A 51,614-nucleotide genomic window follows, 5' to 3' on the forward strand; every position below is an offset into this window, starting at 1 on the left:
GACGATGAAATCGAATCAAACGCAAGCGTACCGGATGGAACGCCTCGAAAAGTTAGTGGGACCGCTGAGATTCGAACTCAAGTCCGACGGACCCCATCCGCCGAGGATACCAAGCTACCCCACGGTCCCGCACTTGGGAGAACGCGAGTGCCGGCATTAAGGCCTTCGTTTCGGCGGCGGCTTAGACGAGGACGCGTTCGAGCGAGACGACCTCGCCCGTCTCGGCGTCGGGATCACCGACGAGTCGGCCGAGGCAGACGACCGCACCGTTGGGGGTGTAGCAGGCGACGAGCGCGCCGTCGTCAGCGTCGTCGGCCTCGATGACGCCCGGTGCGAACACGGGCGCGCCGTCGGCGACGGTTTTGGCGGCGGACGGGGCGATCGTCACCGACGGGAGATGGGTGAGTGCCGCCTCGGCGGGCGCGAGGACGCGACGGAGCCATGTCTCGTCGTCGCGCTCGCGCCACTCGGCGAGGCCGTCCGCGAGGTCGTGGAGCGTGGCGAGGTCGGCATCGTCGAATGGCCCCGTCGCGGTCCGGCGGAGGTCGCCCATGTGCGCACCAGTCCCGAGCGCGAGCCCGAGGTCGTGACAGAGCTTCCTGACGTATGTCCCGCTTTCACACCGGATGCGGACGAGGACCTGCCGGCGGTCGTCGCTCACCTCCAAGCGATCGAGGGCGTGCACTTCACGGACGCGGAGGCGGCGTACGACCGCGCTCTTTCGCGGGGGTTTCTGGTAGAGCGGCCCTTCGAACTCGGCGAGGACGGTGTCGAGGTCCGTCGGTGCGCGAGCGTGGAGTTCGAGGACGGCGACGTACTCCTTTGGACCCTCGAGAAGCGCGGGCGCGAGGCGCGTGGCTGTCCCCGTCAGGACGGGGAGACAGCCGGTGACCTTCGGGTCGAGCGTACCGGCGTGGGCGGCCTTCCCGACGCCGACCATATCGCGGATCCACGCGGAGACTTGGTGGGCGGAGGGTCCCGGCGGTTTATCGAGGTTCACCACGCCGAACTCGCGGAGGGCATCGACGTCGCGCTCCTCAGGGGTCTCGCGAAGCATCTAAAACTCGTAGCGGACGTCGTCGATCGGCGTCGGCCCCTCGTCCTGGGAGGGGACGTACGAATCAACGGCGTAGAGGACGATATCAGTCACTTCATCCGGGCCCCAGCGCGCCGTGTTCACTGAGAGGTCGTAGATCGTGAGGTCGTCGAAATCGATGTCGTAGTACTGCGCGTAACGCGCGTTTTCGGAGGCCTCGCGTTTCTCTGTCTCCTTGCGGGCCGCGGCGGGCGTCTTGCCTTCGCGTTCGGCGATCCGTCGACACCGCGTCCCGAGTGGTGCGTCGAGCCAGATCTTGATATCGGCGTACTCGCCCGCCATCCACCCCGCGAGGCGGGATTCGAGGACGACGTCGTCGCGCTCGCGCGCCGTCTCGCGCAGCTGTTTGTCGAGTTCCTTGTCGATCTGGGGGTCCTCCTCGGCGAGCTCGTTAAACTCCTCCAAGGTCAACCCGCGCTCGTCGGCGAGCCCGCGGAAGATGTCGCCGCCGGAGATATGCTCGTAGTCGAGGTGGTCGGCGAGCGTGGACGCCACCGTGGACTTCCCGCTGCCCGGCGGCCCGGAGATCGTGACCAACATAGTCGCCCTCGGCACGCGCGGAGTAAGGAGTTTACGAAGCGCTCCGTTAGGTCGGCGTCGTCTGGATACCCAACCCCTTGCGGACGATCTGGCTGAACCCCATCGAACAGAGGAAGTACCAGACGATCCACGCGGGGATGAACCCGCCGATGGTGTCCTTGAGATGGGTGTGCCCGATCAGCGGGAGGATGAGTTCGACACCCTGGTCGATCTGCCCGAGCTTCCAGTACATCCAGAGGAAGACCGGGATGGTGAGGAGCATGATCCAGACCATCGGGCGGAACTGCATCTTGAACATCCCGAGTTGATCACCCATCGCCTCCATCTGCTCTTTCTGGATGCGATCGAGAGCCTCCTCGTCGCCGCGCTCTTTGGCGGCCTTCTGGCGCTCCTGGATGTCCTGCATCCGCTCTTGATAGACGGACATCTTATCGAAGTCCATCAGGTTCGCCTGGATGATCGACGTCCAAAATCCCGTACAGACGGCGAGCACCATCACGACGACGAAGAACGGGAGCAGCGCGTTTAGCGGCCCGAGGAGGAGGTCGATGGCGGGACCAACCGTTCCTCGGATCGGATGATAGTAGTAGCCAGTCATCATGACGAGCGAGAGCACGCCGGCAAGCTTGTCGTACGTCGTCCACGAGCTCTCCTCGTCGTCCGGGAGTTCGACGTCACTCCCGCCCTCGTAGGCGGCCTCGTTGTCGCCAGTGAGCCCGTCGCGGACGGCGTCGGGGTCGTCGAGCCGGAAGCCGTCGCCGGCCTCCGTGAGGACGCCCTTTTCGATGAGACGGCCCCACTGGCCGCTCGTTAACGACTCGTTGACGTCGCGCCATTCGACGGTCTCGTCCTCGTGGTCGAGGAGGGACGTGATGGCATCGCGCATCTCGGGGTCCTCGGCAACGAGGTCCCGTACCTTCTCCGCGGTCCGTGCCATACTACGTACCTCCAGCAGGGGCGTTCATCAATTTTTACTCCGCGCGCTCATCGACTGCGGCCTTCACGTCCGCCCAGACCTCATCGGGCGTCTGCTCGCCGTCAATCTCGACGAACGCGTCTGTGTCACGGTAATGCTCGATGACGTCCTCAGTGTTCTCCCGGTAGGTCTCGAGACGCTCACGCACCGTCTCCTCGGTGTCGTCGTCTCGTTGGACGAGTTCAGAACCACACTCATCGCAGACCCCCTCCGTCTCGGGCGGGTTGAACTCGACGTGGTAGCTCGCGCCACACTCCGGGCAGACGCGCCGGCCAGTAAGGCGATCAACGAGTTCCTCCTCGGACACGTCGAGGTAGAGCACGACGTCGAGGTCCGTCGTGTCCGCAAGGAACTCGACCTGGCTCTCGTTACGCGGATAGCCATCGAGGACGAACCCGTCCGCGTCCTCGAGCGCCGCCGCAACGATTTCGTTGACGAGTGGGTCGGGTACGAGGTCGCCCGCGTCCATGTACTCAGCGGGTGTTCCGTACTCGGTCTCCATGTGCTTGTTCGCGCGCAGCGCGTCGCCCGTCGTGACGTGCTCGATGTCGTAGGCCTCACAGAGGCGCTTCGACTGCGTGCCCTTTCCAGCACCGGGCGCGCCGAGGATCAGAATGCGCGGGTCGCTCATGATACGTCGTTCATTCTCCCGGGATAAATGTCTGCGGAAACGCGTTCAGTCGGACGGGCGTGAACGGAGCGCTATATCCCCGACTACGGGTGTGAAAGAATGACCGAAAAAAGGGAAATCGGTTACTCGTTGCCGAACATCTGGCGCATCATCGGGTGCATCTCCATGAGCTGCTCTTCAGCGATCTCCTCGTACAGTTTGTACGTGATGGAGATCGTCAGCAGCAGCCCCGTCCCGGAGACACCACCGATGGTACCCATCATGTTCGCGAGGACGGCGAGGAGGCCGACGAGCGCACCACCGATCACGGTGACCTGCGGGATGTAGCGCTCCATGACCTTCTCTATGACCCCGACGTTCTGCCGGAAACCGGGGATCTGCATCCCCGAGTTCTGGATCTGTTTCGCCGTTGCCTCCGGGCCCATGTCCGCCGTCTCGACCCAGAAGATGGCGAAGATACCACCGCCGATGACCATGAAGGTCAGGTCGATGGCGACCCGGAGCAACACCTGCCATGGCTCCGCACCGCCCACTCCGGCGACCCACCACATCCAATCGGAGGGGTTGTGGATGGGCGCGAGGTAGTAGAACAGGCCACCGGCGACCTGTAAACCGGCCTGCTCCGAGACGGTGTAGATGCCGAGCCAATTGGGCATCCCGGCTTCGCCGAGCCAACCGCGAAGGATCCGACCGAGGAACTGGATGTTCGCCTGCAGGGCGCGCACCAGGATCATCGGTAGGACGCTCGCGTAGATGAGCTTCACGGGGAAGCGACCGCGGGCACCCTTTACCCGGGCGTGGCTGAGCGGGATCTCGACGCGGACGGACTCCGCGTACACGACAATCCCGTAAATGAGCAGGGTCGTGATGATCGGGAGGAGCCCGACGGTCGAGTTGAACAGCAGTGTGCTCGCGGTGACGTTCTGGATGTTCCCGAGCAGGACGTTAATCCAGTAGGGGAAAACACCCATGCTACCGCTGCCGCCGCCCCAATAGAGCAGTCCGCCGACGAGGCTCTGCGAGACCCCAGCCACGATGAAGAGGCCGATCCCGGAGCCGACGCCCCACTTGGAGATAACCTCGTCCATATAGAGGATGAGGACGCCACCGACGGCGATCTGAGCGAACATGAGCCACTTCACGCCGAAGGTGCCAATCCCGAGCGCGGCGGCGAGCGCGGTGTCTGCCGGGAGGAAGCCACCGAGGAACACCATCGGAAGACCCGTCAGACAGATCATGACGAGCACCAGCAGCTTCTGGAGGCCCTGATAGATCGCCTGATCGCGCGGGTCGTCGGTGTCCAGCCCGAGCAGGTTCGCCCCACCGAGCAGTTGGAGGACGATACTCGCCGTGACGATGGGACCGATACCCAACTGGAGTACCGTCCCCTGACCGCCGGCGAGCAGGCTACGGAACTGTCCGAACAGGTCGGACGCCCCGCCGCCGAGCCCCCAGAGCGAGACGTTCGTCAGGAAGAAATACGTCACCAGGATGAACGCCGTCCACGCCATCTTGCGCTTGAAGGGGACGTGGCCCTCCGGGCGAGAGACGGTCGGCATCCGGGTGAGGTACGGCTCGGCGACTTCCTTCCAGCCCATCTATTAGTCCTCGCTCTCTTCGGTTTCGTCGTCGCTCGCGAGCTCCTCACCGCGCTCGGTGAGAACTGCCTCGCCGCCCTCGGCCTCGATGAGGTCGGCAGCGGCATCGCTGAACGCGTCGGCGACGACTTCGAGCTGGTTGTAAACCTGCCCGGAGCCGAGGACCTTCACGGCGTCAACCTCGTGACCGTCCTCGACGATGTCGCGGACGTCCACGCGATAGCCGTTCTCGGTCTCCTCGACGAGGTCGTCGGCGACGAGGAGCGCGATGTCCTCGTCGATCTCTCGGACCGTGATCTCGGCGACATCGAGCTTCGACTTCTCGGGACGCTTGAAACCGCTCTTCCCGATCGGTTCGTAGTTGTGGAACTCGTGCTTGTCGCGACCGGCGCGACCGCGACCGCCACGGTGACCGGCACCGCGTCGATTCTTGTGCGAACCGCCACCGTGCGTGCGCGTGCCGCGCTGACGTCGTTTCTTGCTCGTCATTGTTATCGCATCCTCTCGAGGAGTTCGTCGACTTCCTCGGTCGACTGCTTACCGAGCTGTCCGCCCTCCGACTGGGGCTGCTTGATGCCCTGGTGGCCGCCGCGCGGCGGGTGGAGTCGGACAGCCGGGGAGAGCCCCGCCTCGCGCAGCGTCGTCTCCTCGTTGTAGAGCGCACGCGCGAGGTCGTCGACGTCGTCGTAGTCGGTGTTCTCGGCGACCCACTCGTCGTCGACGTCCGCGTCGCCCTCAAGGGGATCCGCACGGTTCGCGACGAGCGCCGTCACTGTCTCCAGAGACGGTTCGCCGTACGCGACGTAGTCGTTGACCTTTGCGATCATCCCCGAGTACGCATCGGTTTCGGGGACGAAAGTCGCGTGATTGACGCGGTGGAGGTTCAGCATCGAGAGGGTGTCGCCAACCGTCTCGCGCATGTCGACCTCGCCGCGGAGTTGGATAACCGCCTGCATTATTCGATCACCTCGCGCTTCTCGCGAGTGCGCTCGGGGATGCGGGCCTCCGCCGTGTTCTGGAGGGCGTTGAACGTCGCCTTCGCGAAGTTCACCGTCGTCCGCGTTTTCCCGGCGGACTTCGTCCAGACGTCCTCGATACCGGCGAGCTCGAGGACGTGGCGGACCGTCTCACCGCCCGCGAGACCGAGGCCGCGCGGGGCGGGGATCAGATCGACCTCGACGCTCCCGGCCTTGCCGGTCGTCTTGAGCGCGACCGTGTGCGGACGCCCACAGCCACATTCCCACGACCCACAGCCGCGGGAGACGTCGATGATGTTCATTTTCGCGACCTCGATGGCCTTCTGGATGGCACCGCCGACCTGGTCGTCGCGACCCTCGGCGTAGCCGACGAAGCCGTCGCGGTTCCCGACCGCAACGACACACCGGAACTTCACCCGGCGGCCGGAGTCAGTCATCCGCTGGACCATGTTGATGTCCAGTACCTCGTCGTCGAGCCCCGGAAGGAGGTTGTCGACGACTTCGGGCTCCTTCAGCGGGAGCCCGGTGTTCAGCGCCGCCGACATCGACTCGATCTCGCCGTCCTGAACCAGGCGGCCGAGTCGGGTCTGGGGCTGCCAACTGTCGTTGTAGCTCATTAGTTAGTCCTCCTGAATGGATTCGAGCACGTCATCGAAATGCTCGGGGAGTTCTGTGGCGTCGAACGCACCGCTGTAAAGCGGCTCGTCGAGCTGTGCTGCGTAGTCCGCGATGTGCTGGCCGCGCGTGCGCTGCCAGTCGGCGAAGACGTCCTCGTTGTGCGGGACGTCGAGGCCGGCGTCGATCGCGCCCTCCTGGATGGCGAACACCTTCGACCCGGGGGTCGCGGTGTTCAGACCGATGTCCAGGACGGCCTCGTCGAGACCCGCCTCGCGGGCACGAACGCCCGCGAGGTAGCCGGTCAGGTACGCCGACGGGAGGTTCCCGGTCGGTGCGTCCCAGCCGTACTCCTCGAGGTCTGTCGCCTGTGCGCTCACGAGCGTCTCGTCGCCGTTGGGGCCGGTCGCGATCAGCTGCGCCGTGACGTTGTTGTTGCTCTTTCGAGCGACAAGCCGGGGCTTGCCCGACTTGAGGAGGCGCAACCTCTGGTGGTAATCCGTCCGGACCTCGCGGCGCCGGCGCATCGGGACCTTGTATCGTGGGCCGCTAGCCATTATTGCTCACCGTAGTGTTCCGCGATGTAGTTGTGCATTCGGCTCACGCTGTCGAACTCGCCACCCTTCGCCATGTTGTAGATCTCACGGTATTGGGCGGGTGTGAGCTCGCCGTCGTCGCGAAGCTCACGGAGCTCGCGGCGCTGTGCGCGGATGCTGCTCTTCCACTCGTCCTTCGAGTCTTGGCGGGCCCCCGCCTTGCCGCGGCGCGTGCCCGGGCCCTTCCGGTGACCGTACGCACGCTTCGCATCGCGTTTGCGTGCGCGACCACGGGAGTTGCCCTGCTTAGTCTCGGCTCGGATCGTCCCATCGTCGACGAGCTCACGGATGTCTTCACGCGTGATGGCGTCCGCGATCTCGCCCTGTTCGTCCGGGTCGAACCAGACTCGGTTCTTTCCGACGTCGAGGACGTCGGCAGCCAATCGTTTCTGTGCGCTCAGATCACTCATTGTCGACCTCCACTTCGATGTAGGTCGGGTTGAGGACGCGGATGCCCGCGTCCTCGGCCTGCTCCTCGATGGTCTCGCGCTTGCGCGCACCGACCTTCGAGGCGATGCGGACGGCCTCGGTGTCCGGGTCGACGCCGTCGAGGTCGTCCGCGTTGTGGACACGGATCTCCTCGAAACCGCTCGGGTGCTTACCGCGCACCGCTGTCGGCGTACGGAAGCCGGCTTCGACCTTCTGGCCCTTCCCCTTGATGCCGCGGCGCTGCTTCGAGAGCTGGCCGCGGGGTCTGCGCCACGAGGTGGGCGTCCGCTTCTTCTTGTGGTAGTCCTGTCGGTTGAACTGCGGTTTGCCTTCGCGACGGCGCTTCTGGAGGAGGCGTTCCTCCTCGTCGTCGAGCGCCGGCGTCTTGTCGGCGTGGCCGCGCGGGCGGAGTTCCGTCTCCGCCTCCGACTCTTCCTCGGCCGCCTCGGCCTCGGACGATTCCTCCTCAACTTCGGTCTCGGTCTCCTCTGAGACTTCGAGACCACCGACGTCGGCCTTGATACGGGCCGCGAGCGCGTTCCCGACGCCGTCGACGTCGGCGAGGTCGTCCTGGCTCGCTGCCTTCACGTCCTCGACCGTCTCGTAGCCGGCCTCGCGCAGCGCTTCGGCCTTGCTCGCGCCGACGCCGCTGATGTCTTCCAGTTCCTGTGGTTCGTCTGCCATCTATCAGGCACCTCCTTTCGTCGGTTTCTCGACGATGTAGACGCCGTCCTGGAACACGCGGGTGTCCTTGTCGGTGACACGGGTAAGCTGCTCGATGTCGGCGGCGGTCTGCCCGACGGACTCCTTATCGGAGCCGGAGAGGGTCAGCTCTTCGCCGTCGACCTGCACGTTCGTGTCGCCGCGGATCTGCGCGCGCCGTGGCGCTTTCTCGCCGAGGAAGTTCTCGATGACCACTTCGTCATCCTCCACGGTGACCTGCATCGGGAAGTGAGAGTAGTGGACCTGCATCCGGTACTCCCATCCATCGGTCACGCCGTGGAACATGTTCGTTACATGGCTCTCGAACGTCCCGACCGTCGCGTTCGTCTTCGCGTCTTCCGATTCTGCCTCGATGACGACCGCGCCGCCATCGACGGAGACGCGCACGTCCGGGTACCAGAGCCGTCGCGTGACGGAGCCGTTAGGCCCCTCAACGGTCAGCTCCAGGTGGTCGACTTCGGCGTCGACGTCGTCGGGGATCTCGAGTTCTGTTCGCGTCATTGTTAGTAGACGTAAGCGATGACCTGGCCACCGATGCCCGCCTCGCGGGCCTCGTAGTGGCTCATGATGCCGTGGCTGGTCGTCACGATGAGCGTCCCGTAGTCACGAGCCGGGAGATAGCGCTTCTCCCACTGCTCGAACTCGTCGGCACCCACGGAGTACCGCGGGTTAACCGGGCCGCACTCGTTGATGGCACCCTTCAGTTCGACCTCGAACAGGCCACCTTTGCCGTCGTCGACGAACTCGAAGCCGTCGATGTACCCGCGGTCGTAGAAGACCTCGAGGACGGACCCGATGGTGTTGGAGGCGGTCGATATCGTGTGGCTGAGGTGTCCGACGCTCTCGGCGTTGTCGAGACCGGAGAGGGCGTCGGAGAGTGGGTCTTTCCCTGTCATTGTTAGCTGTACTTCTTGAAGCCCATCGAACGGGCGATCTCTCGGAAGCACTGTCGACACAGCCAGACGTCGTACTTACCGACGAGACCCTGATTACGGCCGCATCGGCGGCACTCGTGGGTCTGGCCCGTCTCCTCGTGCTCGTGTGCTGCTTCGCTCATTGCGTGACCTCCACGTCGAAGTTCGCCTCGAGGTAGGCGATCGCGTCCTCAGTGTCGAGGCGGTGGTTCTCGGGGATCGGCTGGCTCCGCTTGTCCCGCTTCGAGACGCGGTAGCCGGGGCGGACGAGGTTGACCGTCACGTCCAGCCCGAAGATGCCGATGTTCGGGTCGTACTCCTGGCTTGGGAACTCCGTGTGCTCCTCGACGCCGAAGGAGACGTTACCCGTGTCGTCGAACTGCGCACGGTTCAAGGAAACGGCGTCGAGCGCGCGCGTGAGGAAGTCCGTGGCGTCGTCGCCGCGGAGCGTGACCTTCGCGCCGATCGGGTCGCCCTGCCGGATCCCGAACTCGGGCTCCGTGCGCTTTGCGGTCGTGCGCACGGACTCCTGGCCGGTGATCTCCTCGAGGATCTCCTCTGCGTTCTGGAGTTCGCGGCCACCCTGACCGACGCCCATGTGGACGACGACCTTCTCGACGGTGGGCTCGCGCATCTCGTGGAGTTCGGCTTCGCTCATTCGTCGTCACCCTCCGGTTCGGACTCCGCAGCGACCTCGTCGTCGACGAACTGCTCGTCGATAACGAAGACGTACTCTTCAACGGTCTCGAAGGAGCCCTCGCTGGTCTCGACTTCGACCGTGTTACTCGAACTACCGGGAGAGACGGTGATCTCGGTGATCTCGCCGACCTCGCCGGCGTGCTGGCCGGAGACGGCCGTGACGAGCGCGCCTTCCTCGTACGGGAAGTGCGCGAGCACGTCGTCGTTGTCGAGGTCGACGACGATGCTGTCGTTACCGCTGTACTCGTCCTCCGCGACGACCAGGTTGTGGCCGTTGTGGAGGTTGAGCTGGACGTCGCCGCCCGAGACCAGCGTCTTGTTCGTGACCTTCGCGAGCTTCCCGTCCGCGTCGGCGGCCGGGATCTCGGTCAGGGCCAGACGTCCCCCCTCGTCGGGGAAGACGCGGAAGTATTCGTCTCGCTCCGGGAAGCCCAGGATGTCGAACATCCCGACGGGCTGGGTCACGTCACCGACGGAATCGCCGTTGACGAGGACGCCGTCGTGGTGTGCAGCGTACTTCGCTTCCTTCGTGGTGTCGACGTAGCCCAGGACGTCCCGGACGACGACGACGAGCGGGACGCCGGCTTCGCCGTGCGGGCCCGCGCCTGCCTTCGCCGTGAACGTGGCCGTCTTCCGCTCGACGGGCCACGACTTCGGTACGGAGAGTCGTTTCTGGTGGTTGCTCATTCGTTGTCACCCTCCAGTCGGGTTTGGCGCACGTCGTCGGAGAGATCGAGGTCGGTGACGCGGAGGTTCGAGGCGTCGAGTGCCCGTGGGACCTCCTCGCCGTCCGCGGCCTCGACAGTCACGCCGTCGACGTAGACGGCGGCGTCCTTCAGGTCGATGTCGGTGACCTCACCTTCGTCGCCGGCGAAGTCGCCGCGCATGACCTCGGCCGTGTCGCCCGCGTTGATGCGGACGTACCGCTGGTCGTACTCCTCGCGGAGGTCCTCCGCGAGGTGCGCGCGGACCTGCTTCTGGCGCTCGTGGAGCGCCGCGTTCTCCGTGCGGGTGCGCTGTTTGCGTGGTTGCTCACTCATGTTATACGATCATCGTCGCGGTGCTCGCGATGCTGCCATACCGCTCCGCGACCTCCCGCGTGATGGGACCCTTGATCTCGGTCCCGCGAGGCTCGCCGAGGTCATCAATGATGACCGCGGCGTTGTCCTCGAACTTCACGCGCGTGCCGTCGGGGCGCCGGATCGGCTTACGCTGGCGGACCACGACGGCTTCCAGCACCTGTCGGCGCATCTCGGGCGTCCCTTTGGTCACCGAGACGGTGATCTTGTCCCCGATCCCCGCTTTGGGGTGTCGGTTGACCGTCCCCTGATAGCCGGAGACGGACGTGATCTTGAGCTCGCGCGCGCCGGTGTTGTCGGCGCATGTGATGAGGGATCCCTTCTCCAGTCCGGGCGTGACGTCAGCCTTGATAGCTTCCATCAGTTCTCACCCTCCGTGAGCTCGACGACCACATGGGATTTGGTCTTCGAGAGCGGTCGTGTCTCTGCGATGCGTACCGTGTCGCCTTCAGTGATATCGAAGCACTCCGGCGCGTGTGCCGGAACCCGAGAACGACGCTTCATGTAGCGGTCGTACTTCGGGACGAATACGTCGTATTCACGTTCGACGACGACGGTCTTGTCCATTGCCGTAGAAGCGACTTCGCCTTCGATGACCTGTCCGCGAACGGACAGACTGCCGTGGAATGGGCAGTCATCGTCGGCACAGTCGCCTTCGGGCGCGTCTACGTTCAGTCCTATCGCCATTGTGATTCGACTCCGTTTTCGGAGCGTAATGCGGGCCGTGAGAGCAGTATATCGCCATCCACCGTAACGTAGGCCGCGTCCTCGCCCGTCGCACCGCCGTGCGGATCGGGTTTGGAGGCGGTCCCGGCCCCCTTGCGGTCGCCTCGGCACGTCGCCGACGCGGCGTCGGGGTTGCCCCCGACGTGGGCCGCGGCTTCATCTATCAGTCGGAACTCGAGCCTTCTTCCCCCTTTCGGAACACGCTTGGTACCCGAGACAACCTCTATCACGAGGGTGTTGGTCGTCTCAGAGACGACCGTTCCCGCGATTCCGACCTGTGAGGGATCGGGCGAGTCGACAACCCGTACCGGGAGGCCGACGAGTTCGTGTCGCGGGAGTGTCTCGGGCGTGAGCGCCATTATTCCTCGAGGTCGCCTTCTTCGCGCTGGATCGTCTTGATCCGTGCGACCGTCCGGCGCAGCTCGCCGATGCGGCCGGGGTTCTCCGGCGCGCCGCCGGCTGCCTTCACGGCCTTCTCGTTGAGCAGTTCGGTTTCGATCTCGTCGAGTTCGGCCTCACGCTCTGCGGGCGTCATGTCGCGGATCTCTTGGGTGCGGAGAATCGCCATCAGTCCTCACCCTCCTCTTCGGACTCTTCTGCTTCTTCCATCTCTTCGAGGAGCGCATCGGCCTCTTCCTCGACGTCGGCCTCGACCTCGTCGAACTCTTCGGGCTCGACTTCCTCCTCGAGTTCGTCGAGGGCTTCCTCGACGGGCTCCTCGGAGTCGGGCGGCGAGGTGGAGCTCGCGCCCTCCTCGGCGTGCCGGTCGGGACGTGCGCCCGCTTCGAGATCTTCTTCGAGGATCTCCTCCTCGGCGGCGTCGTCGTCGGCCTCGGTAAGTGCGTCCTCGCCAGGCGCTTCGCCCTCGGGACCGCCGGCCTCGACGTCCTCGGGGGCCTCGCCCTCGAGGAGTTCTTCGACGCCTTCGCCCTCGAGTTCCTCTTCGTCGACGATGAGGTCCTCGATGTCGGCGTCCTCGTCGATCTCGAAGTCGTCGGGCAGCTCCGCACCCGGCGGGATGATCTTGACGTCCACGCCGATCGTGCCGAGCTTCATCACGGCGACGCCCTGCCCGTGGTCCACGATGGACTCGGCGGGTTCGCCGTTGTGCTTGATGTAGCCGCGGTTGAACTTCTCGACGCGGCCGCGGTTGCCGGTGACTTTCCCGCTGAGGACGATCTCGGCACCGAGCGCGCCGGCGTCCATGATGCGATCAATAGTCGTGTGACCGGCCTTGCGGAAGTACCACCCTCGTTCGAGGGCGTTCGCGAGGCGATCCGCGACGATCTGTGCGTTCAGGTCGGGCTCATCGACTTCCTGGACGTCGATCTGCGGGTCGTCCAGGTCGAAGCGCTCTTCGAGTTGCGTCGTGATCTTCCGGATGTTCTTCCCGCCCTTCCCGATGACCATCCCGGGCTTCTCGGCCTTGAGGACGATCTGGGTTCCCATCGGCGTGTGGGCGACGTCCATGCCGCCGTAGCCGGCGCGGGCGAGTTCCTCTTGGAAGAACTCGTCGATCTGGGAGCGCTGGAGCCCCTCCTCGATGAATTCGAGTTCGTCTGCCATGTTATTCTGCCTCCTCGATGATGAGTTCGACGTCCACCTGCGGGGTGTTCCATGCGGTCGCACGGCCCATCGCGCGAGGCTTGCGGCCCTGCGTCTCGCCGACCTTGTGGGCGGCGACGTGCGTGATGACCATCTCAGCGGGCTCGAAGCCCTGCTGTTCGGCGTTGTTCGAGACGTTCGTCAGGAGCTTCTGGAAGTCCTTCGTCGCCTTCTCCGGGTAACGGCCGGCGTCCCACCCTTCGATGTCGGAGCGGTGGCCGACGCCCGTGTTGTGTTGTTTGAACGGCACCGACTTGTCCTCGTTCAGCACCGCGGTGAGGTACTCCTCGGCGTCCGCGACCGTCTCGCCCTTGAGCTGGCGAGCGATGGCCTTGCTGTGCTTCAGGCTGATCGGCCGCTCGCGGAGCATCCCCTTCGCGGTGGTCTCCGGGTCGGCGTCGACGCTATAGCTGATTCCCATATTATTTGAGCGGCACGAACTTCGAGGAGCGGGTCGCGCCGATACCCGCCTGCCCGTGTTCGACCGAGCTACGCGTCAGCTCGAACTCGCCGAGGTAGTGCCCGATCATCTCGGGCTGGACCTCAACGCGCCCGAACTCCTGACCGTCGTAGACCGCGAAGGTCAGCCCGACAAACTCGGGGAGGACGGGCATGTCGCGCAGGTGCGTGCGGATCGGGTTGTTCGCCGTCTCCTCGGCGTCGCGCGAGCGTGCCTTCTCCAGGACCTTCTCGTGCTCCTCGGAGAGGCCACGGGTGATGGTTCGCCGCTGTCGCGCGGGGAGCAGTTCCGCGACGTCCTCCAGGTCCATATCCTGGAGTTCGTCAAGGTCGTGGCCGCGATAGGTGAACTCACCCTCGCGGCCGGTGCGGTATTCCGTACTCATGTGTTAGTTCCCTCCACGGCCGGTGCGTCGGGAGCCGATGTCCCCGACCTTCCGTCCGGGCGGCGCGTTCTTCGAGACGCTCTTCGGGCGACCGGGGTGCTGTCGGCCACCGCCACCGAACGGGTGGTCGACAGCGTTCATCGCCACACCACGGACGCGCGGCCACTTCGTCCCGCGGGCCTTCATCTTGTGGTGCTTGTTTCCAGCCTTTACGAACGGCTTCTCCGTTCGGCCACCACCGGCGACGACGCCGACGGTTGCACGGCAGTCCGGCGAGAGGCGCTTGACCTCACCGCTCGGCAGCTGGAGGACGGCCGCGTCACGCTCGTGCGTGACGAGGTCCGCGTTGACGCCGGAGGCGCGCGCGAACTTACCGCCGTCGCCGGGCTGGCGCTCGACGTTGCTCACGGGGACCCCTTCGGGGATCTCTGCGAGCGGGAGCGTGTTACCGGGCTCGACGGACGCCGAGATACCGACCTCGAGCGTATCGCCGACACCGACGCCCTCCGCGGCGAGCACGAGGCGCTGATCGCCGTCGTCGAACTCGACGCGTGCGACGGGGGCGCTCCGTGCGGGGTCGTGCTCGATGTCGATGACCTCGCCGGAGAGCACGTCGCCCTCGGGGTTCTTGTGTGACAGTTCCGCCTTGTATCGGTGCGACGGCGCGCGGAACGTACTCGAACCGCGGCCACGTCGCTGACCCTGAATCCTGCGTCCCATTGTTAGAACACCCCGATCCGGGAGGCGACATCCTGCGCGTCGTCCTCCTCGGAGAGCTTGACGATGGCTTTCTTCGTGCCATCCGTCGTCACCTGCGTGTTGACGGACTCGACGGTGACGTCGTACTGCGAGGAGACTTCCTCGCTGACGTCCGTCTTCGTCGCGTCCACGTCGACGATGAACTGGAGCTTGTTGCCGAAGTCCATGTCGTCCATCGCCTTCTCCGTGACGAGCGGGTACTCGATGATCCCGCTCATCGCTCGGCCACCTCCGAGAGCGCGCTCTCGGTCCAGACGGTGAGCCGGCCGGCGTGTGCGCCGGGCGCAAGATCCTCCGCGTTCACTTCGGCGGCGGTCGCGACGTCGACGCCCGCGAGGTTGCGGGCTGCCTTCGACGGACCGGTCTCGCTCGACGTGACGAAGAGGACGGAGCTGGGCTCGCGGTACTTGCGACCGCGGAGCTTACCCTGCCCGGCACGGACAGTCTTGCCGTCGTCCGCGCGCTCGATGTCGTCGTGCGCCCCGACGGCCTCGAGGAAGGAGGCGACCTCCTGGGTCTTCACGAGGTCCTCGAAGTCGTCCGAGACGACGAGCGGGAGTTCGAGATCGTCGTCGAACTCGTGGCCGCGCTCGGCGACGAGGTCGCCATCGGTCGTCGCCGCGATGGCGGACCGAGTGGCGAGCTTGCGCTCCTTCTTGTTGACCGTCTTACCTTGGTCTTTCTCTGCTTTCGGCGGGTGCGCCTTCCGGCCGCCCACGGTCTGCGGAACGCGTGCGCCACGCCCGTTCGTCTGCGGGACGTGGGCCATACCGCGTCCGCTGCCCATGGATTCGGCGGGGGTGCGCAGACCCGCGTACTCGTCAGCGCCGTACTGCTGTTTTCGATTGGCCTGTGCGGCGAGGACCGTCCGACGGATGAGGTCGGGACGGTACGCCGTCTCGAAGACCTCCGGGAGGTCGACGGAGCCGGCGTCGTCGCCATCGAGGCCACGAACTGTTACCTGCATGATTTAGCCCTGGTTCGACGCGGTACTCACGTAGCGCACCTCGGGATCGAGGCGCGGCGATTCGTTCGGGCGGATGGCCGGTCGGAAGCGCAGGAGGCGCTTCTCGGGACCGGGCAGCGAGCCCTTGATGAGGGCGTAGGAGCCGGCGATGTCCCCGTAGTTGGGGAAGCCGCCCGCAGCGTCGACCGCCTCGTCGTCGCCGTCGCCGAAGTCGACGAGGCGCTTGTTGAGCTCGGTACGCTGGTGGTAGCCGGTCTGGCCCTGTTGGGGAACCGTCGAGCGAACGCGCGACGGGTTCCACGGACCGAGGTTGCCGATACGGCGAACCCAGCCCTGGCGCTTGTGCTTGCCCTTGCGCTTCTGGACGCCCCAGCGCTTGACGGGGCCCTGGGTGCCCTTCCCCTTGGTGACGCCGGAGGCGTCGAGGAACTCGCCGGCGCGGAAAACGTCGCCGAACTCGTGCTCGCCGCCCTCGCTGAGGAGGTCGAGTGCGAAGTCGGCGCGCTCGTCGATCGAGCCGCCGCCGACGCGCGTCTCCATGACGTCGGGCTTCTTCTTCGGGACGCCGGAGAGGCCCGCGGGGACAGTGTGGGTAACGACCCGAAGGTCGTCGACCGCACCGTTCTCCACGAGCTCCTCGATGGCGCCGTAGTCGCCGCGCGCGTCCTCGGACGGGGCGTCGAGGGTCCGGTCGAGGTCCGCGTCGAGGTCCTCGGCCCAGACTTCCGTGATCGGCTTCTTGCCGTACGGCGTGTCCTCGTACGCCCGCACCGCGGCGGCGCGCATTGCTGGTGTTTCAACGACGGTGACGGGGACGGTCGTCTCCATGCCCTCGGTGGGGGAGTTGGACGCATCGTCCACCATCACGACGTGACTCATGCCTGCCTTGTACCCGGCGAATCCCTGGAGTCCGGGCTGGCCGTCATCGTCGGGCCAGCTGTTGAAGCGCGGGACTTCGCTTGCCGCGCGCTTACGGGGACCGAACCCCAGAGAGCCTTTGCGTGGTCGGTTTGGTTGTGGCATCGTATCACTCGGTGAGCGTCAGGCATGCGAGGGAGGCGAACATCGCTTCTTCAGTTCGTACGACCTCGCTACCTTGGTCGGGGATGGTGTTGAGCCAGGTGTCGAACCCCCCGGGTGCGCGGGTGGACTGGGTGAGGTCAAACTCCCTGATCGCGTCGGCGGTGAGGCCGAGCATGGGCGGTAGCCCGCGTTCGGGCGAGCCGAACGCCACGGTCAGTCCGTCCTCGTGGACGCGGTGGGTGAGGTCGCCCACGGTCGCGGTGCCGACTGGCACCCCGAAGCGTGACGTGGCGACCCGGAACCCTGCGTCCGGACGGTCGAGTTCGTCCCCGATGGGCCGGGTGAAGACCTGGAAGCCCGCTGGGGCTCCCTCGACGATCTTCGCCCGAACCGGTCGTCGCGAAGATACCCTGATGGTCACGCGCTCCCCCTCCAAGACCTCCATATCGTCGGGGAGGTGGAGGGAGATCGGGTGTTGCATACCGCAATTGACCCGAACGCGCCCTTCAGATCCGACCTGGGTCACGATCCCTTCTCGATGCGACCCCGAACCGCTCGATTCGGAGCCGGTCCATGACGAGAGGCGGAGCGGCGGCAGGACACCGGCGTACTCCAGTTCGTCGCGGGTGTCGAAGGCCTCCTTTCGGAGGTACGGTGGCGTTGCGGCGTACCGCAACACCGTTTCGACGAACCCGACGCCCCAGCGGCGTTCACCATCGGGGTCCGGAAAGACCACGAGGCGGTCCGCCCGGAAGACCGCGGCCGCGCGGGCCACATAACCGAGCTTGCGAGTCGCCTCGCGTTTGTCCTCGGCTTCCCGGCAGACGGACGACGGCACGAGTACGCTGCGTGTCATGCCTGTTCGCGTCCACGTCTCGTCACGAGACTGTAGCCGTACTACCGACGGGGCGCTAAAAAGGGTGTCGTTACGCGTACGGCCCCGTGGCGTCGTCTCACGACCAGAGACGTGTGCGAGGGCGAAACACGGCCCGGCCGAAACGGACGACGGCGCGAGGGCGCTTCGAAAGTCTTTTTTATACCTGGGCCGTTGGATGAATTGGAGACGCGCACTGATAGTGTAGTGGTATCACGTGACCTTGCCATGGTCACAACCTGGGTTCAAATCCCAGTCAGTGCATCACCACCGTCTTTTTACTTCGTCGGGTGCGCCTCCGGCGCACCGCTCCTCGCAAAAACACGGGAGAAAAAGGGCCGAGCGACTGCGTCGCTCGGTAGCTTCGCGCGGGTCCGACCGCGCGACTTCGTCCTCGCGCACGCGTGAGACTAAAGGTATAGGCGGTCGTTCTCCCGGTCATGACAGTTATCGGGTTTCTCAGCGTCGCACCGGTTCGTGAAGGGAGCATGGCGGCGGACGTGGCGAAGGCCGTCGACGCGCTCGACGATTTCGGCGTCTCCTACGAGACGAACCCGATGGGGACGACTATTGAGGCCGACGACATCGGGACGCTCCTTGACGCGGTCGAAGCGGCCCACGAGGCGGTCCCGGGCGATCGGGTGAGCACGTTCCTGAAAATCGACGATAAGCGGACGTCGGCGACGTCGGCCGCCGAGAAGGTTGCGGGGGTTGAGCGGGAGTTGGGGCGGCCCGCCGAGCGACAGCGAGACTAAGAGCCTCACCTGGTGTCGCTACGAAGAACGAGCGGAGGAAAAGCGATTCGCGCCATCGTTCGCGCGAACGAGCGGTCCGATAGGACCCGGTAGTGAGCGCGGTTCACCGCGAGCCTCCGGCTCGCGGCCTTTTTCAGCCGTGTTTTTGCGCCGAGCGGTTCGCGCTCTGCGCGAACCCGAGTTGGAAAAAGATGGGACTACAAACGTTTTACCGCGGGACGGCCGAATCCGGAGGTATGGAGAGTATCAACCGGATGGCGGTCGAGTTGGCCGACGAGGCGGTGGAGTTCGCGGGCGAACTCGAGATCGGCGCGTTCGATCTGGAGAACGGCGCGACGGTACTGGACTTCGGTGTCGAGCACACCGGCGGGATCGAGGCGGGACTCCTCCTGGCGGAGATCCAGACGGCTGGGTTGGCGACGGTGCAGACGGGAGTGGCGGAGATCGCGGACGCCCCGTTCACGCACGTCGAGCTCGCGTGTGACCGACCGGATCTCGCATTGCTCTGCTCGCAGAAGGCGGGGTGGGAACTCTCCGTCGACGGGTTCGAGGCGCTAGGGTCGGGCCCGGCGCGCGCGCTCGTCGCCGAGGAGGCGGAGTTCCGCGAACTCGGCTACACGGACGCGTTCGACCTCTCCGTGTTGACGCTCGAATCGGACGTGCTCCCGACCGAGGACGCCGCACAGGTGATCGCGGAGCGCGCCGAGGTGAACACGGACGGTCTCTACCTCCCGGCGTACGCCGCGGCCTCGACGGCAGGAAGCGTCTCCGCGGCGGCGCGCGCGGCTGAGATGGCGACGTTCCGCCTCTTCGAGGCGGGCTACGACCCGCAGGACATCCAGTCGGTGAACGGCCGCGCACCGGTCGCGCCGGTCGCGGGCGACGAAGAGACGGCGATCGCCCGACAGATGGACGCGCTCGCGTACGGTGGGCAGGTCTACCTGACGGTCGAGACGGACGACACGGAGGCGTTCGAGGCAGTTCCGTCGACGGCGAGCGAGGAACACGGTCGACCGCTTGGCGATGTCTTCGACGACGTCGAGTGGGACTTCGCGGAGGTGGCCGCGGGTGTCTTCGGCCCGGCGCAGGTGACGGTGAACGTCGTGGGCGGCCCGACGTACGCGCTTGGCGGTACGGACGATGCGGTGCTCGCCTCGAGCTTCGGGGTGTAGAGGACGGAGAAACGTCAGTCGAGGAGGTCGGTGACGGTCCCGACGCCCTTGCTGGAGCCCTCGCGGAAGATGAAGCGCTGGCCTTCCTCGACGAGATACGGGCGGAACTTGAACTCGACCGTCGCGCTCCCGGTGTCGCCGGGGAGGAGTTGCCCGCCGTCGGGGTGGACACGCGCGGCCTCGCTCGCGGTCTCCAGGTGGACGACGGGCTCGTACCCGTCGTCGATCCGCGTGGGGTGATTGAGCACCATCACCTCGGCCTCGAAGGTGCGTGTGGGCGTCGGGTCGGCGTCGTGGGGGACGAGGACCATCCCGCGTTCGAGGTCGGCCTCGCGGACACCTTTGAGCGCGATACCGACGATGCGGCCGGATTCGGCCCGATCGACGCGGTGGTAGTGCATCTCGATCGAGCGCGCCTCGACGTCGCGGAAGGAGCCATCACTGAACGGCCCGAGGAGGAGTTCGTCGCCGGCCTCGACGGTGCCGGATTTGATCGTCCCGGAGGCGACGGCACCGACGCCGGTGACGCTGTACGAGCGATCGACGTACATGCGGAAGTCGCCGCCCGCTGCGGCGGTCTTCGGGAGGCGTTCGAACAGTTCGTCGAGGACGTCGAGTCCCTGGCCGCCGACGGCGCTCGTGCGGACGATGGGGACGACGGCCTCGTCCGTCTCCTCGACGGCGGTGTCGACGCCGTGGCGCTCAACTGGGAGTGGGGTCCGGCCGGTATTCCTGAGGAGGCGCTCGACGTCGCGTTCGACGTCCGCAACGCGCTCGTCGTCCACGGCGTCGGTCTTGGTGATGGCGACGATTGTCGGGAGGTCGGTAGCGAGGAGGACGCCGAGGTGTTCGCGCGTCGTATCGGTGGGGCCGTCGTCGGCGGCGACGGTGAGCAAGCCGTAATCGAGTTTCTGCCCGACGAGTCCGCGGATGGTGGTACGGAGCCACGGCTCGTGACCCACCGTATCGACGAAGGAGACGACCCGGTCGGCGGATTCGACGACGGCCGCGCGCTCGTGTTTCCGGTGGGGGTTCTCGACGCGTACGGGGCCGTCCCCGTCGAAGCCGTAGACCCCGTATGAGAGGTCGGCGGAGAGACCGCGTTCGACCTCGTGGGGCTGGACGTCGAGGAAGCTCCGGGTGTCGCCGTCGCCGTCGTCGGCCCGGCCGGTGACGAGCGAGCCGACGAGCGTTGATTTACCGTGATCGACGTGGCCAGCGGTGCCGATGATGACGTGGTCGTCGTCGGCGCTGAGCGTACCCCCATCGCGGATGGTGGCGACGCCGACGAGCCCCGCCCCCTCTGTGCCCCACGTCTGGACGTCGTCGATGTGGGCGCTGGCCTCCTCGGCGAGAAGGCTGAGGACATCGAGGGTCTCGGAGAAGGCGTCGGGGTCGATGCCCGCGATGCCGCCGTCGTCGGTGACGCCGACGACGTACTGCGCCTCGCCGTCGCCGGAGAGAATACGGTGGCGGAGTTGAGCGGCGAGGCTCTCCAGTCGCCCCTCGGCGAGATGAACCTCGCGAGTGAGTCGCTCTTTGAACTCGACGTGCCCGCCCTCCTGCTCGCCGCGTTCGAGCGCACGGTGCAGGACGGCTCGGTCGACGCTCATGGATGCGTGTTAGTGACCACCTACCAAAAGCCTTCCCCGGGGAAGGCTCCGGAGGCGTCCCGAGACGTCCGTATTCGGTGAAACTCGGGTCCAACGGGCCCGCTAGCGCACCGCAGTATCAACGAGGACGGCCCCCGAGTTGATGTATCGTCGCCGCCTGTGCGAGCGTATGAGCGTCACCGGGCTCTGTCAGATCTGCGAAGCGGCCGAGGCGCAGTTCGCGTGTGATCGCTGTGGGGCCGTGGTCTGTCAGGCGCATTACGACCCCAGCCTTGGGCTCTGCGAGGAGTGCGCCGCGGAGGAGCGCCGATCGCGGGGCGAACGCGGGGGCGAGGGCGGTGTCCCCGGACCGCGATAACGCGCGGCAGCACGCGCCGTCGCCGCCGGGCAGGGGTCAGCGGTACTCGTTCAGTCGATCGCGGAGCCGTTTCGCGGCCGTACCGGCCACGCGGTCCCAGTCGTCCGACTCCTCGCCGGCGAAGATGATCCCCCGCGTCGAGTTGACGACGCCGACGCCGTCGACGGTACGGCCGTGTTCGACCGCGGCCTCGACGTCGCCGCCCTGTGCGCCGACGCCCGGCACGAGGAACGGGAGGCCGGGAGCGATCTCCCGGACGCGTTCGAGTTCTTCGGGTCGCGTCGCGCCGACGACGAGCCCCACGTTCCCGTGCTCGTCCCACTCCGCCATCCGGCGCGCGACGTGCTCGTAGAGGTACTCGTCGTAGGAGGCAAGCTCGAGGTTCTGGAAGTCCCGTCCCCCAGGGTTCGAGGTGCGACAGAGCGCGAAGATCCCTTTGTCCTCTCGTGAAAGGAACGGTTGGAGGCTGTCGTGGCCCATGTAGGGGTTGACCGTGATGGCGTCCGCGCGATCGAGCGCGTTCGCGTACTGGCGGGCGGTGTTGCCGATGTCGCCGCGCTTGGCGTCGAGGATCACCGGCACGTCCTTCCCGTGGGCGTAGGCGATGGTCTCGGCGAGCGCGCGCCACCCGTCAGCGCCCTCGTAGAAGGCGGCGTTCGGTTTGTAGCAGGCGGCGTACTCGTGGGTCGCGTCGATGATCCGGCGGTTGAACTGCCAGCGCGGTAACGCGGCGTCGCGTACCTCGTCGGGGAGCCGGTCCGGGTCGGGATCGAGCCCGACGCAGACCATCGTGTCCCGCGAGTCGATGCGCGCCGCGAGGTCCTCGAAGAAGCCCATGGCGTCGCTTGCGTGGTGGGCGGGCCTAAACGTACTGTTAGCGCGCCGCGTCGAGTGCCGCCCGGACGACCGGCAGCACGCGCTTGACCTCGGCCCCATCCTCGACGAAGACGAGGAGCGCCGGCGGGGTCGAGGGACGCAGGCGAGCGCGCAGGTTGGCGTCGTCGGCGGCGTGCTTCGCAGCATCGAGGCCGGCGACGATGTCGACGCGGACGCGCTCGGGGAGCACGAAGACGGACGCGACGCGCTGGTCCTCGTCGATCACGTCGTAGGCGCGCGCGCCGTCGGGCGTCGCCTCGACGTCCGGATCGGCGTCCGTCACGGCCGCGTGCGCGAACGGCCCGGCCTCGCGGCCCGTGATCTCGGAGGCGAGCAGTTGGGCGATCCGCGTACCGTCAGAGAGAGCGCGATCGACCATTCAGAGGTCCTCCCCGGCCTTACGTGCGGCCGCGGCGACGTCGACCCCCTCGTGACGGGCGTGAAGCACGGCGGCGACGTCCGCCGTCACGCCGAGGTCCTGCTGGAGGGCGTTGACCGCCGCGACCGCCTTCTGTCGATCCGCGCCCGCGGAGACGACGGCGTCGAGTGCCGTCTCGAACGCCGAGCGCTCCTGAAAGAGCGATTCGTCGGGTGTGAACTCCTCGGGCACGGACACCGCATCGAGGTCGAACGTCGCGACGAGCTCGCCGTCGTCGCGTTTGAGGAGGCCCTCGCCGGTCGCGACATCCACGAGACGCTTCGCCTGATCCGGGCTCATCCAGTCCCGATCGAGGGAGAGGGCGACGACGAACTCGTGTTCGCCGAGACGGTCGCGGCCCTCGGAGACGAAGGGCGCGCCGACGGCGACGCGGAGGCTCATGGCTCAGGGAAGAGCGCGGGCCGGCCTAAAGACGGCGGGTCCCTACCGGATCGAACGGCTTTAGTACGTAACGCCGCCATCTCGGGGTATGCAGTACCAGGGCCGCTCCAAGCGCACGAAGACGGGTGCGCGAACCCGCCCGCACTCGAAGAAGAAGAAGCACGAACTCGGCCGTAGCCCGACCGAAACGACCGTCGGCGAGGGCCGCTTCCGCACCGTCGACGTTCGTGGCGACGGCGAGAAGGTCCGCGCGCTCTCCACCGACGTCGCGAACGTCACCGACGCTGGCGAGACCGAGCACGCCACCATCGAGGACGTCGTCGAGAACGACGCGAACCCGAACTACGCCCGCCGTAACATCATCACGAAGGGTGCGGTCATCGAGACGTCCGCCGGGCGCGCGCGCGTCACCTCCCGCCCTGGGCAGGACGGGCAGGTGAACGCCGTGGCAGTCGACGAGTAAGCACCCTCTCCTCTATTCTCTCACCCGCCGAGCGACGGCCATCATGCACTCGCTCGCGTTCGACGTCGTGCGACACGCGGACGGGTCCGCCGCGCGGGACGCCGATACTGCGCTCGCCCGCACGGTGGTCGCTGACGAACGGTCGGCGTCGGAGTCGCGGATGTCGACGCGCGCCCACTGCTCGCGCGGCCGGTCGTCCACGCGCCCACAGGACGGACACCCGATGGTCAGCCGCTCGGACGCAGTCGCACCGCGTCGCGGTGGGCATCGGTACGAGGATATGGAGCGTCAGCAAAGAGACCGGGCGCGGCGACGGGCGACGAGAGAGAAAACAAACCACGCGGGCTAGCGTCCGCGCACCGAGCGGTCCGTTAGGACCCGGTAGGTGCGCGGTTCACTCGCGCGATAGCGCGAGGCCGAGGAGGGGCCAACGGCCCCGACGACGGCTTTTGGTCGAGCTTTTGCAAGCGCGTAGCGCGCTGCAAAAGCTCGTCTACTGGAAGCCGAGGTGGCCGCCGCGCCGCTTCTCCTGACCGGGTGAGTTCCCGCCCTTGAACTGCTCTTCGACCTGGTCGTAGTAGTCGAGGATGTCCTCGGTGATCGTGGGCCGGACGTTCTCCAGGGCCGCGCGGAAGTGACGCATCTCGACTTCGGTAGCCTCGGTGTCGTCGCGCAGCGCCTCGATGGCGGCCTCGCGTGCGATAGAGGCGAGGTCGCTGCCGACGTAGCCGTCCGTGATCTCGGCGAGCTCGCGCAGCGAGACGTCGGGCGCGAGCGGCGTGTCGGCGGTATGGATTTCGAGGATACGCTCGCGGCCCTCGACGTCGGGCTGGCCGACCATGACCATCCGATCGAAGCGCCCGGAGCGGATGAGCGCGGGGTCGATGATGTCGGGACGGTTGGTCGCAGCGATCACCATCACCTCGCCCATCTCCTCTAACCCGTCCAACTCGGTGAGGAGCTGGTTGACGACGCGCTCGGAGACGTTGTTGCCGACCTCTTGCCCGCGGGCCGGGGCCAGCGAGTCGAGTTCGTCGAAGAAGATGACGGTCGGGGAGACCTGCCGGGCCTTCCGGAAGGTCTGCCGGATCGCCTTCTCCGACTCGCCGACCCACTTCGAGAGGAGCTGGGGACCCCGGACGCTGATGAAGTTCGCGTTCGTCTCGTTGGCGACCGCCTTCGCCATGAGGGTTTTCCCGGTGCCCGGCGGGCCGTAGAGGAGCACGCCGGCGGGCGGGTCGATCCCCATGCGCTCGAACTTCTCGGGCGAGTTCAGCGGCCACTCAACGGCCTCCTGGATGTCCTGCTTTGCGTCCTGAAGCCCGCCGACGTCGTCCCACGAGATCTTGGGGAGTTCGACGAGCACTTCGCGCATTGCGGAGGGCTCGACCTCGCCGAGCGCGCCGTGGAAGTCGTCGCGTTTGACGATCATCCGGTCGATGAGGCTTGGCGGGATATCCTCCTCGTCGAGGTCGATCTCGGGGAGGTAGCGTCTGAGCGCGCGCATCGCGGCCTCCTTCGTGAGACTCTCGATGTCCGCGCCGACGAAGCCGTGCGTCTCGCCGGCCAGGTGGCCGAGGTTGACGTCGTCGGAGAGGGGCATCCCGCGCGTGTGAATCTTGAGGATCTCCTCGCGACCCACCTCGTCGGGGACGCCGATCTCGATCTCCCGATCGAAGCGCCCGGGCCGCCGGAGGGCGGGATCGACGGCGTCGACGCGGTTCGTCGCCGCGATGACGATGACCTGTCCGCGCCCTTCGAGGCCGTCCATCATCGTGAGGAGTTGGGCGACGACGCGGCGCTCGACCTCGCCCGTGACGTCCTCGCGTTTGGGCGCGATCGAGTCGAGTTCGTCGATGAAGATGATCGAGGGCGAATCCTCCTTTGCGTCCTCGAAGATCTCCCGGAGCTGTTGTTCCGATTCGCCGTAATACTTCGAGATGATCTCGGGGCCGGCGATGGAGAAGAAGCTCGCGGACGTCTCGTTGGCGACGGCCTTGGCGAGCAGGGTCTTCCCGGTGCCGGGCGGCCCGTGGAGCAACACCCCCTGTGGCGGCTCGATGCCGAGCTTCTGGAAGATCTGGGGGTGTTTCATCGGGAGTTCCACCATCTCCCGGACGCGCTGGATCTCGTTCTGGAGGCCGCCGATGTCCTCGTAGGTGATGCCGCTCCCGGTGCGCTCGAAGCCGCTGATCGGCTCCTCACGCAACTCGACGTCGGTGTCCTCGGTGACGAGGACGACGCCCTCGGGCTCCGTTTCGACGGCGATCAGCGGGATCGCCTGTCCCGGCGAGCGCATGAAGGGGTGGTTCGTCGAGGACATGACGGGAACGATGTCGCGCGAGACGACGGGACGCTTGAGGATCTGGCGTTTGACCATCCCCGCGGCGTCGCTACCGAACTGGACGCTCGCCTCCTCGGGCGGTGCGAGGACGAGCGAGTCGGCCTTCTCGGCGTCTGCCTTCCGGATCTCGACGCGTTCGCCGATACCGACGTCGGCGTTCTGCCGGGTGAAGCCGTCGATGCGGACCGTATCGGTGTTCCAGTCCTGCCGGTCGGCCCGCCAGACCTTCGCGGCGGTCGTCTCGCCGCCTTCGATCTCGATGATGTCGCCCGGGCTGAGCTTCAGATGCAACAGCGTGTCGGGGTCGAGGCGCGCGATACCGCGCCCCGAGTCGTTCGGGTACGCCTTCGCGACCTCGAGTTGGACTTCGTTCATTGTCTGGGGTGTCCGGTGTGGGTAGGTTCTCGTCGCGAGGGGGAAACGTCTTCCCCCGGACGAGCCCTCTGTGTCATAGTATCACACCCGGATACATAGCGCTGACGTTCGCACGAACATCGGCCGGTGTCCCCGAATGGGCACGCTTTTCGCCGCCGCACCCGCCTGACCGACTATGACCACGCTCGCCTTCGACGGCCGGACGGGCGCGAGCGGCGACATGCTCCTCGGCGCGCTCGTCGCCGCCGGTGCCGATCCGGACGTCCTCGCGCCAGTCGAGGACGCCCTCGACGTCGCGTACGACGTGACGACTGTGACGAAGCGGGGCGTTCGCGCGACCTCAGTGACGGTGCGGCATACGGCCGATCACGGCGGACACGTTGCTGGCGGTAATGGCGCTGAGGATCACGAGCACGCCACCGAAGCGAAGAGCCACGAGCACGCCGACACCCACGCCAACGACGCGGAGGGCCACGGTCCCCATCGGACGTACCCGGAGGTCATCGCGTTCGTCGAGTCGATGGACCTCCCCGACCCCGTCGAGACGGACGCGCTCGCGGTCTTCGAGCGCCTCGGGCGCGCCGAAGCCGCCATCCACGGGACGGCCCTCGAAGACACGCACTTCCACGAGGTCGGGGCCGACGACGCGATCGCGGATGTCGTCGGTGTCGCCCTCCTCGTCGCCGATCTCGCACCGGACCGAATCGCGACGACCCCCGTCTTCGCCGGTGGCGGCGAGGTGTCGATGAGCCACGGAACGTACCCCGTTCCCGCGCCCGCGGTCGTCGAGATCGCCGAGGGCGCATCGTGGCGACTCCGCGGCGGCCCCGTCGAGACGGAACTGCTCACGCCGACCGGCGCGGCGCTCCTCGGGCACTACGCCGAGGGCGTGGACGAGACGCCGGCGCTGCGCGTATCGGACTCGGGGTACGGCGCGGGGACGAAAGACCTCGACGAACGCCCGAACGTCCTGCGCGCCGTCCTCGGGGAAGAACGCGAGCGGGAGGACGAGACGGCCGAGACAGAGGTCGAAACGGCTGATGAAGGGGAGAACGCCCGCACGACCCGGAATGGACTCGTCCGCGACGACGTCGTCGTCCTCGAAACGAACCTCGACGACGCGCCGCCGGAGGTGATTGGTGGATTACAGGATACGCTCGCCGATGCGGGCGCACGCGACGTCTCGGTCGTCCCGTTGACGATGAAGAAGGGCCGGCCCGGCCACCTCGTGAAGGTCGTCACGAAGCCCGCTGATGCGGGGGCAGTCGTACGTCGCCTCGCCGAGGAGACGGGGACGCTCGGGATCCGGGAGACCGGCGCGCGCCATCGGTGGATCGCCGAACGCGACTTCGAGGCGGCCGCGATCGAGGTCGACGGCGAGACGTACGAGGTCGCGGTGAAGATCGCGAGCGACGAGGCGGGCGAGGTGTACGATTATAGCGCAGAGTACGACGACGCGCACGCGGTCGCGCGAGAGGCCGACCTCCCCGTTCGTGAGGTCATGCGCCGGGCGGTCGAGGCGGTGCGTGCGGAGCGTTGACGCTCACTGGCCGTCGTGGCGCTCGATCGCCTCGTCGAGCGTCAGCTCGCCCCTCGCGACGCGACGGGCGAGCGCCTCGGTGATAGTGCGGTTCTCGGCGGAGCGCTCGCGCGAGCGCTGTTTGATGACGTCGAGTTCGCCCGCAGTCGGCTCGAAGCTCCGCTCACTGATTTCGTCACCCTCCAAGCGCGCGATGTTGACGGCAGCGAGCACGTCGTCCATGCCGCGCGCGCCGCGCCCGAGATAGGGCGTCGTTCCCGCTTCGTCGACGAGTTCGACCGCCGTATCGTCCAACGCGTCGATGATCCGCGCGCCGTGGAGTCGCGCGCCGTCGCCGACGCGGACGAGCGGGTCGGGAGCGTCTACAATCTCTTCTCGGACTACGTCCGCGGCGTCCTCCACGGGGACGTGGAAGACAGCGACGACGAGGTCGCCCGAGAGGACGGCGATGCCGGGATTCGGGCCGGGATCGACGCCGACGATCGTTCGCCCGCCACCACGGAGGAGTGTCAGCGCTTCCTCGACGGCGGCACGCGGGTCGTTCGGGTCGGCGACGACGACATCGCAGGGAACGTCGGGATCGTCTCCCGGGCCTGCGATGACGACGTCGGTGTCGGCGGGGAGGGCGTCGCCGGGTTCGACGGTCGTGAACGCGGCCCCGCGCTCGCGGAGTTCGCCGACGATCTCGTGGTAAACCTCGAAGTCGGCTGTCGCGACGACGATCACGCCCGGACGCAGGACGAGCGCGGACAAAAGCCTTCCCGGGTGTCGACGGACGCGGCCGTTCCGGGCATCGGCGTGTTTTTCCGGAGCGCCGCGCTACTGACGGACAATGGAGCCACTGACGACGGGGTGTGCGCCGCTCGACGACCTCCTCGGCGGCGGACTGGAGCGCGGGGCGGTCACGCAGATGTACGGCCCGCCTGGCGCGGGGAAGACGACCGTCGCGCTCGCCGCAGCCGCGCACGTCGCCGCGAACGGCGGCACCGCCGTCTACGTGGACACCGAAGGCCTCTCGGCGGATCGCTTCGAGCAGGTGCTCTCGGCGGTCGCTGACGACCCCGACGCCGCGGCGGAGCGCATCGTCGTCAGCGAGGCTCGCGACTTCGACGAGCAAGCCGAGGCCGTGAAAGACGCTGAGGGGTTCGCCGAGCGCGCGGACCTCATCGTCCTCGACTCGGCGACCGGCTTCTACCGACTCCGGCGAACCGAGGACGCCGGCGAGAACGGTGAGGCGCTACGCGAGGTCGCACGCCAAGTCACGCATCTGCTCTCGCTCGCGCGCCGCCACGACCTCGCGGCGCTCGTGACGAATCAGGTGTACACCGATCCCGACGCCGAGCGGACGCGCCCGCTCGGCGGGCACACCCTCGAACATTGGACGGCGACGGTCGTCAGACTCGAACGCTTCCGCGGGGACGCCCGCCGGGCGGTCCTGCAAAAACACCGCGCGAAACCGACGGGCGAGCGTGCGCGCTTCGAGATCACGGATCGCGGACTCGAAGCGCCGTCGGACGGAACCGACTTTTAGAGCTCGCCGAGCTTGCGGAGGAGCTGCCCCTGGTACTCCTCGTCGGCCTGCACGCCCTTCACTTCGAGGACGTTGCGTTCGAGCGTGTCAAGCGCCATGTAGTAGGCGTTGTCCGCGCCGTACCCTTCACCCGTGCCGGCGATCTGGCCCTTGTTGGTGCGCAGGCGGATCTGACACTGGATGAGCGGCGTGCCGCGCAGGCGCTCCTTGTGCTCGTGGAAGCGCACGTGTGCGTGGCGAACGTGGAGCTTCGAGTACTTCTCGGTGACCTCCTCGATGCCGTCACGGACATCGTCGCGAACGAGCGTGTCGAGCAGGTCGATGTTCGTGATCTGGACGTCCATGTGCTCCTCTTCGGTGTAGGAGAGCGCGCGCAGCACGTCCGTCTTCGTCAGCACGCCCGCGACGGTGTCGGGTTCGTTCTCCGTCGTGACGACGAGGCCGGCGTAGTCGTTCTCCAGCATCGTGCGGACGGCCGACTCGACGCTGTCGTCGGGGCGGATCGTCTCGACGGGCTCGGACATGACGTCGGAGACCGGGAGGTCGAGCATCCGCTCGACCTCGCCGCGCCGGTCGCCGCGCGTCGTCTTCTCGATGTCGCGCGTGACGAAGCTCACGAGGTCGTAGGTCGTCACGACGCCCGTGAGGGCACCGTCTTCATCGAGGACGGGAAGGCGGGAGATCCCGTGCTCGCGCAGGCGGTTGATGACCGTCCCGACGTTGTCGTCCTCGGAGACGGTGACGACATCGGCCGTGTAGATCTGTTCGACGGTCAGCGCATCGAGGCTGTCGAGGACCGCCTCGAGGATATGGTCCTCAGTGACAACGCCCCAGAGCTGGTCGGCCTCGAAGACCGGCGCGATCTTCGTGCCGCCCTCGACGAGCTTACGCGCGACGTCGCGGACGTTCTCGGTCCGGTCGAGGCGGGGCGCGTTGCCCGACGGGTTCGCGATGGTGATGGCACGCGTGTCGTCCTCGATGTGGGAGCTGAGAAGTTGCTTCTGCGTGATGACGCCCTCGTACTCCGCGCCGCCGGCGCGGGTGACGATGACGCCTTTCGGGTTGTCGTCCTCGAAGAGCGCCCGCACTTTCCCGAGTCGCTCCTCGGCGTCGACCTCGGTGTAGTCTTGGGTCGCGATATCGGCAATGTCCATGTATCAGCGGAGTTGTCCCGGCAGGGTCTAAAGGGTTATTGCAGACGCACACACGGATCGGTTTCGTATATCCGACGCGTTGGCCGTTGACGGGTCGGCGAAAGACGTTTCCGGGAGTATGTGGTATTAATACGCATGGGAGAACGTGTCTGCTATCGAGAGTTCTGTCCCGACTGCGACGCCGCGCTCACCCACCGTGATGAGACCTGCCCCGACTGTGGTGCCGAACTCGGCGAGTAGTCAGCTATCGGGATCGATTAGGGCGACGCCGCGACGTCGCAGCGCAGGCCGCCGGAGTCGGTGACGACGAGCGTCGCCGACGTGCCCCGTTCCGCGGCGGCCTTCGTGACCGTGACGTTCCGCACGACGCGCTCGTCGTTCATCCGTGCCTTGACGCGGTACGTCGTGCCCGCGTCCGCGTTCGTGGTTGCGAGCGTCGTGACGCGCTCGCGTTCCCCCGGCGCGAGCGTGACGTCCTCGTCGAGGAGCGCGTCCCCGTGCGCGTGGACGGAGACGCGGACGGTGTGGTTCGCGTCGTCGTGGTTCGCCACATGCATCGGCACCACGTACGTGCGCAGTTGCGTCTGCGTGTGGTCGCTAACGGGCGCGCCCGAGCATCCCGCGAGTACCGCGAGACAGACGACGGCGACGAGGAGGCCTGAGCGTGACACGGACGAGAATAGTCGAACGAATCGGTAAGTGTCTTCGGGAGGAAAGGACCGCGCGAAAACGGGAAACGGTCATCGACGCCACTTAGACCGACGTAAGCCACGTGGTCAGCGTTCGCGGCACGAGTGGTCCGCTAGGACCCGGTGGTGCCGCGATTCACCGCGGGCCGAAGGCTCGCGGGCCAAGGAGGGTGCGAAGCACCCGACGCAGTGCTTTTGCGTGCGAGACACCCCCCGCGTCTCGCTGCATAGGCAGGAATCTTCGATTCCTGGCGATGGCCGAGCTTTTACGAGCGAAAGCGTCGCTCTGCGACGGTTGAGCGCGGTAAAAGGTCGAGGTAATGGGCTGGGACGGATTTGAACCTCGGTCGGACGTGCTCGCTGGCGCTGCGCGCGACCTCCCTGATTCAAATCCACCCGACCACGTTCGACGAACGACGGACTTCTCGCGTTGCTCGTCGTCGTGGTGTCGTCGAAAAGTGGGTTGGGGCGGATTTGAACCGCCGGCCTCCTCCATGTCAAGGAGGTGTCATAGCCTGACTAGACCACCAACCCGAGCGGCGTGGCGTGCTTCCGAACGCATCTCTTCGTTACCCCCGGTTATAGTTGAAGGTTTCGAACCGGAACCACCGAGGGAGGCATTCCCATCCGCGACGCCCGCGACAGGCTTATACTGGTGTACAGACTTGTACATCGTAAGCCGAAATCGTACACCGGTGTCCACTATGCAGGATCACATCGAACGCGTCACGGACGGGGAGGACCTCACGCTCGAGGAGGCACGCGACGCCGCAACCGCCGTCTTCGACGGCGCGAGCGACGCACAGATCGGCGCACTGCTCGCCGGACTTCGGGCGAAGGGCGAGACGGAAACGGAGATTGCGGGCTTCGCGCAGGGGATGCGCGACGCCGCGATCACGATCGACCCCGACCGGAGCCCGCTCGTCGACACCTGCGGCACCGGCGGAGACAACTACAACACGATCAACGTCTCCACGACGTCCGCCATCGTCGTCGCCGCCGCGGACGTCCCCGTCGCCAAGCACGGCAACTACTCCGTCTCCTCGTCCTCGGGGAGTTCGGACGTCTTAGAGGAGGTCGGCGTCGACCTCGACGCGGATCCCGAGGCCGTCGAGGACCACATCGAGTCCTACGGCATCGGCTACATGCACGCACCCGCGTTCCACCCCGCGATGAAGGCCGTCATCGGCCCGCGGCGCGAGATCGGGATGCGCACGATCTTCAACGTCCTCGGGCCGCTGACGAACCCGGCGGGCGCGGACGCGCAGGTCCTCGGCGTCTACGACCCCGACCTCGTCCCCGTCATCGCGAACGCGCTCACCGAGATGCCCGCGGAGGACGCCCTCGTCGTCCACGGTAGCGGGCTCGACGAGATCACGATCCACGACGAGACCGTCGTCGCGGAGGTTCACGGCGACGACGTCGAGGAATACACGCTCACACCGGCGGACCTCGGGCTTGAGCGCTCGCCGATCGAGGCCATCGCGGGCGGCACCCCCGAGGAGAACGCCGCGGACCTGCGCGGGATCGTCGAGGGTGACGTGACGGGCGCGAAGCGCGACGTCATCCTCGCGAACGCTGGCGCGGCGGTCTATGTCGCTGGGGAGGCCGAGACGCTCGAAGCGGGCGTCGACGCCGCACGCGAGGCGATCGACACCGGCGCGGCCGCCGAAAAGCTGGACGCGCTCCGCGGCGCGAGCGTGGAGCAGTGACGATGCCGGCACGCACTCGCGCGAAGGTCTGCGGGCTGACGAACGCCGACGACGTTGCGGCGGCCGTCGAGGCGGGCGTCGACGCCCTCGGGTTCATCGTGGACGTGCCGGTGGACACGCCCCGCGAAATCGACGCCGAACGCGCGGCCACGCTCGTCGCGGACGTCCCGCCGTTCGTCTCCACGGTGCTCGTAACGATGGCGGAGCCCGACGACATCCCGACGCTCCACGAAACCGTGGGGACTGACGCGGTGCAAGTCCACGGCGACGTCACCCCGGAGGCGCTCGACGCGCTCGCAGCCGACCTCGACGCCTCGCTCGTGAAGACGGTGGACGCGACGGATCCGGAGAGCGCGCACGCGTACGCCGAGTGTGCAGACGCCCTGCTTGTCGACTCGACGGACGCGTCGGGTGCGGGCGGCACGGGGCGGACGCACGACTGGACGGCGACGCGCGACCTCGCCGCCGGACTCGACGTGCCGATCGTCCTTGCCGGTGGCCTCACCCCGTCGAACGTCGCGGAGGCGGTACGAACGGTCGAACCGTACGCGGTCGACGTCGCTTCCGGCGTCGAGGCCGAGGGCGGCGTGAAGGACCGCGACGCGGTCCGGGCGTTTGTCGGGAATGCGACGAATGCGTTCGATGAGGTCGAGGAGGTGTCAGCGTAATGGCGTTCGACGTGACGCGCGAGGCGTTCGTCGAGCGTGCGGCCGGCGACGGGCCGGGCGTCGTCTACGCCGAGACGGAACTCAACGCCGACATCACCCCGCTGGGCGCGTACGCGGCGCTCGCGGACGGCGACTACGCCTTCCTCCTCGAGTCCGCCGAGAAGACCGCGGCCTCCGATCCGGGCGGCGCGTTCCGACCGCGCGACGGGGCGGGTGATCGCCACGCGCGCTACTCGTTCGTCGGCTACGACCCGGATGCAGTCGTGAGCGCGACGCCCAACGGTGCGACGGTCGAGCGACTTGCGGACACGCGCGCGGCGGCGAGCGTGACGCCCGGCGACGGCGACGTCCTCGACCAGCTGCGCGGTGCGCTCCCGGACGCAGAGCGCCGTGGCTTCCCCGAGAGCGAGCGCCAGCTGCTCGACGGCGGGCTCGTCGGCTTCGTCGCCTATGACGCCGTCTACGACCTCTGGCTCGACGAGGTCGGCGTCGAGCGCCCGGAAACGCGCGTCCCGGACGCCGAGTTCGTGCTCAACACTCGCGTATTGCGTTTCGATCGGGCGACGGGGACGCTCTCGCTCGTCTGCACACCCGTCGTCGATCCCGACGCGGACGACGTCGAGGCGATCTACCACGATCTCGTCGCCGAAGCAGAGCGCGTCGAGGCAGCCTTGGCGGACGCTGATGCGCCGGAAACGGGTGGATTCGATCGCATGGACGAACATGCCGGCCCGCAGGCGGAGTACGAGGAGGCGGTCGAGCACGCGAAGGACGCGGTGCTGGACGGCGAGATCTATCAGGGCGTCATCTCGCGGACGCGCGAACTCGAGGGAGACCTCGACCCGCTCGGACTCTACGCGTCGCTGCGGGAGATCAACCCCTCGCCGTACATGTACGTCCTGAAGCACGGTGACCGGACGGTCGTCGGCGCGAGCCCGGAGACGCTTACGAGCGTCCACGGCGAGGAGGTGTTGAACAACCCGATCGCAGGGACGTGCCCGCGCGGGACGAGTCCCGTCGAGGACCGCCGGCTCGCGGGCGAGATGCTCGCGGACGAGAAGGAACGCGCGGAGCACACGATGTTGGTCGACCTCGCGCGCAACGACGTCCGGCGGGTCAGCGAGGCCGGGTCGGTCCGCGTCCCCGAGTTCATGCGTGTGCTGAAATATAGCCACGTCCAGCACATCGAGTCGACGGTGACCGGCCGCCTGCGCGACGACCTCGACGCCTTCGACGCGATCCGGGCGGCGTTCCCTGCGGGGACGCTCTCGGGCGCGCCGAAGGTCCGCGCGATGGAACTCATCGACGAACTCGAACGCACGCCGCGAGGGATCTACGGCGGCGGCGTCGGCTACGTCTCGTGGACGGGCGACGCGGACATCGCCATCTGCATCCGGACGGCGACGGTCGAGCACGGCGCGGGGGCGGACGGTACGGATATCGTTCGCGTGCGTGCCGGCGCGGGCGTCGTCGCGGACTCCGACCCGACGAGCGAGTACGAGGAGACGGAGAAGAAGATGGGTGGCGTGCTCGATGCGTTGGACACGATCACGCGGATCCCCGAGGAGGCCCCGCGATGAAGGTCGTCTTCATCGACAACTTCGACTCGTTCACCTACAACCTCGTCGAGTACGTCAGCGAGCAGCCGAGCGTCGAGACGGCGGTGTTGAAGAACACGGCGTCGCCCGCCGACGTCGCGGCCGAAGACCCGGACGCGCTCGTCATCTCTCCCGGGCCGGGCCACCCGAAGAACGCGCGGGACGTCGGCGTCACCGCGGACGTGCTGACGGGGCTCAGCCACGACGTGCCGACGCTCGGCGTCTGTCTGGGCATGGAGGCCGCGGCGTACGAGTACGGCGGGGCGGTCGGACACGCGCCCGCGCCCGTCCACGGGAAGGCCTACCCCGTAGAGCACGACGGCGAGGGCGTCTACCGCGACCTCGAACAGGGCTTTCAGGCGGGGCGCTACCACTCGCTGATCTGTACCGAGATCCCGGACTGCTTCGCCGTCACGGCGACGACCGAGCACGACGGCGAGACGCTCCCGATGGGGATCCGCCACCACGACTACCCGATCGAGTGCGTGCAGTTCCACCCGGAGAGCGTGCTCACGGGCGTCGGCCACGACGTCGTCTCGAACTTCCTCGACTCGGTGCGCTAGAGGAACGTCGAGACGATCCAGAGCGCGCCGACGACGATCACCGCGAGCACGATGAGCTTCGAGGCGACGTTCAGCACGAACTTCCCGACGAAGACGGCGAGCAGCGCGGCGACGAGCGCGATGACGAGAGAGCCGAGGTCGCCCCCGGGGAGCCCGAGGACGAGCGGGAGTGTCGCGGTCGATGTGAGTGGTGCCATACGGTGAGCGTCGGCGGGTGAGACGAAAAGTCTGGGGGCACATACGGAGCAAGTCTGGGGCGCGTGCGGACCCGATGTCGCCACCGCATGATCGCCCGGGACCGCGGCGTCGACCGTCGCCGGTGAAGGTGAAAACCCCCCACCGTCGGCGCGATCAAGCGGGATCAGCCGACCACTTTCACACCGCTTTACGAGGGGTTATGGCCCTTCCGCGAATAGGGGCGTAACACGCGCGAGACCGCGTCGGGTGTGAGTCGTTCACCACCGATGGCCGTGAACGGAAACACTATGACCGGTCCGCCAGTAACGATTGGTCGTCTCGAACGACCCCTTAGCACCCACTACCTATGAGCCCGAAACCCACCTGTACGTCACGAGCAGCACGGAGGCACGACGCATGAGTTCGAACGACATCGGCGCGGACGAAGTCACCCTCCCGATCAAGCGCGTTGATGGCGACACGCTCGCCGAGCGGATGACCGAGAACGCGTACAACAACATCCTGCCCGCACGCTATCTCCGGCAGAACTCCGACGGCGACCTCATCGAGGACCAAGAGGACCTCTTCGATCGCGTCGCGAAGAACATCGCGCTCGCCGAGGCCGTCTTCGAGGCGGAGAAGCAGGGCGTCGACGTCACCGTCACGCCCGACCAGGTGAAACCCGACCACCCGCGTCGCGACGAACTCGTCGCGGAGATCTTCGGCGAGGACGTCGATCTCGACGACGACGTGTCGATCGACCTCACGGAGGAGAACGTCAATAAGTTCGCCTACGAGACGGTCGTCCCCGAACTCCCCGACGAGGTCCGCGAGCACGTCGAGGACACGGCCGATCGCTTCGAGGAGCTGATGAGTCGGCTCGCGTTCATGCCGAACTCGCCGACGCTGATGAACGCCGGCGACGAGCTCCAGCAGCTCTCGGCGTGTTTCGTCGACTCGCCGGCCGACGACCTGACCGACATCCACCAGACCGCAAAGGAGGCCGCGGAGGTCTTCCAGAGCGGCGGCGGGATGGGGTACGCCTTCTGGCAGCTTCGCCCGTACGGCGACCCCGTCGGCTCGACGGGCGGCATCGCCTCCGGCCCGATGACGTTCATGGAGACGTTCGACCAGATGTGCGAGACGATCGCACAGGGTGGGGCGCGCCGCGGCGCGCAGATGGGCGTCATGCGCATCTCGCACCCGGACGTCATCGAGTTCATCCACGCGAAGAACAAGGACGTCTCGCTGGCCCACTGTCTGAAGCTCAACGACCCCGACGACTACACGTACACCACCTTCGGCGAGGCCTTAGAGGAGGCCCGCGACCTCATCGACGAGGACGGTAAAGTCCCGAAGCACCTGCGTAACGCCGTCGAGGGCCATCTCTCCAACTTCAATATCTCCGTCGGCGTCTCCGACGACTTCATGGCGGCCCTGCAGAACGACGAGGAGTTCACCTTCACCAACCCGCGCACGGGCGAGCCCCACATCGCCACCGCGGAGACGAAGGAGATGTACGAGCGCTACGACCTCGGCGAGCACGTCGAGGTCGGCGAGGAGTTCTCCATTCCCGCGGAGCTCGTCTGGGAGCGCATCGTCGAGGGTGCCCACGAGAACGGCGAACCCGGCGTCGTCTACCTCGATCGGGCGAACACGGAGCACTCCTTCGACACGGAAGCGCACCCCGAACATGAAATGTTAGCGACAAATCCTTGCGGCGAACAGCCGTTGGAGGAGTACGAGGCCTGCAACCTCGGTCACATCAACCTCTCGACGATCGTCGCCGACGACGCCCCCGACTGGCGCGTCTGGAGCGAGAACAACGAGTACGACACCCTCGAGGAGGGAATCGATCGGTTCCTCGCCGAGGCCCTCGACCACGAGGAGTTCGACTACCGCATCGAGACCGGCACCCGGTTCCTCGAGAACGTCGTCACGATGTCGGACTTCCCCGTCCCGGAGATCGAGGAGAAGGTCTCCGAGATGCGCAAGATCGGCCTCGGCATCATGGGCCTCGCGCAGCTCTACGTCCAGCTCGGCATGCGGTACGGCGACGAGCCCGCGAACGAGGTCGCGAGTCAGGTGATGCAGCACATCAACCACGGCTCGAAGTCGGCCTCCCACGAGCTCGCCGAGGAGCGCGGCTCCTTCGACGAGTGGGACAACTCGAAGTACGCGGATCCGACCGCGTACGCCGAGTGGTTCGCACACCACACTGGCGAGGACCCCGAGGCGTACGCGGAGGGGTACGCGATCCGCAACCACAACACGACGACGATCGCCCCGACGGGAACGACGTCGATGGTCGGTAACACGACCGGCGGCTGTGAGCCCATCTACAACGTCGCCTACTACAAGAACGTCTCCGACGACGTGCAGGGCGACGAGATGCTCGTCGAGTTCGACGACTACTTCCTCCGCACGCTGGAGGCCAACGACGTCGACGTCGACGCGGTGAAGGAGGAGGCCCAGGAGCAGATGGCGAACAACGAGTTCGACGGCGTCACCGGCCTCACTACCGTCCCGGACGCCATCGGCGAGCTCTTCGTCGTCACCGCGGACCTCACCGGCATCCAACACGCCGCGGTCCAGTGTGCGTGTCAGGACGGCGTCGACTCCGCCATCTCGAAGACGTGTAACTTCCCGAACTCCGCGTCCGTCGAGGACATGCGCGAGGTGTACGAGTACATCTACGACCACGGCGGGAAGGGCGTCACCGTCTACCGTGACGGCACGCGCTCGAAGCAGGTGCTCACGACGCGCGCCGACAACACCGAGTTCTCCGACATGGAGGAGAACGAGGCCGCGGAAGCGATGCTGGAGAGCATTCAGGAGACCTTCGGCGACCTCGAAGGCTTCCTCGAGAACGAGGAGGTCCGGAGCGCGGTCGGCGAGGATGTCGACGACCTCGTCGAGATCGACGTCGCGCCCTCGGGCGCGCAGAAGCGCCCGCGTCCCGACGTCCTCTACGGCGTCACCCAGCGCATCGACACGGGCTACGGGAAGCTCTACGTGAACATCAACGAGGACGAGAACGGCCGGCCGTTCGAGCTCTTCGCCAACATCGGGAACTCGGGCGGCTTCACGGCCTCCTTCACCGAGTCGCTCGCGAAGACCGTCTCCACGGCGCTACGCGCGGGCGTCGACCCCGACGAGATCGCGAGCGAACTGCAGGGCATCCGCTCGCCGAAGGTCGCCTGGGACAAGGGCGAGCAGATCAACTCCATCCCGGACGCCATCGGGACCGCGATGCGCCGCTACCTCGACGGCGAGATCGACAAACAGGTTCCCAAACAGCAGAACCTGACCGAACTCGCCGAAGAGGGCGCAGAAAGCGTCGAGACGGACGGTGCGGGCGCGGCGGGCGTGGACGTCGGTGACGCCACGTCACCGAACATCGACGTCGGTGACGACCTCGCGACACCTGAGGAGTCCGAAGCCGACGACGACGCGACCGCCGACCTGCTCGCGGCCGGCGAGAGCCCCGAGTGTCCCGAGTGCGGTGCGATGGACCTCTACTACGCCGAGGGCTGCAAGACCTGCCAGTCGTGTGGCTGGTCCGAGTGCTCGTAAGATAGCGGCGTAGCGGAACCCGCAGTCTCTTCTTTTTGCGGTGTGACGGACGCGTATGAGCGACGCCGCGAACGACGGGGGCGACGAACGTGGTGGGCGACCCTGTCCGCTGTGCGAGACGCCGATGCACAAACGTCACTGTAAATACGTCTGTCCGAGCCACGGCGTCGTCTACGATTGCGCGGATACCTTCTGGTAGTTCACCGCTCGCGCCACCACGCGTACGCCGGGCCGACGACGACGAGCACGCCGACCGCGGCGATCCCGACGACGAGACGAGGATCGACGGTGACGTCGGCGACGGCGAAGTGATCGAGACCGGCACCGAGGGCGACGGCGGCGACGGTCCACGGGAGTTCACCGAGGAGCGTGCCGAGCGCGAACGCGCCGACCGAGACGCCGCCGGCACCCGCCGCACCGGAGATGGCTTCGGCGGGCGTAGGGACAAGCCGGGCGGCTGCGACGCCACGAACGCCGCCTGTGCGCTCGAAATACGCCGCGCTTCCGCCAGTGAGTCGCCCGACGAGGCCGTCGGCGTCAGTCGGGAGCAGACGACCGGCGTAGTACGGAAGGAGGCTCGTGGCGACCGCACCGCAGAGCGCGATCGGGAGACCGAGGAGGAAGCCGTAGCGATAGCCACAGAGCGCCGAGAGGATCGTGATCGGCCACGCGAAGAGGGGGCGGATCACGTAGAGCGCGACGAGGAGGAGCGGGAACCACGGGCTCGTAAGGAGGGCGCGGACGTGGCCGAGCGCCGCCGACGGCGAGACGAGGAGGGCGGCGGTCACGACGAGCACGACGGCGGCGACGGCGACGACACGCACGCGTTGGCTCCATGTCACGACCCGCGGCTACGTGAGCGGCCGGAATAGGTCTTCTTCTCCCGTCCGGTGGCGCTATGTGGGCGGCGATCCGAGGGTAGCGTAGTGACGCGAGAGGACCGGGAGCGCACGATCGACGACAGTGGGATGGGCGAGGAGGCGTCCTTGGATGACCCGCGGTTCCGCGCCGACTCGACAGCGGACGGAGCGACCGCGGGAACCGACGCCGATACCGACACTGACGGCGACACTGACGCCGACGCCGACGGCAGCCCCGCGACCCCACCCACGGACGCCGATCCGATCGAACTCGGCGTCGCGCTAATCGAACGCCTCGAGGACGACGAGCTGTCGATGGCGGAGCTGATGGACCGCGTCGAGACGGTGTCGACGCACCCGCGAATCGTCCGCGAGATCATCGAGGCCGCGGAGGAGCGCGGGCTCATCGAGCGCGACGGCGCGACGGTGCGACCGCAGGGCGGCGGCTACGTCCGCTTCGGCGCGGACGTCGTGACGAAGGAGGGCGAGTTCTCCTGTCGACGCTGTGGCACCGGGCTCTCGAAGGGCTACTTCATTCGACTCGACACAGGCGAGATCGGCCCGTTCGGCTCGTCGTGTATCCGGAAGGTCACCGGTCGGGAATAGCGTCGAGGGCGTCCTCGATGCGCGCGTGCTGTTCGTCAAGCGCGTCGAGTTGGGCGTCGATGGCCCGGCGCTGGCGTTCGAGGGTGTCGCGTTGCGCCTCGGCGCGATCGCGCTGGTCCGCGAGCGCGTCCCGTGCGGCCTCGAGTTCGGCCGCGAGCGCGTCGAGGTCGACGGCAGTGGCGTGGTCGTCGGAGTCGGCCGCGGCGGGCGCGCTCGATTCAGTCTCGGCCGACGGGCGTGCCGGCTCGGACGGCGTCGCGTCCGTCGGTGTCGCAACCGACTCGCTCGTGCCGGGCGTGTCCGCGTCGTCGCGGAGTGTCTCCGCGCTCAGGTCGCCCGTCGCGGCCGTTTCAGCACTCGAGTCCTCCGCCGAGGCTGTACCGGCACTCGCGTCCTCCGCCGAGACCGTCCCGGCTTCTTCGTCGTCAACTATATCCGGGGTCGTGTTCCGCTCCGGCGCGTGCCGGTTCCCGCCCGCCGCCGCGTCGCTTCGCTCCCGGCCTCGCTCGCCGATGACGTCGATACCGGAGTCCGCGAAGGCGATGGCGGTATCGTCGTCGGTCTCGGCGTCCGTGGCGTCGGCCTCAGCCTCGTCCTCGTCGTCCTCGCGCATGGCCTCGCGGAACGCGGCCCGCGAGGAGACGCTGTGGGCCTCGTAGAGGGCGTCCTCGACGGTCTCGCGAACGTCGCGGAACTGCTCGTTCGGCACCTTGATGCGCTGGACGCGACCCGTCGTTTCGAGGACGAGCTGGCTCGCGACGCTCCCTTCCTCGGTGTCGAAGCCGGTGACGTCCGTGTAGTCGATTTCGTCGTAGTCGCCGTCCCAGACGGCCGCGCCGACGTGCCGGACGAGACGGCGGTCGGTCACGACGAGCGTGAGTTCGTTGAAGTGGTAGGTGCGCGAAACCGACTCGCCGGAGTCGGTGACGCCCGCGGCGCTCAACACGCCCGCGAGGACCGGGTGGAGGACGTCGTCGACCCGCCCGGAGGGGACGGTGAAGGAGCGCTCGCCGTCGAGGCCGTAGTCGAGAGTGAGCGTCGCCTTCCGCCGGCCGTCGTCGACGGCGATGCGCTCGGCGTCGTGGCCGAACTCCTCGACGGACTCGCTGCTGAGCAGGCCGTCGGCGTGGTAGACGATCGTCCGGGTCGGCGTGACGAACAGCGCGTCGTCGCCGCGAAGGGGCACGCGTGCGGCGACCGACTCGTCACTGAGCGCCGATGCGACGGCGGCGGGTACGTCCATACGCCGTCGTACGTGCGCCCGAGCATAAAATCGACGCCGTGTCGTGGGCCATGCATGCATTCGCCACCGTCGAAAGAGAACTTTAATAGGCAGCCTCCGATTAGGGACGGGTGAGCCCGGGTGGCTTAGTCTGGTCATAGCGCCGCACTCATAGGGTTCAGAGATTCGGTGCGGCAGTCACGGTGGCTGTGCGTGTCCCCCGAGGCCCGCCGAGCCTCGAACCTGGGACATGCGGAGGCCGAGGGTTCGAACCCCTCCCCGGGCACTCTACGAAACGTTCGAAACCCACGGAGCGATGGCCATATCCAGTTCGGCGACCGGCATGTCTGGGCCTGTCCGTCCAGTATCAGGCAAGCACGTGATCGGTGACGTCGCCGATCAGCGCGTCGTAGGTGGCGGCCCACGCCTCCTCCTTCGTGCGTGCGATGTCCGCAATAACGCGACCGACGCGATCACCGCCCGCTCCGAACTCCGTGTAGAGGCGCATGAAGTCCTCGGCGACGGCGTGCGCCTCCGAGAGCGAGGGGACGGCGGCGAGCTCGTACGTCTCGATCGACGTCTCGACGGTGCCGTAGCGGACATCGACCCGGTAGCCGCGCTCGTCGTCGGCGACGGCAGGGGGAACGCGTGAGGGCGAGAGGACGATCCGGAGTGGCTGGTCGAGGTGTTCGTACTCGACGACGGTACGCGGATCGTACTTTCGCCCGACGTCCTCCTCCCAGTCGGGATCGTCGCGCGTCCAGTTCGGCGGGACGGTGAGACCGTCACTCATGGCCCACAGTTCGAGCGGGCGTGTAAAACTACTACTGGCCCCGCGCTCGTCGGGACCGCTGACGACCATCCGGGCAAATCGAAGCGCTCTCAGGCGATTATAAACAGTCTCAGCGAGTCTACATTCGTTATGAAACGACCTCGAAATGGGATTTCACGCCCCGCGGCGGCGTGAAACGACCGGAACCATCGCGCCCCTATATGGACCGGGGGCGACATACATCGAGTGAGGTCAGCCCGACTATGACGAACCATCCACTCCACGACACCCCGCTGCGTCGACTCGGCGAGCACGCGGAGGGGGTCGCCCTCCTCCGCAGACCGATCGAGGCGCTCGGCTTTTGGAGCGCCATCGCCCTCCCCTTCCTCTACGTGCCGCTCGTCGTCAGCGGCCTGCAGACGACCGGGACGCGCTACGCGTTCGCGCTGTTGATCGCCCTCCACGTCGTCGCGCTCGTCGTCGGCCGCGAGTACAACGCCGACTGAGTACACGTATTCTCGCCGTGCATCGCGTTCGTTCCGATTTCCCGCGACCGCGACCGTCAGCCTACGCTTAGTCGCGAATACCGACCCGTTCGAGCTCCGCGTACAGCGCGCGGCGCTTGAGGAGGCAGAAGCCCGCGAAGACGATCAGGAAGCCGACGGCCGTCGTCACGCCGAGGGATTCGCCGAGGAGCCACCAGCCGACGAGTGCGGCGGCGACGGGGGCGACGTACGAGACGAGGTTCACCTCGACGGAGCCGAGGCGGTCGTGGAGGTCGAAGTAGAGCAGGAAGCCGAAGGCGCTCGCGACGACCGAGAGGTAGCCGAGCGCGCTAAGGGCCTCGACGGAGCGCGGGATCGTCTGTGGTTCGCCGAGCGCAAGGCTCGCCGCATTCAGCGAGAGCGCGCCGAGGAGCATCGCCCACGCCTCCATCGTCGCCGATGGGAGGTCGGTGTCGAGGCGTTCGGTGAGGACGCTCCCAAGCGCGAACGACGCGGTCGCACAGACCACGAGCAGGGTGCCGACGGCGTTCGAGTCGAAGAGCACGGAGACGTCGCCCGCGGTCACGACCGCCGGCGGGACGACGATGACGATAACGCCGACGAACCCACAGCAGAGGCCGAGGACGCCGAGCGGCGAGAGGCGGTCCCCGGGGAGAAGGAGGCGGTCGAACGCGGTCGTGAGGACGGGACCGAGGCTGACGACGACGGCGGCCGTGGCGGCGGTCACGCCCGGACGGCCCTCGCCGACGAAGAGGAACGCGTGATACGCGGCGATGAGGAGCGCGCCGCCGACGGCGACGGTGAGCCACTCGCGGCGTGTCCGCGGTCGCCACCGGTCGGTGGTCGCGGCGGCGTACGCGAACATCAGGACGGCGGCGACGTCGAAGCGGAGCGCCGCGAAGAAGACCGGCGGGACGTGTGCGAGGCCGGCCTTGATGGCGACGAAGGCCGACCCCCAGGCGACGGCGAGGACGCAGAACAGGAGGGCATCGCGGTATCGGGACACGGCGATGGGAGACGCCGGGGGTGACTCAACGTTTCGATACGACGCCAGCTATTCGTCGGGGTCGTCTCGACCCGCGGTCGCGGTCCGCTCGCGGTAGATGGCCCCGAGGACGTCCTGCCGGGCGATGATCCCGACGAGCGCGCCGTTCTCGACGACTGGGATGCGATTGACGTCCTCGTCCTCGTCGACGAGGACGGCGAGCACGTCGTCGAGCGACGCGTCCGGCCCAACGGTCCGCACGTCGCTCGACATCACGTCGCTAACCGGCCGTCCCGCGTTCTTCGCGAGGTCGAGTTCGACGTCGAGTTCGTCCCACGAGAGATCGAGGGCGTACGTCAGACTCTCGAGGAACGGTGGGAGGCCGAAGGGAACGTAGAGGGTGCGATCGCTCGGCTGGAAGATGTCGACGAGGTCGTGTTCGGTGACGACGCCGACGAGGTCGCCGTCCTCGACGACGGGGAACCCCGTGAAGTCGCGTCGGGAGAGCTTCGTCAGCACCTCGCTGATCTCGTCGGCCGGGGCGACAGTTTCGACGTCCGTCGTCATCAGGTCGCGAGCAGTAAGCGCCATACCCGACACCTCGGCGGCCGGGGATGGTAGTAGTTGCGGGGGCGGCACACGGTTTAAGTCCCCGCGGCAGGTAGCCACGAATATGGCCACCGTGGGCCGGCGACGGCTACGTGAGCTGTTCGACGACGCACCGACCCCGCACATCGCCCACCACCCGCGCACGCATCACCGGGAGTTTTACGTGGCGACGGACGGGTCGTTCGCCCCCGACGGCGGGGGCCTCGGCGTCATCATCGAGACGGGGAGCGGCGAGCGCGTCGCACGCCTCGCCGTCCCGGACCCGGCTCCGGACAACAACGTCGCGGAGTATCGCGCGCTTCACCTCGGGTTGGACGTGCTCGCACACCGCGCGCCGGCGGACGCGAACGTCGGCGTCCTCGTCGATCACAGCGCCCTCGCGGGCGACGTCAATCTCGCGGTATTGGCGGGACGCGGGGCGGAGTACCGCCCCGTACGTGACGTCTCGGTACCGGCCGGCGCGACGAACCACTGGCGCGGCATCCGCGCACGGGTCGCGGGCTTCGGCGAACTGCGCGCCGCCGACCTCCGGAGCAACGAGAACCCCGCACACGTCCTCGCGAACGCACCGAAGGAGTACGCACACGTCAACGACGAGCCGCCGCGCTGTCTCCTGCCGCGTGTCGAGACCGACGAGCCACAGATCCCGCCGCCGAGTCGGGCGAACCGCCACGCGGGGGATTAGGCGGCCCCGAGCGAAGCGAGGGGCCGCCGGACATGCGAACGGGGAGGGAACCGACCCGTGAGCAGCGCGTTCGAGGGGCCCCTCTCGGAAAAGACCGCGGACCGCTATTCGTCCTCTTCTTGGGCGTCCACGACCGCCACGCCCGCGAGGTTGACGATGTCGCACCCACCGTTCCCGCCTCGCTGCGCTCGACGGCAAACCGGGAGGGAAAGGCCGCTTACTCTTCTTCTTCCTGGGCGTCCACGACCGCGACACCGGCGAGGTTGACGATGTCCTTGACCTCGTCGCCGCGCTGGATGACGTGAACGGGCTCGTCCATGCCGGTGAGCATCGGGCCGATGGCGTCAGCCCCACCGAGGCGCTGGAGGAGCTTGTAGCCGATGTTGCCGGCCTCGAGGTTCGGGAAGACGAGGCAGTTCGCCGGCCCATCGAGCTCCGCGAAGTCGTACGTGTCTTCGAGGATGTCCTCGACGACGGCGGTGTCGGCCTGCATCTCGCCGTCCACCTGAAAGTCCACGTTCGGGTCGTCACGGAGGGACGCGGCGGCCTCGGCGACCTTCTGCGTGCCCTCGGTCTCGACGCTGCCGAAGTCCGAGTAGGAGAGCATCGCGACGCGCGGATCGACGTTGAAACGACGGGCGAGCGCGGCGACGTGTTCGGCGATCTCCGCGAGCACGTCCGCGCCGGGGTCGGTGTTGACGGTGGTGTCGGCGCAGAAGATCACGCGATTCTTGAACGTCAGCATGTAGACGCCGGCGACGTACTCGGCGTCGGGCGCGGTGCCGATAACCTGGAGCGGCGGGCGGAGCGCCGAGGGGTAGTGGTGGGTGAGGCCGGTGAGGAGGGCGTCCGCGTCCCCCTGTTCCACCATCACGCTCCCGAGGTAGTTCGGGTCGCGCTCGACGAGCTCGGCGGCCTCGCTGCGCGTGACGCCGTCGCGTCGGCGGATTTCGTGGAGCCGGTCGGCGTACGCCTCGTAGTCGGCCTCGTCCGGATCGACGACCTCGGGGTCGAAGTCGAGGCCGAGGTCGGCGATCGTGGCGTCGATCGTGTCCGCGTCGCCGATGAGGACGGGATTGGCGACGCCCTCCTCGACCATCTGGGAGGCGGCGCGGATCATCTTCTCGTCGTCGCCCTCGCCGAGCGCGACGCGTTTCGGGTCGCTCTTGGCCTTGTTGAGGACGACGCGCATCATCTCGCGCGATTTACCGAGGCGCGCTTCGAGCCGGTCGCGGTAGTCGTCAAGGTCGAGGTCCGTCCGGGCGACGCCGGCGTCCATGGCGGCCTCGGCGACGGCGGGCGCGACCTCGAAGAGCACACGGGGGTCGACGGGTTTCGGGATGATGTACTCCGGGCCGAACTGGAGCGGCTGGTCCCCGTACGCTTTGACCACTTGATCCGGCACGTCCTCGCGGGCGAGTTCCGCCAGCGCCTCCGCGCAGGCCACCTTCATGTCCTCGTTGATCTCCGTCGCGCGGACGTCGAGCGCGCCGCGGAAGATGAACGGGAACCCCAGGACGTTGTTCACCTGATTCGGGTGATCGGAGCGCCCCGTCCCCATGATGACGGTGTCGTCGCGGGCGTTCTTCGCCTCCTCATACTCGATTTCGGGATCGGGGTTCGCCATCGCGAAGATGATCGGTTCGTCGGCCATCGAGCGGACCATCTCGGGGGAGACGATGTCCGGGGCGGAGAGGCCGATGAAGACGTCCGCGTCGGACATGGCGTCCGCGAGGTCGCCGTCGGGGAGATCCCGGGCGAACTCGGCCTTGTGTTCGTTGACGTCGCCGTCGGCGACGCGGGACTCCGTGATGATCCCCGTGGAATCGCACATCGTGATGTTCTCCTGTCGCGCGCCGAGGGAGACGTAGAACTTCGCACACGCGATGGCGGACGCGCCCGCACCCGAGATGGCGATCTCGACGTCGGCGATGTCCTTGTCGGCGATGTCGAGGGCGTTCAGGAGGCCCGCGCCGCTGATGATGGCGGTGCCGTGCTGGTCGTCGTGGAAGACCGGGATGTCCATCCGCTCGCGCAGTTGCGCCTCAATCTCGAAGCACTCGGGAGCCTTGATGTCCTCCAGATTGACCCCGCCGAACGTCGGCTCCATCGCCGCAACCGACTCGACGAACGCATCGACGTTCGTCTGATCGAGTTCGATGTCGAAGACGTCGATGTCGGCGAAGCGCTTGAAGAGGACGCCCTTCCCCTCCATGACGGGCTTTGAGGCCTGCGCACCGATGTCGCCGAGGCCCAGCACCGCCGAGCCGTTCGAGACGACGCCGACGAGATTCCCCTTCGCCGTGTATTTGTAGGCATCCGTCTCGTCTGCGTCGATCTTCCGGCAGGGCGCGGCGACGCCGGGCGAGTACGCGAGCGAGAGATCCCGTTGCGTGTTCGTCGGCTTCGTCGTCGCGATCGCCAGCTTTCCTGGTGGTTCGCGCTCGTGATACTCCAACGCGTCTTCGTCCAGACCCATACCTCCAGTAGTGATTTCAACGATTATAAAAGGTCGAGGACGACGGATGTCGAAGATTCTGGATCACTCGAGGGAGTAGGACGCCGCGGGGCGCGCCGCATCGTCTCACTCCGTCGGTCGTTTCCGGCCGATCCGCTTGGGTATCGGAGCGATCAGCGTCATTCCATGGGGAAAGCGTGTTAACGACTGCGACGAAAAGAAGACTGTCATGGACGACAGCGACCGACGAACGTACCTGAAAGCCACCGGAAGCGCTGCCGTGGCGCTGGCGCTCGCCGGGTGTACTGGCGGCGGCGGGAGTGGCGGCGAATCGAGCGACGGCGACGGCGAAACGAGTGGAAGCGACACGACGACGATCACGGCCGGGACCGCACCCGGGTTCCCGCCGTTCGAGATGAAGGAGGGCGGCGAGCTCGTCGGGTTCGACATCGACCTGCTGTCGGCGGTCGTCACGGAGGCTGACGGCTACGAGCTCGGTTCGTGGCAGGAGTACGCATTCGACTCGCTCGTTCCCGCGCTCACGTCGAACAAGATCGACGTCGTCGCCGCGGGCATGACGATCAACGACGAGCGCGAGCAGCAGATCGACTTCACGAACCCGTACTACAACGCCGATCAGGCGATCATCGTCCGCGAGAACGGCGACTTCTCACCGTCGTCGCTCGCGGATCTCTCGGGGCACAAGGTCGGCTCGCAGTCCGGCACGACCGGCGAGGGCGTCGCGAAGGAACTCATCGAGAAGGGGACGCTCAAGGAGTCGAACTACAACACCTACGACAGCTACGTCTTCGCGGTACAGGACCTCGAGAACGGCAACATCGACGCGGTCATCCTCGACCTCCCGGTCGCCCAGACGTTCGCGGACCAGCGCCCGGTGTCCATCGCGTTCACGTACGAGACCGGCGAGCGCTACGGCTTCGGGATCCGGAACGGCGATGACGACCTCCAGTCGGCCCTGAACGAGGGGCTGGCCGCCGTGCGGGACTCCGGGAAGTACGAAGAGCTCCGTAACGAGTGGTTCGGCGGGTCGAACCAGTAGATCGATGGCCGACCCGGTGTTGGCTCTCGGTGCGCTTTCCGCCGACTGGCAGTACGTCTTCGGGAACGTCGACTACCTGCTCGGCGGGCTATGGGTCACGGTCAAACTGACCGTCGCCAGCCTCCTCGTCGGCTTCGTCGCGGGCCTCCCCGCCGCGATCGTCGAGGTGTACGGCGGGCGATACAGCAGTGCGCTCGTCAGGAACGTCGGCGTCGTCCTGCGCGGGACGCCGATCGTCGTCATCATCATGCTCGCGTACTTCGCGTTCGGCATCTCGCCGGCGTTCGTCGCCGCGACGGCCGCCCTCGGCTTCCGGAGCGGCGCGTATCAGACACAGATCTTCCGCGGGGCGATCGAGAGCGTCGACGGCGGCCAGATGGAAGCCGCACGCGCCGTCGGCCTCTCGAAGGTACAAGCGATCCGCCACGTCGTCCTCCCGCAGGCGCTCCGTCGAAGCGTTCCCGGCTTCCAAAACGAGATTACCATCGTGCTCAAGGACACCTCGATCGCGTTCGCTATCGGGCTCGCCGAACTGTTCACGAAGAGCGCCGACCTCTACCAGAGCATCGGGCACACGACGGCCACCTTTGAACTCATCGTCTTCATCAGCGCGATTTACTTCGTGCTGACGGTCGCGACGAACCGCTCGCTCGAGATGCTGAACGACGCCGTCGCGATCCCCGGAGGGAACGGCCGATGAGCGACGACCCGCTTGTCCGTGTCGACGACCTCCACAAACGCTACGGCGACGAGGAGGTGCTGAAGGGGATCTCCTTCGAGATGGAGAGCCAGGACGTCCAGGTGCTCGTCGGGCCTTCCGGATCGGGCAAGTCGACCCTGCTCCGCTGCGTCAATCGACTCACCGAGTTCCAGGGTGGCGAGATCACCCTCGATGGCACGCCCGTCACCGAGATGGACGTGGACGACCTCCGCCGACAGGTCGGGATGGTGTTTCAGGACTTCAACCTGTTCGCGCACCTCACGGCCAAGCAGAATATCATGCTCGGACCGCGCCGGGTCCTCGGGAAGTCGGAAGAGGAAGCCGCCGAGCGCGCGCTCGACGAACTCGAACGCGTCGGGCTCGCCGAGCAGGCCGGCTCCTACCCGGCGGAGCTCTCCGGCGGGCAGAAACAGCGCGTCGGGATCGCTCGCGCGCTCGCGATGGACCCGAAGCTTATGTTGTTCGACGAGCCGACGAGCGCGCTCGACCCCGAGCTCATCGGCGAGGTCGTCGAGGTGATGGAGGACCTCGCCGACGGCGGGATGACGATGCTCGTCGTCACCCACGAGATGGGGTTCGCCCGCGCGGCCGCGACCGACATCATGTTCCTCGACCAGGGGACGATCGTCGAACACGGCCCGCCCGAGCAGTTATTCGAGAACCCCGAACACGAGCGCACCGCACAGTTCTTGGAGCGCCTCACGCGACTCCACGGGGAGACGCGATGAGCGACGGCGAGGCCGGAACCGGCGTCGCTCCCGACGTCCGCACGGCCGGGCCGAGCCGGTCGTACGCCGCGGGGGTGAAGTACGTCGCTGGGGCGATCCTCTGGGGATGGGTCTTCCTCCGCTGGGGCAACGACTGGCTCGGCGGCGTCATCGTCCCACGGGGAGAAGCGTTCATCCCGCCCGCGACGGTGAGCGCGGTCGGCGAGGCCCTCCCGGTTCTCTCCGGTGTCGCGAACGGCCTTGCGTTCGCCATCCAATACCTCCCGAACCTGGTGAACGCGCTGTGGCTGACCGTCCTCATAACGCTCATCTCGATCACGCTCGGGTTCCCGATCGCGGTCGCGCTCGCCGCCGCGCGCACGTACGGCCACTACACGAGCTGGCTCGCGCTCGGCTTCGTCGAACTCTTCCGCGGGACGCCGCTGCTCGCCCAACTGTTCGTCCTCTACTACGGGCTCCCGTGGCTCCCCGCGTTCTTTCGGAACCTCTCGTTCGTCGGGCAGGGGATCGTCCCCGCGCAGGCCGTCTGGGTCGCGATCGTCGGCTTCATCCTCAACTCCGCGGCCTACCAGAGCGAGTATATCCGGGGTGCGATCGACAGCGTCGACCCCGGCCAGCTGGAGGCGGGGCGCGCCGTCGGCCTCTCGAAGCGCAAGGGCATCCGATACGTCGTCCTCCCGCAGGCGCTGCGCTACGCGATCCCCGGGTGGACGAACGAACTCGTCTACCTGATCAAATACTCCTCG

The 51,614-nt window shown here is 67.1% G+C and carries 63 protein-coding genes and 4 tRNA genes (1 of these 67 running past the window's edge); 21 read left to right on the forward strand and 46 right to left on the reverse strand.

Annotated elements, in window-relative coordinates:
* Positions 1 to 56: 56 nt before the first annotated feature.
* From ABDZ36_RS13150 to ABDZ36_RS13295, 30 genes are all read right to left on the reverse strand, one after another.
* Positions 57 to 129 (reverse strand) — tRNA-Pro (locus ABDZ36_RS13150).
* A 52-nt stretch (positions 130 to 181) separates the two neighbouring features.
* Positions 182 to 1,057, reverse strand: a complete 876-nt coding sequence (locus tag ABDZ36_RS13155; RefSeq protein ID WP_211312639.1) for an RNA-guided pseudouridylation complex pseudouridine synthase subunit Cbf5 — start codon at positions 1,055 to 1,057, stop codon at positions 182 to 184.
* Positions 1,058 to 1,636 carry a (d)CMP kinase gene (cmk, locus tag ABDZ36_RS13160; protein ID WP_211312641.1) on the reverse strand — a complete coding sequence of 193 codons (579 nt, stop codon included), beginning with the start codon at positions 1,634 to 1,636 and terminating at the stop codon, positions 1,058 to 1,060. It lies immediately after the preceding gene.
* Positions 1,637 to 1,682: 46 nt separating this feature from the next.
* The gene (locus tag ABDZ36_RS13165) at positions 1,683 to 2,573 is read right to left on the reverse strand and encodes a DUF106 domain-containing protein (RefSeq protein ID WP_211312643.1); all 891 of its coding nucleotides are present in this window, start codon (positions 2,571 to 2,573) and stop codon (positions 1,683 to 1,685) included.
* Positions 2,574 to 2,607: 34 nt separating this feature from the next.
* Positions 2,608 to 3,243, reverse strand: coding sequence for an adenylate kinase (locus ABDZ36_RS13170; protein ID WP_211312644.1), 636 nt, complete (start codon positions 3,241 to 3,243; stop codon positions 2,608 to 2,610).
* Between the two features lie 122 nt (positions 3,244 to 3,365).
* Positions 3,366 to 4,841, reverse strand: a complete 1,476-nt coding sequence (secY, locus tag ABDZ36_RS13175) for a preprotein translocase subunit SecY (protein WP_211312646.1) — start codon at positions 4,839 to 4,841, stop codon at positions 3,366 to 3,368.
* A gap of 3 nt (positions 4,842 to 4,844) precedes the next feature.
* Positions 4,845 to 5,330, reverse strand: a complete 486-nt coding sequence (locus ABDZ36_RS13180) for an uL15m family ribosomal protein (RefSeq protein ID WP_211312654.1) — start codon at positions 5,328 to 5,330, stop codon at positions 4,845 to 4,847.
* A 2-nt stretch (positions 5,331 to 5,332) separates the two neighbouring features.
* Complete coding sequence (rpmD, locus tag ABDZ36_RS13185; protein ID WP_211312656.1) at positions 5,333 to 5,797, reverse strand: 50S ribosomal protein L30; 465 nt, start codon at positions 5,795 to 5,797, stop codon at positions 5,333 to 5,335.
* Complete coding sequence (locus ABDZ36_RS13190) at positions 5,797 to 6,435, reverse strand: 30S ribosomal protein S5 (protein ID WP_211312658.1); 639 nt, start codon at positions 6,433 to 6,435, stop codon at positions 5,797 to 5,799. The genes rpmD and ABDZ36_RS13190 overlap by 1 nt, the downstream gene beginning before the upstream one ends.
* A gap of 3 nt (positions 6,436 to 6,438) precedes the next feature.
* The gene (locus tag ABDZ36_RS13195; protein WP_211312659.1) at positions 6,439 to 6,990 is read right to left on the reverse strand and encodes a 50S ribosomal protein L18; all 552 of its coding nucleotides are present in this window, start codon (positions 6,988 to 6,990) and stop codon (positions 6,439 to 6,441) included.
* The gene (locus tag ABDZ36_RS13200; RefSeq protein WP_211312660.1) at positions 6,990 to 7,439 is read right to left on the reverse strand and encodes a 50S ribosomal protein L19e; all 450 of its coding nucleotides are present in this window, start codon (positions 7,437 to 7,439) and stop codon (positions 6,990 to 6,992) included. The genes ABDZ36_RS13195 and ABDZ36_RS13200 overlap by 1 nt, the downstream gene beginning before the upstream one ends.
* Positions 7,432 to 8,142: a 50S ribosomal protein L32e gene (locus ABDZ36_RS13205; protein WP_211312661.1), complete on the reverse strand. Its 711-nt coding sequence runs from the start codon at positions 8,140 to 8,142 to the stop codon at positions 7,432 to 7,434. The genes ABDZ36_RS13200 and ABDZ36_RS13205 overlap by 8 nt, the downstream gene beginning before the upstream one ends.
* Before the next feature lie 3 nt (positions 8,143 to 8,145).
* A complete protein-coding gene (locus ABDZ36_RS13210) occupies positions 8,146 to 8,682 on the reverse strand; it encodes a 50S ribosomal protein L6 (RefSeq protein ID WP_211312663.1) in 537 nt (178 codons plus the stop codon).
* 2 nt (positions 8,683 to 8,684) lie between these two features.
* Entirely contained in the window at positions 8,685 to 9,077 is a 393-nt protein-coding gene (locus ABDZ36_RS13215; RefSeq protein ID WP_211312665.1) for a 30S ribosomal protein S8, read from the reverse strand.
* Positions 9,078 to 9,079: 2 nt separating this feature from the next.
* Positions 9,080 to 9,238: a 30S ribosomal protein S14 gene (locus ABDZ36_RS13220; protein ID WP_020220819.1), complete on the reverse strand. Its 159-nt coding sequence runs from the start codon at positions 9,236 to 9,238 to the stop codon at positions 9,080 to 9,082.
* Positions 9,235 to 9,753, reverse strand: a complete 519-nt coding sequence (locus tag ABDZ36_RS13225) for a 50S ribosomal protein L5 (RefSeq protein ID WP_211312667.1) — start codon at positions 9,751 to 9,753, stop codon at positions 9,235 to 9,237. Before ABDZ36_RS13225 ends, ABDZ36_RS13220 begins: the two co-directional genes overlap by 4 nt.
* On the reverse strand, positions 9,750 to 10,481 hold the full coding sequence (locus tag ABDZ36_RS13230) for a 30S ribosomal protein S4e (protein ID WP_211312668.1): 732 nt from the start codon (positions 10,479 to 10,481) through the stop codon (positions 9,750 to 9,752). The genes ABDZ36_RS13225 and ABDZ36_RS13230 overlap by 4 nt, the downstream gene beginning before the upstream one ends.
* Positions 10,478 to 10,834: a 50S ribosomal protein L24 gene (gene rplX / locus ABDZ36_RS13235; protein WP_211312670.1), complete on the reverse strand. Its 357-nt coding sequence runs from the start codon at positions 10,832 to 10,834 to the stop codon at positions 10,478 to 10,480. Before rplX ends, ABDZ36_RS13230 begins: the two co-directional genes overlap by 4 nt.
* 1 nt (position 10,835) lies before the next feature.
* A complete protein-coding gene (locus ABDZ36_RS13240) occupies positions 10,836 to 11,234 on the reverse strand; it encodes a 50S ribosomal protein L14 (RefSeq protein WP_211312672.1) in 399 nt (132 codons plus the stop codon).
* Positions 11,234 to 11,560: a 30S ribosomal protein S17 gene (locus ABDZ36_RS13245; RefSeq protein WP_188876820.1), complete on the reverse strand. Its 327-nt coding sequence runs from the start codon at positions 11,558 to 11,560 to the stop codon at positions 11,234 to 11,236. The genes ABDZ36_RS13240 and ABDZ36_RS13245 overlap by 1 nt, the downstream gene beginning before the upstream one ends.
* Entirely contained in the window at positions 11,551 to 11,958 is a 408-nt protein-coding gene (locus tag ABDZ36_RS13250; RefSeq protein ID WP_425545318.1) for a ribonuclease P protein component 1, read from the reverse strand. The genes ABDZ36_RS13245 and ABDZ36_RS13250 overlap by 10 nt, the downstream gene beginning before the upstream one ends.
* Entirely contained in the window at positions 11,958 to 12,167 is a 210-nt protein-coding gene (rpmC, locus tag ABDZ36_RS13255; RefSeq protein WP_211312673.1) for a 50S ribosomal protein L29, read from the reverse strand. The genes ABDZ36_RS13250 and rpmC overlap by 1 nt, the downstream gene beginning before the upstream one ends.
* On the reverse strand, positions 12,167 to 13,165 hold the full coding sequence (locus ABDZ36_RS13260; protein WP_211312674.1) for a 30S ribosomal protein S3: 999 nt from the start codon (positions 13,163 to 13,165) through the stop codon (positions 12,167 to 12,169). The genes rpmC and ABDZ36_RS13260 overlap by 1 nt, the downstream gene beginning before the upstream one ends.
* Position 13,166: 1 nt before the next feature.
* Positions 13,167 to 13,625, reverse strand: coding sequence for a 50S ribosomal protein L22 (locus tag ABDZ36_RS13265; RefSeq protein WP_211312675.1), 459 nt, complete (start codon positions 13,623 to 13,625; stop codon positions 13,167 to 13,169).
* 1 nt (position 13,626) lies between these two features.
* A complete protein-coding gene (locus ABDZ36_RS13270) occupies positions 13,627 to 14,049 on the reverse strand; it encodes a 30S ribosomal protein S19 (protein ID WP_211312676.1) in 423 nt (140 codons plus the stop codon).
* Positions 14,050 to 14,052: 3 nt separating this feature from the next.
* A complete protein-coding gene (locus ABDZ36_RS13275) occupies positions 14,053 to 14,769 on the reverse strand; it encodes a 50S ribosomal protein L2 (protein ID WP_211312677.1) in 717 nt (238 codons plus the stop codon).
* A 2-nt stretch (positions 14,770 to 14,771) separates the two neighbouring features.
* Complete coding sequence (locus tag ABDZ36_RS13280) at positions 14,772 to 15,026, reverse strand: 50S ribosomal protein L23 (protein WP_211312678.1); 255 nt, start codon at positions 15,024 to 15,026, stop codon at positions 14,772 to 14,774.
* On the reverse strand, positions 15,023 to 15,775 hold the full coding sequence (gene rpl4p, locus ABDZ36_RS13285) for a 50S ribosomal protein L4 (protein WP_211312679.1): 753 nt from the start codon (positions 15,773 to 15,775) through the stop codon (positions 15,023 to 15,025). The genes ABDZ36_RS13280 and rpl4p overlap by 4 nt, the downstream gene beginning before the upstream one ends.
* A 3-nt stretch (positions 15,776 to 15,778) precedes the next feature.
* The gene (locus tag ABDZ36_RS13290; protein WP_211312680.1) at positions 15,779 to 16,798 is read right to left on the reverse strand and encodes a 50S ribosomal protein L3; all 1,020 of its coding nucleotides are present in this window, start codon (positions 16,796 to 16,798) and stop codon (positions 15,779 to 15,781) included.
* 4 nt (positions 16,799 to 16,802) lie between these two features.
* Positions 16,803 to 17,654: a putative RNA uridine N3 methyltransferase gene (locus tag ABDZ36_RS13295; RefSeq protein ID WP_211312681.1), complete on the reverse strand. Its 852-nt coding sequence runs from the start codon at positions 17,652 to 17,654 to the stop codon at positions 16,803 to 16,805.
* A gap of 211 nt (positions 17,655 to 17,865) precedes the next feature.
* Here ABDZ36_RS13295 and ABDZ36_RS13300 point away from each other — a divergent pair.
* The 3 genes from ABDZ36_RS13300 to mch all read left to right on the forward strand — a co-directional run bounded on the left by ABDZ36_RS13300 (position 17,866) and on the right by mch (position 19,599).
* A tRNA-Gly gene (locus tag ABDZ36_RS13300) sits at positions 17,866 to 17,936 on the forward strand.
* A 176-nt stretch (positions 17,937 to 18,112) separates the two neighbouring features.
* Complete coding sequence (locus tag ABDZ36_RS13305) at positions 18,113 to 18,427, forward strand: thiamine-binding protein (protein ID WP_211312682.1); 315 nt, start codon at positions 18,113 to 18,115, stop codon at positions 18,425 to 18,427.
* Between the two features lie 236 nt (positions 18,428 to 18,663).
* Complete coding sequence (gene mch / locus ABDZ36_RS13310) at positions 18,664 to 19,599, forward strand: methenyltetrahydromethanopterin cyclohydrolase (RefSeq protein WP_211312683.1); 936 nt, start codon at positions 18,664 to 18,666, stop codon at positions 19,597 to 19,599.
* Positions 19,600 to 19,613: 14 nt separating this feature from the next.
* Here the strand turns inward: mch and ABDZ36_RS13315 are convergent, their stop codons facing one another.
* Complete coding sequence (locus ABDZ36_RS13315) at positions 19,614 to 21,212, reverse strand: GTPBP1 family GTP-binding protein (RefSeq protein ID WP_211312684.1); 1,599 nt, start codon at positions 21,210 to 21,212, stop codon at positions 19,614 to 19,616.
* A gap of 169 nt (positions 21,213 to 21,381) precedes the next feature.
* On the opposite strand from ABDZ36_RS13315, the gene ABDZ36_RS13320 reads away from it, so the two are divergent.
* Positions 21,382 to 21,570, forward strand: coding sequence for a hypothetical protein (locus tag ABDZ36_RS13320; protein ID WP_211312685.1), 189 nt, complete (start codon positions 21,382 to 21,384; stop codon positions 21,568 to 21,570).
* Between the two features lie 36 nt (positions 21,571 to 21,606).
* On the opposite strand, the gene pyrF is transcribed toward ABDZ36_RS13320, so the two are convergent.
* From pyrF to ABDZ36_RS13335, 3 genes are read right to left on the reverse strand one after another with little or no spacing between them, the layout of a single operon-like run.
* A complete protein-coding gene (pyrF, locus tag ABDZ36_RS13325; protein ID WP_211312686.1) occupies positions 21,607 to 22,407 on the reverse strand; it encodes an orotidine-5'-phosphate decarboxylase in 801 nt (266 codons plus the stop codon).
* Positions 22,408 to 22,444: 37 nt separating this feature from the next.
* Positions 22,445 to 22,825: a DUF7993 family protein gene (locus ABDZ36_RS13330; protein WP_211312687.1), complete on the reverse strand. Its 381-nt coding sequence runs from the start codon at positions 22,823 to 22,825 to the stop codon at positions 22,445 to 22,447.
* Positions 22,826 to 23,266 (reverse strand): DUF2240 family protein, encoded by a 441-nt coding sequence (locus tag ABDZ36_RS13335; RefSeq protein WP_211312688.1) that lies wholly within the window; start codon positions 23,264 to 23,266, stop codon positions 22,826 to 22,828.
* Positions 23,267 to 23,354: 88 nt separating this feature from the next.
* Here ABDZ36_RS13335 and ABDZ36_RS13340 point away from each other — a divergent pair, with 88 nt between their 5' ends.
* Entirely contained in the window at positions 23,355 to 23,729 is a 375-nt protein-coding gene (locus ABDZ36_RS13340) for a 30S ribosomal protein S8e (protein ID WP_211312689.1), read from the forward strand.
* Positions 23,730 to 24,222: 493 nt separating this feature from the next.
* On the opposite strand, the gene ABDZ36_RS13345 is transcribed toward ABDZ36_RS13340, so the two are convergent.
* Positions 24,223 to 26,448: a CDC48 family AAA ATPase gene (locus ABDZ36_RS13345; RefSeq protein ID WP_211312690.1), complete on the reverse strand. Its 2,226-nt coding sequence runs from the start codon at positions 26,446 to 26,448 to the stop codon at positions 24,223 to 24,225.
* 175 nt (positions 26,449 to 26,623) lie between these two features.
* On the opposite strand from ABDZ36_RS13345, the gene larC reads away from it, so the two are divergent.
* Entirely contained in the window at positions 26,624 to 27,988 is a 1,365-nt protein-coding gene (gene larC / locus ABDZ36_RS13350; protein WP_211312691.1) for a nickel pincer cofactor biosynthesis protein LarC, read from the forward strand.
* A gap of 3 nt (positions 27,989 to 27,991) precedes the next feature.
* Here larC and ABDZ36_RS13355 read toward each other — a convergent pair whose 3' ends face one another.
* Positions 27,992 to 28,714, reverse strand: a complete 723-nt coding sequence (locus ABDZ36_RS13355; RefSeq protein ID WP_211312692.1) for a hypothetical protein — start codon at positions 28,712 to 28,714, stop codon at positions 27,992 to 27,994.
* Between the two features lie 106 nt (positions 28,715 to 28,820).
* Between ABDZ36_RS13355 and radB the strand changes: the two genes are divergently transcribed.
* Positions 28,821 to 29,519 (forward strand): DNA repair and recombination protein RadB, encoded by a 699-nt coding sequence (radB, locus tag ABDZ36_RS13360; RefSeq protein ID WP_211312693.1) that lies wholly within the window; start codon positions 28,821 to 28,823, stop codon positions 29,517 to 29,519.
* Here the strand turns inward: radB and ABDZ36_RS13365 are convergent.
* The 3 genes from ABDZ36_RS13365 to ABDZ36_RS13375 all read right to left on the reverse strand — a co-directional run bounded on the left by ABDZ36_RS13365 (position 29,516) and on the right by ABDZ36_RS13375 (position 31,896).
* Entirely contained in the window at positions 29,516 to 30,673 is a 1,158-nt protein-coding gene (locus ABDZ36_RS13365) for a CBS domain-containing protein (RefSeq protein ID WP_211312694.1), read from the reverse strand. The genes radB and ABDZ36_RS13365 overlap by 4 nt on opposite strands.
* Before the next feature lie 257 nt (positions 30,674 to 30,930).
* A complete protein-coding gene (locus ABDZ36_RS13370) occupies positions 30,931 to 31,344 on the reverse strand; it encodes an Ig-like domain-containing protein (RefSeq protein WP_211312695.1) in 414 nt (137 codons plus the stop codon).
* A 477-nt stretch (positions 31,345 to 31,821) separates the two neighbouring features.
* Positions 31,822 to 31,896: transfer RNA gene (locus tag ABDZ36_RS13375), tRNA-Val, on the reverse strand.
* Positions 31,897 to 32,066: 170 nt separating this feature from the next.
* Here ABDZ36_RS13375 and trpD point away from each other — a divergent pair.
* The 4 genes from trpD to trpG are packed head-to-tail and all read left to right on the forward strand — an operon-like array spanning position 32,067 to position 35,903.
* Positions 32,067 to 33,074, forward strand: a complete 1,008-nt coding sequence (trpD, locus tag ABDZ36_RS13380) for an anthranilate phosphoribosyltransferase (protein ID WP_211312696.1) — start codon at positions 32,067 to 32,069, stop codon at positions 33,072 to 33,074.
* 2 nt (positions 33,075 to 33,076) lie between these two features.
* Complete coding sequence (locus tag ABDZ36_RS13385; protein WP_211312697.1) at positions 33,077 to 33,742, forward strand: phosphoribosylanthranilate isomerase; 666 nt, start codon at positions 33,077 to 33,079, stop codon at positions 33,740 to 33,742.
* Positions 33,742 to 35,322, forward strand: coding sequence for an anthranilate synthase component I (gene trpE / locus ABDZ36_RS13390; RefSeq protein WP_211312698.1), 1,581 nt, complete (start codon positions 33,742 to 33,744; stop codon positions 35,320 to 35,322). Before ABDZ36_RS13385 ends, trpE begins: the two co-directional genes overlap by 1 nt.
* On the forward strand, positions 35,319 to 35,903 hold the full coding sequence (gene trpG, locus ABDZ36_RS13395) for an anthranilate synthase component II (protein ID WP_211312699.1): 585 nt from the start codon (positions 35,319 to 35,321) through the stop codon (positions 35,901 to 35,903). Before trpE ends, trpG begins: the two co-directional genes overlap by 4 nt.
* Here trpG and ABDZ36_RS13400 read toward each other — a convergent pair.
* Entirely contained in the window at positions 35,900 to 36,100 is a 201-nt protein-coding gene (locus tag ABDZ36_RS13400; RefSeq protein WP_211312700.1) for a DUF8029 family protein, read from the reverse strand. The genes trpG and ABDZ36_RS13400 overlap by 4 nt on opposite strands.
* 397 nt (positions 36,101 to 36,497) lie before the next feature.
* On the opposite strand from ABDZ36_RS13400, the gene ABDZ36_RS13405 reads away from it, so the two are divergent.
* Complete coding sequence (locus tag ABDZ36_RS13405) at positions 36,498 to 39,656, forward strand: adenosylcobalamin-dependent ribonucleoside-diphosphate reductase (protein WP_211312701.1); 3,159 nt, start codon at positions 36,498 to 36,500, stop codon at positions 39,654 to 39,656.
* Between the two features lie 55 nt (positions 39,657 to 39,711).
* On the forward strand, positions 39,712 to 39,855 hold the full coding sequence (locus tag ABDZ36_RS13410) for an HVO_2523 family zinc finger protein (RefSeq protein ID WP_211312702.1): 144 nt from the start codon (positions 39,712 to 39,714) through the stop codon (positions 39,853 to 39,855).
* Position 39,856: 1 nt separating this feature from the next.
* On the opposite strand, the gene ABDZ36_RS13415 is transcribed toward ABDZ36_RS13410, so the two are convergent.
* Positions 39,857 to 40,498 carry a TVP38/TMEM64 family protein gene (locus ABDZ36_RS13415; protein WP_343749355.1) on the reverse strand — a complete coding sequence of 214 codons (642 nt, stop codon included), beginning with the start codon at positions 40,496 to 40,498 and terminating at the stop codon, positions 39,857 to 39,859.
* 84 nt (positions 40,499 to 40,582) lie between these two features.
* On the opposite strand from ABDZ36_RS13415, the gene ABDZ36_RS14955 reads away from it, so the two are divergent.
* Positions 40,583 to 41,122 carry a DUF5830 family protein gene (locus ABDZ36_RS14955; protein ID WP_425545319.1) on the forward strand — a complete coding sequence of 180 codons (540 nt, stop codon included), beginning with the start codon at positions 40,583 to 40,585 and terminating at the stop codon, positions 41,120 to 41,122.
* Here ABDZ36_RS14955 and ABDZ36_RS13425 read toward each other — a convergent pair.
* A complete protein-coding gene (locus ABDZ36_RS13425; protein WP_211312703.1) occupies positions 41,106 to 42,365 on the reverse strand; it encodes a DUF7115 domain-containing protein in 1,260 nt (419 codons plus the stop codon). The genes ABDZ36_RS14955 and ABDZ36_RS13425 overlap by 17 nt on opposite strands.
* 114 nt (positions 42,366 to 42,479) lie before the next feature.
* Here ABDZ36_RS13425 and ABDZ36_RS13430 point away from each other — a divergent pair.
* A tRNA-Met gene (locus ABDZ36_RS13430) sits at positions 42,480 to 42,630 on the forward strand.
* An 81-nt stretch (positions 42,631 to 42,711) separates the two neighbouring features.
* Here ABDZ36_RS13430 and ABDZ36_RS13435 read toward each other — a convergent pair.
* Entirely contained in the window at positions 42,712 to 43,137 is a 426-nt protein-coding gene (locus tag ABDZ36_RS13435) for a hypothetical protein (protein ID WP_211312704.1), read from the reverse strand.
* A 242-nt stretch (positions 43,138 to 43,379) separates the two neighbouring features.
* Here ABDZ36_RS13435 and ABDZ36_RS13440 point away from each other — a divergent pair, with 242 nt between their 5' ends.
* On the forward strand, positions 43,380 to 43,622 hold the full coding sequence (locus ABDZ36_RS13440; RefSeq protein ID WP_211312705.1) for a DUF8028 family protein: 243 nt from the start codon (positions 43,380 to 43,382) through the stop codon (positions 43,620 to 43,622).
* A 67-nt stretch (positions 43,623 to 43,689) separates the two neighbouring features.
* On the opposite strand, the gene ABDZ36_RS13445 is transcribed toward ABDZ36_RS13440, so the two are convergent.
* Both ABDZ36_RS13445 and ABDZ36_RS13450 read right to left on the reverse strand, forming a co-directional pair.
* Entirely contained in the window at positions 43,690 to 44,628 is a 939-nt protein-coding gene (locus ABDZ36_RS13445) for a DMT family transporter (RefSeq protein WP_211312706.1), read from the reverse strand.
* Between the two features lie 48 nt (positions 44,629 to 44,676).
* Positions 44,677 to 45,198, reverse strand: a complete 522-nt coding sequence (locus tag ABDZ36_RS13450; protein WP_211312707.1) for a CBS domain-containing protein — start codon at positions 45,196 to 45,198, stop codon at positions 44,677 to 44,679.
* 82 nt (positions 45,199 to 45,280) lie between these two features.
* On the opposite strand from ABDZ36_RS13450, the gene ABDZ36_RS13455 reads away from it, so the two are divergent.
* Positions 45,281 to 45,901 (forward strand): ribonuclease H, encoded by a 621-nt coding sequence (locus ABDZ36_RS13455; protein WP_211312708.1) that lies wholly within the window; start codon positions 45,281 to 45,283, stop codon positions 45,899 to 45,901.
* Between the two features lie 217 nt (positions 45,902 to 46,118).
* Here the strand turns inward: ABDZ36_RS13455 and ABDZ36_RS13460 are convergent, their stop codons facing one another.
* Complete coding sequence (locus ABDZ36_RS13460) at positions 46,119 to 48,380, reverse strand: NADP-dependent malic enzyme (RefSeq protein ID WP_211312709.1); 2,262 nt, start codon at positions 48,378 to 48,380, stop codon at positions 46,119 to 46,121.
* Between the two features lie 208 nt (positions 48,381 to 48,588).
* On the opposite strand from ABDZ36_RS13460, the gene ABDZ36_RS13465 reads away from it, so the two are divergent.
* The 4 genes in view from ABDZ36_RS13465 to ABDZ36_RS13480 are tightly spaced (at most 4 nt apart) and all read left to right on the forward strand, a layout consistent with a single transcriptional unit that may run on beyond the window.
* A complete protein-coding gene (locus ABDZ36_RS13465) occupies positions 48,589 to 49,419 on the forward strand; it encodes a transporter substrate-binding domain-containing protein (protein WP_211312710.1) in 831 nt (276 codons plus the stop codon).
* Between the two features lie 4 nt (positions 49,420 to 49,423).
* Positions 49,424 to 50,119 carry an amino acid ABC transporter permease gene (locus ABDZ36_RS13470; protein ID WP_211312711.1) on the forward strand — a complete coding sequence of 232 codons (696 nt, stop codon included), beginning with the start codon at positions 49,424 to 49,426 and terminating at the stop codon, positions 50,117 to 50,119.
* Positions 50,116 to 50,868 (forward strand): amino acid ABC transporter ATP-binding protein, encoded by a 753-nt coding sequence (locus ABDZ36_RS13475; RefSeq protein WP_211312712.1) that lies wholly within the window; start codon positions 50,116 to 50,118, stop codon positions 50,866 to 50,868. The genes ABDZ36_RS13470 and ABDZ36_RS13475 overlap by 4 nt, the downstream gene beginning before the upstream one ends.
* Positions 50,865 to 51,614 carry the 5' portion of an amino acid ABC transporter permease gene (locus ABDZ36_RS13480; protein WP_211312713.1) on the forward strand. It continues 195 nt past the right edge of the window, so 750 of the gene's 945 nt are visible here — the first part of the coding sequence; the start codon lies at positions 50,865 to 50,867; its stop codon lies off the right edge, out of view. Before ABDZ36_RS13475 ends, ABDZ36_RS13480 begins: the two co-directional genes overlap by 4 nt.

The sequence above is a fragment of the Halarchaeum salinum genome (genome assembly GCF_039520965.1).
Lineage (GTDB): Archaea > Halobacteriota > Halobacteria > Halobacteriales > Halobacteriaceae > Halarchaeum > Halarchaeum salinum.

Bases quoted from the DNA above. Each gene is read 5' to 3' on its own strand.
- ABDZ36_RS13155 (WP_211312639.1), bottom strand. From the start codon at position 1,057: ATGCTTCGCGAGACCCCTGAGGAGCGCGACGTCGATGCCCTCCGCGAG.
- trpD (WP_211312696.1), top strand. From the start codon at position 32,067: ATGCAGGATCACATCGAACGCGTCACGGACGGGGAGGACCTCACGCTC.
- ABDZ36_RS13265 (WP_211312675.1), bottom strand. From the start codon at position 13,625: ATGGGAATCAGCTATAGCGTCGACGCCGACCCGGAGACCACCGCGAAG.
- ABDZ36_RS13245 (WP_188876820.1), bottom strand. From the start codon at position 11,560: ATGGCGATAGGACTGAACGTAGACGCGCCCGAAGGCGACTGTGCCGAC.
- ABDZ36_RS13250 (WP_425545318.1), bottom strand. From the start codon at position 11,958: ATGGCGCTCACGCCCGAGACACTCCCGCGACACGAACTCGTCGGCCTC.
- ABDZ36_RS13470 (WP_211312711.1), top strand. From the start codon at position 49,424: ATGGCCGACCCGGTGTTGGCTCTCGGTGCGCTTTCCGCCGACTGGCAG.
- ABDZ36_RS13295 (WP_211312681.1), bottom strand. From the start codon at position 17,654: ATGACACGCAGCGTACTCGTGCCGTCGTCCGTCTGCCGGGAAGCCGAG.
- ABDZ36_RS13450 (WP_211312707.1), bottom strand. From the start codon at position 45,198: ATGGCGCTTACTGCTCGCGACCTGATGACGACGGACGTCGAAACTGTC.
- ABDZ36_RS13180 (WP_211312654.1), bottom strand. From the start codon at position 5,330: ATGACGAGCAAGAAACGACGTCAGCGCGGCACGCGCACGCACGGTGGC.
- pyrF (WP_211312686.1), bottom strand. From the start codon at position 22,407: ATGGGCTTCTTCGAGGACCTCGCGGCGCGCATCGACTCGCGGGACACG.
- mch (WP_211312683.1), top strand. From the start codon at position 18,664: ATGGAGAGTATCAACCGGATGGCGGTCGAGTTGGCCGACGAGGCGGTG.
- trpE (WP_211312698.1), top strand. From the start codon at position 33,742: ATGGCGTTCGACGTGACGCGCGAGGCGTTCGTCGAGCGTGCGGCCGGC.
- ABDZ36_RS13195 (WP_211312659.1), bottom strand. From the start codon at position 6,990: ATGGCTAGCGGCCCACGATACAAGGTCCCGATGCGCCGGCGCCGCGAG.
- ABDZ36_RS13275 (WP_211312677.1), bottom strand. From the start codon at position 14,769: ATGGGACGCAGGATTCAGGGTCAGCGACGTGGCCGCGGTTCGAGTACG.
- ABDZ36_RS13210 (WP_211312663.1), bottom strand. From the start codon at position 8,682: ATGACGCGAACAGAACTCGAGATCCCCGACGACGTCGACGCCGAAGTC.
- secY (WP_211312646.1), bottom strand. From the start codon at position 4,841: ATGGGCTGGAAGGAAGTCGCCGAGCCGTACCTCACCCGGATGCCGACC.
- ABDZ36_RS13475 (WP_211312712.1), top strand. From the start codon at position 50,116: ATGAGCGACGACCCGCTTGTCCGTGTCGACGACCTCCACAAACGCTAC.
- ABDZ36_RS13290 (WP_211312680.1), bottom strand. From the start codon at position 16,798: ATGCCACAACCAAACCGACCACGCAAAGGCTCTCTGGGGTTCGGTCCC.
- ABDZ36_RS13435 (WP_211312704.1), bottom strand. From the start codon at position 43,137: ATGAGTGACGGTCTCACCGTCCCGCCGAACTGGACGCGCGACGATCCC.
- rplX (WP_211312670.1), bottom strand. From the start codon at position 10,834: ATGAGTGAGCAACCACGCAAACAGCGCACCCGCACGGAGAACGCGGCG.
- radB (WP_211312693.1), top strand. From the start codon at position 28,821: ATGGAGCCACTGACGACGGGGTGTGCGCCGCTCGACGACCTCCTCGGC.
- ABDZ36_RS13340 (WP_211312689.1), top strand. From the start codon at position 23,355: ATGCAGTACCAGGGCCGCTCCAAGCGCACGAAGACGGGTGCGCGAACC.
- ABDZ36_RS13465 (WP_211312710.1), top strand. From the start codon at position 48,589: ATGGACGACAGCGACCGACGAACGTACCTGAAAGCCACCGGAAGCGCT.
- ABDZ36_RS13270 (WP_211312676.1), bottom strand. From the start codon at position 14,049: ATGAGTACGGAATACCGCACCGGCCGCGAGGGTGAGTTCACCTATCGC.
- ABDZ36_RS13455 (WP_211312708.1), top strand. From the start codon at position 45,281: ATGGCCACCGTGGGCCGGCGACGGCTACGTGAGCTGTTCGACGACGCA.
- ABDZ36_RS13280 (WP_211312678.1), bottom strand. From the start codon at position 15,026: ATGAGCGGGATCATCGAGTACCCGCTCGTCACGGAGAAGGCGATGGAC.
- rpl4p (WP_211312679.1), bottom strand. From the start codon at position 15,775: ATGCAGGTAACAGTTCGTGGCCTCGATGGCGACGACGCCGGCTCCGTC.
- ABDZ36_RS13385 (WP_211312697.1), top strand. From the start codon at position 33,077: ATGCCGGCACGCACTCGCGCGAAGGTCTGCGGGCTGACGAACGCCGAC.
- rpmD (WP_211312656.1), bottom strand. From the start codon at position 5,797: ATGCAGGCGGTTATCCAACTCCGCGGCGAGGTCGACATGCGCGAGACG.
- ABDZ36_RS13410 (WP_211312702.1), top strand. From the start codon at position 39,712: ATGAGCGACGCCGCGAACGACGGGGGCGACGAACGTGGTGGGCGACCC.
- ABDZ36_RS13440 (WP_211312705.1), top strand. From the start codon at position 43,380: ATGACGAACCATCCACTCCACGACACCCCGCTGCGTCGACTCGGCGAG.
- ABDZ36_RS13215 (WP_211312665.1), bottom strand. From the start codon at position 9,077: ATGACAGGGAAAGACCCACTCTCCGACGCCCTCTCCGGTCTCGACAAC.
- ABDZ36_RS13260 (WP_211312674.1), bottom strand. From the start codon at position 13,165: ATGGCAGACGAACTCGAATTCATCGAGGAGGGGCTCCAGCGCTCCCAG.
- ABDZ36_RS13165 (WP_211312643.1), bottom strand. From the start codon at position 2,573: ATGGCACGGACCGCGGAGAAGGTACGGGACCTCGTTGCCGAGGACCCC.
- ABDZ36_RS13400 (WP_211312700.1), bottom strand. From the start codon at position 36,100: ATGGCACCACTCACATCGACCGCGACACTCCCGCTCGTCCTCGGGCTC.
- ABDZ36_RS13170 (WP_211312644.1), bottom strand. From the start codon at position 3,243: ATGAGCGACCCGCGCATTCTGATCCTCGGCGCGCCCGGTGCTGGAAAG.
- ABDZ36_RS13335 (WP_211312688.1), bottom strand. From the start codon at position 23,266: ATGAGCCTCCGCGTCGCCGTCGGCGCGCCCTTCGTCTCCGAGGGCCGC.
- ABDZ36_RS13425 (WP_211312703.1), bottom strand. From the start codon at position 42,365: ATGGACGTACCCGCCGCCGTCGCATCGGCGCTCAGTGACGAGTCGGTC.
- ABDZ36_RS13205 (WP_211312661.1), bottom strand. From the start codon at position 8,142: ATGGCAGACGAACCACAGGAACTGGAAGACATCAGCGGCGTCGGCGCG.
- ABDZ36_RS13365 (WP_211312694.1), bottom strand. From the start codon at position 30,673: ATGGACATTGCCGATATCGCGACCCAAGACTACACCGAGGTCGACGCC.
- ABDZ36_RS13405 (WP_211312701.1), top strand. From the start codon at position 36,498: ATGAGTTCGAACGACATCGGCGCGGACGAAGTCACCCTCCCGATCAAG.
- rpmC (WP_211312673.1), bottom strand. From the start codon at position 12,167: ATGGCGATTCTCCGCACCCAAGAGATCCGCGACATGACGCCCGCAGAG.
- ABDZ36_RS13220 (WP_020220819.1), bottom strand. From the start codon at position 9,238: ATGAGCGAAGCAGCACACGAGCACGAGGAGACGGGCCAGACCCACGAG.
- larC (WP_211312691.1), top strand. From the start codon at position 26,624: ATGACCACGCTCGCCTTCGACGGCCGGACGGGCGCGAGCGGCGACATG.
- ABDZ36_RS13305 (WP_211312682.1), top strand. From the start codon at position 18,113: ATGACAGTTATCGGGTTTCTCAGCGTCGCACCGGTTCGTGAAGGGAGC.
- ABDZ36_RS13200 (WP_211312660.1), bottom strand. From the start codon at position 7,439: ATGAGTGATCTGAGCGCACAGAAACGATTGGCTGCCGACGTCCTCGAC.
- ABDZ36_RS13225 (WP_211312667.1), bottom strand. From the start codon at position 9,753: ATGAGCGAAGCCGAACTCCACGAGATGCGCGAGCCCACCGTCGAGAAG.
- ABDZ36_RS13230 (WP_211312668.1), bottom strand. From the start codon at position 10,481: ATGAGCAACCACCAGAAACGACTCTCCGTACCGAAGTCGTGGCCCGTC.
- ABDZ36_RS13330 (WP_211312687.1), bottom strand. From the start codon at position 22,825: ATGGTCGATCGCGCTCTCTCTGACGGTACGCGGATCGCCCAACTGCTC.
- ABDZ36_RS13240 (WP_211312672.1), bottom strand. From the start codon at position 11,234: ATGGAAGCTATCAAGGCTGACGTCACGCCCGGACTGGAGAAGGGATCC.
- ABDZ36_RS13315 (WP_211312684.1), bottom strand. From the start codon at position 21,212: ATGAGCGTCGACCGAGCCGTCCTGCACCGTGCGCTCGAACGCGGCGAG.
- ABDZ36_RS13460 (WP_211312709.1), bottom strand. From the start codon at position 48,380: ATGGGTCTGGACGAAGACGCGTTGGAGTATCACGAGCGCGAACCACCA.
- ABDZ36_RS13345 (WP_211312690.1), bottom strand. From the start codon at position 26,448: ATGAACGAAGTCCAACTCGAGGTCGCGAAGGCGTACCCGAACGACTCG.
- ABDZ36_RS13190 (WP_211312658.1), bottom strand. From the start codon at position 6,435: ATGAGCTACAACGACAGTTGGCAGCCCCAGACCCGACTCGGCCGCCTG.
- trpG (WP_211312699.1), top strand. From the start codon at position 35,319: ATGAAGGTCGTCTTCATCGACAACTTCGACTCGTTCACCTACAACCTC.
- cmk (WP_211312641.1), bottom strand. From the start codon at position 1,636: ATGTTGGTCACGATCTCCGGGCCGCCGGGCAGCGGGAAGTCCACGGTG.
- ABDZ36_RS13320 (WP_211312685.1), top strand. From the start codon at position 21,382: ATGAGCGTCACCGGGCTCTGTCAGATCTGCGAAGCGGCCGAGGCGCAG.